We start from the raw sequence: 56,289 nt of genomic DNA, 5'->3' as shown, positions 1-56,289 counted from the left end.
GATCAGCAGCTCATCTGCCGAGTGGCTGACATTGAAGTGCAAATGGGGATGGTCCTGCAGTACAGGCTTTCCTCCTGGCAGGGTCAAAAGATGGATAGACTCTGGAGGGCACCCGAGGTACCTCCCGAGCATCCAGCGCAATTGCCCCCGTGCAGCAACAAAGCGCTTTCTCAGCAGGGATGTGGCGTACCGTGCCCCGCGTGACTGTTCTTCTGGAGTGAGCCAGGACTGCAGGGTGCCCAGAGCATCTTCTGGCAGCAGGAGACTGGCCCGCCACAGGTGAAGGTCCTGTTCACCCAGACTGGGGACCTGAAGCCTGCCCTGCTGAACTTCGCCACCATGCATCGCAGGCCATTCTATTTTCTGGCGCGCAAAATCAGCATCAGGAGGAACCCGCACCCCTCAGGTGGCACCTCAAGCCCCAGTTCTCTCCTGCTCCTGATTCAATGGCTTGAGAATGTGTTTTTGTTGGGTCAACTGCAGGTTGCATCGCGGATGGGGACAGACCCTGACCTTTACGAAAGGTGTCTTCTTCAAAGTTCCCGACAATCACCAGCACCCCGGTCACCACAGACCTGCCCTGCTCAAACCACCTGGCAAGGTCCACAGGAATCCAAAGAGCAAAACCACCAGCGCTGCGTACCAGAGGGGTCTTCGAGAAAGCTGGGCCAGTTGAAAGATCAGGGAGACCATGCACAAGATGACCAGGGCCAGATGGACCTGCACATACCCCTGGGTCCATTTAAACGGCTGACCTCCTGCCAGTTGCATCAGGGCAACGTGGATGGGGAGTGCTTGACGCACCCAGCCTTCTGTGGCCACCTGATTGACGATGGTGATGGCTGCAGTGACAGAACCCAGGAAAACCTGTCTGCACAGCACCCCCCTGAGCACCTGCGAGAAATCCAGGCCCATCCTGAAAAGCCTGGTCCACAGGGAAAAAAGCAGTGTGGTCAGCCCTATGTCCACCAGTTCCGCCGTCATGCCCTTCTTCACGGCGCTGAAAATGAGATTGGAGTGCCACATGTCCAAGTGAAAAGCATCGAAACAAGCCCTGGCCCCATCAATGCTGAAAACTGCGAGGAACAAAATGAACACATCTTCTCTTTTCAGTTGAACAATTTGATGGATCAACTTTGGAACAAAAGGCACAGCAAAAGCAAGTTTCAGGGCATTCATTTGCATTCCATTCAGTGTAGAAATCTGACAGGTGTATTTCAAGTCGACTGATCCATACAGGTCCCGAACCGGAAAATCTCGCAATCAACCCCTTTTGACCTCAGGTATGAGAAGTGATGGCACCTTGCACCTGCATGTCTTTTCTGCTGGGCGGGGGGGCAGGTCATGCATCACCCTGATTTTCATGGGCCATTTTTCTTGCGGGTCTGTCCGGATGACTGGCTTTTCATGAGGCTTTCAGGCCTCATCCTGCTTTTTCACTGAGGTCGGATTGGAGTGGGCATCAAACCTGACCCCAGGTCCGTTTCCAGGGAGCAGAAGGCCTTTCCCTGCAACGATGGAACCAGATTGTGTCCCAAAACATCATGCACCTGGACAACTTCAAGATCAGATTTCGAAAACACCTGATAGAAGGGCTCTACCGTGTTCAGGCATCCGGTATCTCCCTTACCCGGAGCTCGGGGTTTGAGGGTAAGATGTGTATCGATTCATCCCCCTGGACAGGACACTTGCCCCTGCGTCCACCCCCAAGGCTGGATGGGCTTTCAGGCCCTTTCAGGCTGGGTTTCGTTTTTGTACCTGCAAGGTCCCAGAGGAGCCCACCATGACCGCAGTTTCCTTACTCAATGGTTTCATACCTCTGCCCCTGAAAAATGAACTGACCCGCACCCATGTGCTTGAACAACTGAATGCCCAGCAGGACGCCCGCATCATCGCGGTGGTGGCCCCGTCGGGGTACGGCAAGACCACTTTGCTGGCCCAGATGGCCCGCATGCATCCCGAAGCAAGCGTGTGGATCACCCTCACCCCCAACGAATCCGAGCCGGTGCAGTTGCACACCACCTGCACCCGCGCCCTGAAATCCCGCTTTCCTCACCTCACCTTCCGGCATTCGCTGGAGGTGTTGCAGCACACCTGGAACCCGGAGCGCGCCGCTGTGGCCCTGGTGCGGGACCTGGACCTTTTAGAGGTGAACCTGAAACTCTTTTTTGATCAGGGAGAACACCTCGGACCGGACGCGGTGCGCTGGCTGAATGCTTTTGTCGGTGCCCTCTCTGAAGGGCATCAGGTGGTCGTTTCTGCCTTTGATGCGCAACCCCTCAGGCTCAGCCAGTTGATGGTCCGCAGGCAGGCGGTGATCGTGGGAACCGAAGAACTGGCTTTCAGCGTGCAGGAGAGCCAGCAACTGCTGCACCTCCCCCCCAAACAGGCCGAATCCATCCACCAGCAGTATGAAGGGTGGCCTGTATGCATTTCTCTGGTGGCTGCAGGGGCAGGAAACTTCATCACGCCAGAAGACCTGCTGGAAGACACCCTGCAGAACCTGGAACCCGAAACCCTGCACTGGCTGCAGGAAGCCAGTGTGCTGGACACCTGGTCAGAAGCCCGTTTTGAGCTGCACCACATTCCCTGCCCCCTGGACTGGGAACGCCAGTTGAAACAGGCAGGCCTGCCCATTTTGCCCCTTGGCAGGAACCAGTACCGACCCCACAGCATTCTTTTGCAGGTGCTGCAAAAACAACTGAAACGCAAGGCCTCCCGTTTCACTGAACTCCACCGCTCGGCAGCACGGGTCGCCGAATCGGAACACCGCTTTCTGGAAGCGATTCTGCACCACCAGGCCATCAAGGACACCGCTGCCGCCCTGCAGGTCACGGGCAGGGTGGTGAAAAACCTGCTGGGGCGTTACGAATACAGCCTGATCCGGCACATCCTGGAACTCTTTCATCCCTCCGAGCTGTCCAGCGACCTGAAATACCTGCTCTCCCAGGCGTGGATTGAAACCGGAGAGCTCGCAAAAGCCGAGCAGATGCTGCAGACCCTGCATGGCGCAGACCTCCAGGCCAGGGTGTTGATGCTCAGGGCTTTTCTGGCCAACCGCAGAGGAGCCGCCCAGGAAACTTTGCAACTGTGCAACCAGGCCCTGAAATGCTCTGAAGACCCTGAAACCACCATTCCCCTCTTGCGGCTCAAAGGCTGGGAACTTGTGCACCTCGGTCAGTATGATCCGGCCCTGGAGGTGTTCCAGGAGGCCCTCAGGCTCAGCGCAGAAGACCCCACCGAACAGGCCCACGTGCGCTTCATGCTCGCCTACACCCGTGAGCAGAAACAGGAAAAGTTCGAGCAGATTGAAGAGGGCTATCTGGAGGCCATCCGCGCCTACGAGGCTGTGGGTGGGAAACGCTCCTCGGTGTACGTGCTGATTCAGGTGGCGGAACTGTACGCCAACCTGGGGCAGTACGACCGCAGCAAAGCATACCTGGACCGGGCTTACCTCGCCTGTGAGGGCATTGAGGACAGCTTCCTCACCCTGATTCTGGAAGGGTACGGTGACCTGTTCTCTCTGATGGGCTCTTACAGTGAGGCCCTCGAAGCCTACTCCAAAGCCCTGGCCGCATCCCAGAAGACCGGGGGCAGCATGCATGACCAGCGCATCCGGTACAAGATGCTCGAAGTGCACCTGAAGGGCAAAACCCCCTTTGATGTCCTGCTGGCAGAGGTACAAAGCCGCAGTGTCCCCGACGACCTGTACCGCAACATCTACGTCTTTTATGAAGCCCTGCTGTCCCTGCACCGCAAGGATTTCCTGGAAGCCCGCAGGCAACTCCAGAGCATCCAGCATGCCAGTGTGGGCACCTACCGCCGCATCCGCCTGAACGTGCTGCTCGGTGCCCTGAAGAAAAGGCAGGGAGAAGACACTGCTGTGGAGGAACGTCTGGTTCTTGAACTCTCACAGGGACGCTCCCTCCCCTGTTTGCAACAGGACCTGTCCCTGATGCAGGACCTGCAGGCACTCCCTGCAAGAGCAGCAGTCAGCCCACCCCGCCTCAGTGAAGAAGCTGTACCAGGGCTGTCCATCCAGGCCACCCTCTTCGGCATGGTGAAATTCCGCTACCAGAACCACACCTTCACCATCAAACACAAGAAGTCCTGCGAGGTGCTGGTGTGGCTGCTGCTGCACGGCCCCTCCACCCGCGACCGCATCATCAATGACCTGCACGATGGCGAGAACAGCAGCAAGCACATCGACTACTTCAAGGTGGCCGTGCGCAGGCTGCGCAGCAGCATCTTCGAGGAGACAGGCATCGAAATCAATCCGGTGGTCTTCGAAAACGGCATGTACACCGTGGCGGAGCAACTCAATTTCAGGGTGGATCATCTGGAACTCGAAGCCCAGGTGCGCACCCTCGACAGTGCTGCGCTGGAGAAAGTGACCACCGTCTACCGTCAGGAATTCATGCCGGGTTTTGAGTCCAGCTGGATTGAACGCCTGCGCCTGCGCATCCAGGACACCCTGCTGCTGGCCTACCAGAAGCGCATGCAGCTCGAAACGCATCCCACCCTGAAACTCGACCTGGGTCTGGAGGTGCTTGAGCACCTCGGGCTGCAGGAAGAACTGCTGGAGCAACTCAATGACCTGCTCGAAGACCTGGACAGCGAATCCACCCGCATGCTGTACCTGCAGAAGCTGCGTGCGATCAAGAAACGCTGGCTCGAAACCTGACCTTTCTTTCAACACAAAACGGCCTGGGAACACACACTCCAGGCCGTTTCTGATTGTGGATTTGCAGTTCAACCCGTGATGGCAATGCTGTTTCCGCCACCCACACCCTTGATGGGCAAGATGGGCGGAATGATTTCAGCGGTCTGGTCGGGAAGGGAGGTCTTGCCGGGCACCGGAAGGATCGGAGGAATGATTTCAGCAATCTGCTGGGAAACTGGAGCAAAAACCTGAGCATGACGGGCAAAAGGAGCGGTGAGGGCCAGGGTGGAGAGGGTGGTGCCGACAATCAGAATCCAAACTCGTTTCATGCTTTCCTCCGATGTTCCTGCTGTAGGTGCCTTCAGCATAGAAAGCCCCTGGGGACAGCCTGGAGACAACCGTGTGCAGCTGGAGAATTCCCTTCCAGCGTACCTTTTCTGGCTGTTCTGTTTGGTGTGGGCCTGCCGGAGTCTCCTGTCCGTGTCTCCGCCGTGTCTCCGCCCGGGGACTAAGCTGTCTCTGAAGTCGAATGCACCGAAAGCGGGTGAACCCCATGAATCCAGAAACCCATCCCGACCTCCCCATCGTCCCTCCTGCCGACCCTTTCCGGCGTCCGGTGCTGGAAACCCAGGCCCTCTGTGTGGAGGTGGAGGGTCTGGACCTCATCCAGAATCTGGACCTGTGTGTGCTGGCCGGGGAAAGTGTGGCTGTGGTGGGTCCTTCTGGCAGTGGCAAAACCGTGCTGCTGCAGGTTCTGATGGGCACACGCACTGCCCACTCTGGAAAAGTGCGTGTGCTGGACGCCATCCCTGCAGACATGGCCTACTGTGCCCGGGTGGGATGGATTCAGCAACATGCAAAGCTGGCAGACAACCTCAGCGTGCGGGAACTCATGGAGCTCTTTGGAAGTTTTGCCCCTCAAACGCTGCCTGTTGAGACTGTGCTGGAATGGACAGGACTACAGGACCACGCAGACACCCCTTACGGAAGGCTGACCCCTTTGCAGCAGCAATTGACCCACCTGGCCAGTGTGGTGGGCAGCTGTCCTGAGCTCCTCGTGCTGGATGCCCCCACCGGACACCTGACCCTGGAGGAACAGGAAGTGTTCTGGCTGCACCTGCAGCAGGTTCTCACCCCAGAACAGACGCTGATCTTCACCACCCGCAGCCAGGTCGAAGCGGAAAAATACGCCCACCGCACGGTTCAACTGGGCTGACTGGCTCCTCTGGAAATGCATTGTTGCAGAAGACGCCCGGTGAAAGTGTTATTCACTGGTGTGCCGCTCACCTGCTGTGGGTATACTTCCTGTACAGGCGTTGCCCTGTCTGGCAGCGAAGCGAGGTCATGTGAAATTCCATGTCAACATCCAGACCCGTCAGGTGGTCGTCAATGAAACCATCGAGGGTGAAAATGAAGAACAGATCTGGCGGCAGGCCCGCAAGGAAATCGAGCAGCGCTCTCCCTTTCTGGTGCGTTCAGCCATCAAACTGATGGGGGACCGTTCCATCTGGGAGCGCATCACCGAGTACGTGAATGAAAAAAACGGACTTCAGGAACCCGTCCCAACCAACGCCCGGGAATTCATCGAGATGGGCGTCCGCAGCGGGTACATCACCCGCCTGGAGTGAATCTTTTTCAGCTGTTCTTTCAGCGACCTCCGGACACATCCAGAAAGGTGCCCGTCACATAGGACGCTTCATCCGAGAGCAGCCACAAGATGGCCCTTGCAACTTCCTCCGGCTGTCCCCCACGCTGCATGGGAACGGCATTTTTCACCCGATCCACCCGTCCGGGTTCTCCCCCACTGGCGTGAATGTCGGTGTAAATCACCCCGGGCCGCACGGCATTCACCCGGATGCCCTCAGTGGCGACTTCTCTGGCCAGACCCACGGTGAAAGCATCAATGGCCGCCTTGGATGCGGCGTAATCCACATATTCACCGGGCGCACCCAGACGTGCTGCCATTGAGGAGACGTTCACAATGGCCCCTCCCTGACCTCCTGCTTGGGTGGACATGCGACGCACTGCTTCACGGGCACAGAGAAAAGACCCAATCACGTTGGTGGTCAGCACCCTCTGGAGCCTGACCGCGTCCATCTGGTCCACCCGCATCTGCTGCTCCAGAATCCCAGCGTTGTTGACCAGCCTATGAATGGGTCCGATTTCCTGGTCCAGACGCTCAAAAAGCTGGACCACCTCTGTTTCCACACCCACATCCAGCTGAAAAGCGTGGGCTTTCCTGCCTGTGGCCTGAATTTCAGCCACCAGTGCGTCTGCAGCTGCGGCATTTCTCAGGTAGGTGATGCATACGGTGTCCCCCTGACGGGCTGCAAGGCGGGCGGTTGCGGCTCCAATGCCACGGCTTCCTCCGGTGATGAGCAGGTTTCTGGACATGGTTCACCTCTGGGGTGCAGCAGGACTCACAGCACCTTGCTGCGGTACACACTGCGGATGCGCAAGACTTCTTCGGGGAGCCCTCCAGGGCTGGTCTGCAGTGCATTTCTCTCAAGGAAAGGCCTGAGGGGCAAAAGCAAAGCTTTCTCCAGCTGCAATTCCTGCAGGGTGTGGTTTTTCTGCAGGGCCTCCTGCAATGCAGGCAGACTTCGCAACGTCAGGCCTGTTCTGGCCAGGTTCAGGTGTTTGAGGACTGGGTTGTGTTCGAGAAGCAGGGCCAGATCTTCAGTGACCTGATCTGTCAGGGTGTTGGCTGAGGTCCCCAGCACACGGGTTGAGGGGGCATACCCCAGGTCCAGCACTTGCAGTGTGGGGTGGTGCCGCAATGCCCGAAAAAGCAGACGGCCTCCTCTTGCACCGATCCCATTGCTGGCAAGCCCCAGTTCCCGCAAAGTGGTGTTGTGCCTCAGAGCCTCCGCAAGAAAGGCTGCCCCTTCGTCTTGCAATCGGCCCACATTGAGCATCAGGGCTTCAATGGTTGGATTCTTTTGCAACATTTCTGCCAGCAAACCTGCTTCATGGGCAGTGAGGTTGTTTCCTCCCAGGTACAGGCGTCTGACCGTGCGGTTTTTGTGGGTGAGCACCGAGATGATTTTGGCGATTCCTGACGGGTCCCCCATGGCATTCACGAGATCGAGCACCTTCAGTGTCCTGGTTTTCTCCAGCAATCGGGCCAGGCTTTCTGCACCCTGTGGTCCAATGGGATTGCGTTTCAGCCACAGGGCCTCAATGCGGTCATGCTGCATCAGGGCCTCTGCGATCAGTGCTGTCCCCGCATCCGTGATGTGGTTGCATCCCAGGTACAGGGTGTGCAGGGTGGAATTCTGGGCGACCACCTCGGCCACCATTTGCGCCCCAGCATCTCCAATGCCGTCCGTGCCCAGCAGGAGGGTGTGAATGCTGGAATTGTGCTTCAGGGCCTGCATCACCTGCCTGCATCCTTCCACCCCCAGATTCTGTTTGCAGAGGTCCAGCCTGCCATCTGCGGTCACCGTTCCACGGGGAAACTGTGCAGAAAAAGACTGGTTGTTCTTCAGGTGCTCCAGCAAAGGAAAAAGCTCGTCGGCAGGAAAAGGCAGATCGGTCTGGGCTTCATCAACAGGGCAGTGAATCTGAAATTCATCCATCATCTCACCAGGGGTAGGGCCGGTAATCTTTCAGAAAACAGCCCGAGAGAGGGGGATCGGTCTGCAAGCCCTGCACAATGGGATCGTAAATGCGGGCCATGCCATCGATGACATCCAGAGGGGTCACAAAGCCTCCTTCTCGCAAACGGGACTTTTTGGGGTGGGGGTTTTCTTCGGTGATCCAGCCGGTGTCCACACTGGTCATGAAAATGCCGTCTCTCGCATAATCCTGTCCCGAGGTGCGGGTCAGCATGTTCAGGGCTGCCTTGGCCATGTTGGTGTGCGGGTGAAACTCGGTTTTGCTTTCACGGGCGAACTGGCCTTCCATGGCACTGACATTCACAATGAATTTGCGCTCAAAAGGAGACTGCCTGAGCAGGGACCGCAACTGGGACACCAGCATGAATGGGGCCACGTTGCTGACCAGTTGCACCTCCAGCATCTCCAGGGGACTCACCTGATCTGCGGTTGCCGTCCAGCTGTTCTGCGGCCTGAAATCCAGCTGCTGACCGTCCTGGTCCAGCTGTCCTGCAGGGAAAAAAGGAGCCAGATTCGAACCAGGCAGTTGCGGGGCCAGAAGTTCCAGGGCCACCCTCTGATCCGGACCTCTGAGCACCTGTTGCCAGGACTGCGGAAGGGAGGCCAGAGGCAGGGTTTCCAGAGGCAGCAGATGCTGGTAGAACTCGGCGGGTCGCCGAACCGTCTGGGCGGCATTGTTGATCAGGATGTCCAGGTGGGGCAGTCTGGCCTTGAGGTCCTGAATGAACCCCTCAAGCTGCACCAGATTGCGGAAATCCAGACCGTGCACCTCCAGACGTTCTGACCACAAGGAAAAATCCTCTTCTTCTGCAAAGCGTTTCACGGCATCTTTTGGGAAACGGGTGGTGACAATCACCCTTGCCCCATCCCTGAGCAGCCTGAGGCACATCTGGTACCCGATCTTGATGCGCCCTCCAGTCACCAGGGCAATGCGGCCCGTGAGGTCAGCCCGTTGCTGGCGCTTCTGGTGGTTCAGACGGGCGCACTCCGGGCAGAGCAGGTGATAGAAAAAGTGCACTTCATGGTAAAAGGATTTGCAGATGTAACAGCGTTCAGGCTGGATTCGAACGCCCACCGTGTCTGATGGGGCACCTGAAGCTGCCGTCCCAGGGACTTCAGTTGCCATCATGGGCAGAGCATGCTGCCCGAGGGGAAGGGTAGCATCATTGACCTGAAACACCACCGTTTTCTGCTGCAGGGCCTGATCGTGGGCACGGATCTGCTGCTGGTTCTGCGCCCGGATTTCTTTCTTGGCAACCTTGTAAATCTTGGCAACCAGGGTTTTCAGGGTCTGGGTGTCCGGGCCGCAAAAAGGGTCGCGGGCCAACACCTTGAGCACCCGGATGCATGCGTTCCATTCTTCTTCTGTGAAAGGGGGGGCATGGTTCACAGTCAATTCCATTCTGTGGACTGCTCAAAGGGGCTGACAAACAAAACACCTGAGGGTGGAAACAGGCGGGAATCGAACCCGCACCGCACTCCGGTCTGAGGTTGAAGGCGTGCTTCCAGTTACACCAGCGTTTCCAGCCTCTCCAGGTGGCAGACACAGGACTTGAACCTGCACCCTCTGCCCTGCGAGGCAGCGCTCTTCCTTTGAGCTACCCTGCACGGTGATTCTAGCACGCTTTGTGGTGCCCTCTGTTTGGAGACCCTGTAGCATGGAAAGGTGAACCCTTCTTCACACATGTATTATTTTCGCCAGAAGTCGGAAATGAATCTTGCCATCAGAGACCTGATCAGCAAAGGGACCGATGGTCAAAATCTGCGGATGTCTGTCCTCATTGAGCAATTGATTCAGGCTTCAGGACTTCCAAACTGGGGCCTGCATCAGGATGCAGTGGCCCGCATGGCTTTGCTGTCTGGCGCGAGACCCTACAACCACCGCTTCATTTTGCTGAATGTTCACTTCCCCTCCGAAAGGGCGCGCATGATGGTGGAAGCCGCTCTGCTACAGGGCATCATGGATGCCCACCCGTTTAGAGCCGAGCATTTTGAAGAACTTCTCAGGCTGTTTCATGAGAATTTTTCCCTGGAGACCCGTGCTGCCATGCTGGAGCGCATCTGCGATTGGGGAAAAGAGCATCAACTGGAAGCTTTCCTGCAGTGGCTTCCCTCAGTGACCTGCCGTCCTGACATGACTCTTGCAGAGATGGATGAAGCCCATGTTTTCCTGAAACAACTGACCCTGAACTCCAGAGATCCCAGGTACCACACCTACCTGAAAGGCTTCCTGTATCACCATGACTGGACGGTGCGTGAACAGGTGGCCCGCAAACTCACCTCGCTCGGATGGCAACCCAGAGGCCGCAGTGAAACTGCAGCTTATGTGGTGGCCCGCAGACACCTGAAGAGCATTTTTCACCTGAGGAACAAGATGGCTGTGGCCCTGAGGGTGATTTTTCCCAGCTGGGAACTTCCCACGAGGTGGAGTTCCTCCAGGCCAGATCCTCGAAAAAGGGAACGTTTCAACCAGCCAGACATTGGCTACCTGATGGAGGTCATGGAACACATTCCTGAAGCCTATGATTTTCAGAGGGTGCATCAGATTTACATTCAATCTGGCATTTTTCAAGAACAGGCCAGAATCCTTCTGCAGCGTCATTCGGACCTGAAACAGGGCATCTGGTGGGTGGGGGATCGAACCCCGCCTTGGCCTTAGCAGGGCCATGTGCATCCGTATACACCTTCCCACCAGAACCCAGGGACGAGTGGGACTCGAACCCACACACCATGATCCGTAGTCATGCATGCTTCCGTTGCATCAGCGCCCCTGGAACGGGCAGGGGTTGAACCTGCATTTCTGGATGATGAGTCCAGCTGTCTTTCCATTGGACCACCGTTCCTGTTCCAACATAAAACATTTCCGGGCCTTTTGAAACATCAGCATCCCGTGGGAAAGCTATAGTGGAAACCATGAAGTGGCTGGAATTGTTCCTGCGCATGTCACAAAAAGCCCGTACAGCAAGGTGGGACAGATCAGCATCTGTCCCACCCGTTGAGCGAAAGCAAACTGAACCTTCTGTCCCTGCCCAGATTGCGGATTCCTCACGAGCAAAACAGGCCAGCCACAGGAAACCACAATGGTCTGAATTTGAGGTCCGGGGCATTCTCACCAGACGTTCCAGAAGAGGAATGCAGGAATGGGATAGACTGACTGCACTCCTTCATCACATTGGAGACGTGAGGGTGGCCATCCGCACCCTGCACACTTTGCGTCAGTGGGGCAAGGAAGACCCGGAGCGCCTGAGAAAAGACCTCCTCAGGCTGCTGGCTTTGCCGCACTGGTGGAACGTGTTGCCTTCCAGTCCATGGCGTGACGTGGCCCACCTGTTCACCTTGACCCTTGCAGAACACCTGCATGCCGATCTGAAACCTGCCCTGGTGCCCCTGCTGCAATCCAGAGATCCACTGGTGCGCGAACGTGCGGCACGCATGCTCAAAACCCTTGGGTATGGGCCAGGGCACAGGATTGATGTGGCAAGGTATGTGGTTGCGAAGCGCAACCTCAGGGCTGTGGGGCATCTTGCAAACAAAATTCCCCGTGCCCTGAGGGAAGCGATGCCTTCTGAACGTTTTCTGGAGTGGTCAAAAGGCAAATGGATGTTCTTGCCTGCAGATGATACCCTGTCCGATCTGGTTTTTGCTGTGGAAGCTCTGGAAAGAATTCCTGTGAAATCGATCAATTCTGTTCCTGCTGTGGAACTGCTGCTGGATTTCTGTGGCAGCAGTCGGGCCTCCCGTGAAAGAGCCCTGGCCCTCCTTCAGCAGGTCCCTGAAGACAGTTCAGTCTGGAAGCATGTCCATGTTCAGCGCCGATTGCAGGCTCTGCGAAACTTATCCGTGGTGTTCCAGACTGCTGAAGTGAAAGCCCTCCAGCATTTTGAGCAGCACAAGGGCAGTTCTTGATGGTTCAAACCGCCCAGCCAGAACAAAAACTCCCCCGATCATCTCGGAGGAGTTCTGAGGCTTGATTCGGGTTACTTCTTGAGGTAGATGTTCAGCACTGAGGAGTTGGTGGCAGCCACATCCAGCTTACCGTCACCGTTCAGGTCACCCACCGCAACACCACGGGTGTTTGCACTGAGGGCATGGAAAACACCGGTCCCGAAGGTTCCATTGCCGGTCCCCAGGTAGTAGGTGAATCCCGTGTTGGGGGTGATGGTGGGATTGGCAACAATCAGATCGAGGTTGCCATCTCCGTTGATGTCTCCCAGGGTCATCTGGTTGTGGGGAAACCCTGCGGTATCGGTGGTGGTCCCTGTTGCCAGGGTGCCGTTGCCATTGCCGAGGTACACGGTGAAACCGTTGGTGTTTTCAATGTGTCCGGTGATCACATCCAGCTTGCCGTCTTTGTTCAGGTCTCCCATTGCGACACCACGCACGTTGGGTCCTGCATTGTAGTCCACGCGGGTGTTGAAGCCCACGGTCCCATCTGCTTTGTTGATGTAGACACTCAGTTTATTGAAGCTGGAAGTGGTGGCCACCATGTCCATGTAGCCGTCGTTGTTCAGGTCGCCAATACCAATGTTGCTGGCAGTTGCACTGCCATCAATGAAGAGGTCCTGACGGTTGGAGAAGGTGCCGTCTCCGTTGCCCTGCCACACGGTCACGTACTGGTTGGATGCTCCAGCGAGGTCCAGATTGCCGTCGTTGTTGAAGTCCCCAAGGTTGACGCCCAGGGTGCTGCTTCCGAAGGAACCTCCTGCACCCGTGGTGGTCAGGGACGTTCCTGCAGTGTACACGCCAGAGCCATTGTTGATCAGGACGGAGAGGGTGCAGGGACCACAGTTGCCGTTGTTGCCCACCGCCACATCAAGGTCACCGTCGTTGTCAATGTCTCCCAGTTCGATGCCCTGTGGGGTACCCGTGGCGGCATAATCCACCCGGGCTGCGAAGGTGCCGTTGCCGTTGTTTTTGTGCACACCAATGCCTGTGGAACTGTGGCCGGTCACAATGTCCACATCCCCGTCACCATCCACATCGCCAAAACGCACCTGCTGGGCACTGTTGGCCTCGGTGTAGGTGGCAGGTGTGTTGTATCCGGCAGCCCCTTCCGCTGCTCCTGCCACCCGGAAGCGGCGGGAACTGCTGTTGAGGGTGGTGCCCCCCACCACAGTCACTTCCACCACTTCACCGGGTTTGAACGCTCCACCCACAGTGGGGGTGTAGGTCCAATTCTGTCCGGTCTGGCTGAAGGTGCCTGCATTGCTGCTGTTCTTGCTGGTCAGGCGTTTGCCAGTCTGGAAGGCGTGGATCACCAGCTGGTTCTGCGGGGTGCTGCCAGACAGTGTGGGCACCACATCGTCACAGTATCCCAGTGTGGCATTGACCGCACTGGACTTGCTGGCCAGGCTGGTGATGTTGGGGGTGAAGGTGGTCACCCGGTTCTCCTGGTTGATCAGGTAACTGGGGCTCACCGTGTTGCTGACCGGCACACTGCAGATGGTGCGTTTGGTGCCGTTGTAGGTGCTGCCCGGGAACACATTGACTCGACTGGCCCCGGCAGCAGTGACCCGTGCAGCCAGACCGGAGTTGCCCAGGGCCTGCTCCTCTGCAGATTCGGTCACCTGGGTCACGCTGTCTTCCACATAGATCATGGAAAGGGTCAGGATGTGGGGGGTGTTGGCAATGGGGTTTTGCAGCGGAACTTTGACGGACAGGGTCAGGGTTCCCTGGTAATTGTTGACTGCGGGGTTGGCATCGAGGGTGCGACCTCCCCCCACTTTATCCACCACAAAGCCGTAACCGAAGACTTTCTGAATGTGCGCAGGAAGTCCCGTCAGGCTGCCGGTCTCGTCAGAGGTGAAGACCTGCATGCTCTGGGCACTGGCCAGGGCAGGTCCGGTGGTGATGTTTCCGGCAGGCACCACCTGGGTGGCCAGGGCAGGATTGGCATCCGTGTTGTCGGATTTCTTGAGGATGCGCACAGCCGTGTCATTGAGGGTGTTGGTGGTGTCCACCGCCAGAAAAGTCACGTTGGTTTTGGGGGTGGGACTGGGGGTTCCAGCACTGCTGGCATTGCGAATCTCGTAGGTGGTGTTGATGTATCGGTAACCGTTGTAATCCACGTGACTGGTGGTTCCGACTTTCAACTGGAGGCTGGCCACCGTGAAGCTCTGGGGCTGAATCCCTGCCTGAATGCCAACGGGCAGATCGATGGTTCCCAGAACCTTGAAGCGTTCAGCAGGTTGCTGGGATACGGGGTGCTGAGTGGAAGAACATGCTGACAGCAAAGCTGTCAGCATCAGACCGGTAAGAGCAAGTTTCGTGCGCATCAGCAATCAGGGTCCTCCAGTGGATTGCACACACCCACTGAACCGGTGATGGTCTGCCACTGACCCATGCGTTCCAGAGCAGGTTTGGCATACAGATTGTTTTGCCTGTTCTTTTCATTGTTTGCAGACATGGAGCGCTGGCCAGGATTTTCCAGATCAGACATTCTTTCCTCCTCAAGGTCACACCCGCACAGCAGCCGGTCATGATTCCGGATTGTGTAATACGTTGGCATGTTTTCCCAGAAACATCATACTGTGTTCACTTGACCATGTGTTAAATCCTCATTGACGTTTTGAGCAAAAGAACATGGAATACAGGTCTCCTTTCCTGATGGGTGATGTGCTGGAAGATCAGGTGTTCAATGCTGAAGGTCACAGCAGGTTCAAAGCGTCCAGCATGTGGTCTGCCAGGGCATTCCAGCTGGCCCATCCCATTTTTCCCTGCTGCATGTGCTGGTGAAGGTTCAGGGCTTCCTGCACAATGGATCGGGCTTTCGCGGCCCCGTCCTGCCAGTGCCTGGGGTTGGCAATGGGCTGTGGAAGGTCTGAAAAGGGCATCTTGTTGTCTTCGCGTCTGGTGTGGGGCTGAGCAAGGCAATACACCTTCCAGAGTGCATCCAGGCAGCTGCGATGGCCCTGTGGGTGAGCCTGTTGCAGTTGTCTTTGTGCCAGCAGGAGTTCAAAACGGATCATGTTGAGGGTGGTTGAAGCATCGGCAATCATGAAATCATTCTATCCTATTCTGTATTTAACAGAACAAGATGCACATAAAAACCACTCCTGGCTGGAGTGGTGAGGATGCAGCAAAGCTGTCCTGAATTGTTGTAAAGCAGCCCTCAGGGATCGATGGGAATGCTGATCACCTGGGTGGTGACCCTGTTCCACTTGCCATGCTTGCGAAGCTTTGGGGCCTCGTAGCCTCTCAGCCTGTCTTTTGCTGCTGTGTCCTGGGGCACAGGCATTTGGTTTTTTTCGTCCATACAGCCTCCTGCTGTGCGGTGTTTTCTCCACCGAAACACCTTGACCTTACCGCGACCCCTGAATCGGATCTATGGGGCATCGTACAGAACAGATGTCATGGGATCGCATGAACAGCAGCTGTTGGTGCCCTGCATTCCACCCCAGAACCCAGGGCTAAGCAACAGAAAACCACAGGAAAACCCCCTGGACAGCAGCAAAAACACTTTGCACAACCCCCGGCATGATACCATCGACCCACATGAAGTCGTTCCGTCTGATCAGCCTGATTTTGCTGCTGTCTTCCCCTGCCCTGGCCGAAGTTCAGGTGTATGTTCGAGGGGAACAACGCCTTGTGGTCCTCAGCACCCTGGGTTCGGAGGCAGGGTGGCAATTGTCTTTGACCCAGCATTCAGGAGAAGGGGAGGGCTATCTGTTCAAAAAAGGACAGCAGTCCATCCGGGTGTTCCAGAAAGACTTTGCTCTTGTGAACGGGCAGCAAGTCGCCCTGTCCCAGGTGCCTTTCTGGTATTACGGACGCCTGCTGGTTGCAGAAGAGGATGCCCGCAAACTGTTTTCCATGGACAAACTGCACCTGTTGCTGCTGGATTACCAGACAGGAAGGGTGCTCAACCCACCCCGACCCAAACCTGGAGGGTTCTTTGGTGAAACTCAGGTTGTGGATCACTCGGTGCTGGACGCATCAACCCTCCGGCCCACAGGGGCACAGGCACCCCAGTCCAGCAGCCCCGCAGACGCTGCTGCGGGGTTTCTGAATGAGGTGACTTTTCAGGGACCTCCTGGAGCCAGAATCTCCGGCCCAGGAGACAATCTGGTTTCCTCTGCTGAGGTGCTGGGACGCAAGGAAGCAGAAGCCCTTGGATTTGCGTATCAGGACGCCACTCCTGTTCTGGAACCCTACACCGTCTATCTCTCGGCCTCGGCCCATTTGCCTGCAGCAAACCTCAAAGCTGACCTGATGCAAACGGGCTGCATGAACCAGTTGAAAACCTCCCTGTCTGGTGCACAGAATGTGCAATTTGGTCCCCTCCAGAAACCCCTTTACTACCGCAACGGCATCCTGGCCCTGCAGGGTGAAGTCCAGAGTCAGGAAGGAAGCCAGCGGATCAGACAGCCCTTTTACTGCACAGGAATTGTCAAAGACAGACAACTGCACCTGAGGGCAACCCTGCAAGATGGCTTGCTGAACCCTCAGGTCAGTCCTTGATTGATCCACGCAAAAAGAACTGTACGCGGTCTGGATGGCCTGACTGTAGCTCACATTTTGCTCAGCCAGAAGCACTGCAGTGCTTCTGGCGAATATCAATCAAACATCTGGTTTTTTTACCTGGGAATGTGCTCTTTAAACATCAGGTCCGTGAGGTTCACCTTTCCTGCATCCTTCATGAAAGAAAAAGACCCTGCCTTCTGCAACTCCTGAGCGGCCTGCACAAAGCTTGCCAGAGCCACCCGCACCAATCCAGCGCCCAGACTGATGCGCTTCACTCCAGCCTCTGAGAGTTCTGCAACAGTCCAGGGAGCATTCATGATCCCTGCATTGACATTCACGGGCTTTTGCACAGCCTGACACACCTCACGCACCTGATCCAGTGTTTTGATGCCCGGGGCAAACAGCACATCTGCTCCAGCCGCCTCATAGGCTTTAAGACGGCGCAGGGTGTCTTCCATGTCCGTGATGCCATGACAGAAATTCTCTGCACGGGCCACCAGCACAAAAGGAAAAGGCAGGGTGCGGGCAGCCTCCACAGCTGCATGAATGCGCTCCACAGCCAGCTGAAAATCGTATATTGGAGCACTTCCAGACACACTGGTTGCGTCTTCAATGGAAGCCCCCACCGCCCCACCTTCCAGTGCCACTTTCCGGATGCCTTCTGCGACCTCCTCGGGGGTGTGTCCATAGCCGTTTTCAAAATCTGCAGACACTGGGAGGGGGGTGGCCTGGGCAATTTGCCTCACGTTCTCGATGGCCTGATCCCTTGAAAAGGCCCCTGCTCCATCTGGCATCCCCAGAGACCATGCCAGACCCGCACTGGTGGTTGCGAGTGCCGGGAACCCCAGGCTGGTCAAAAGTCGGGCTGTCCCGGCATCCCAGGGGTTGGGAATGACAAAAGTGCCGTCCTTTTCATGAAGGGCCTTGAAAACCTGTGCTTTTGAATGCTGATCAATGGTCATGACTCAATATAGGAGGGACTTTTCAGACGGAACAGGTCCAATCCAGCGCAACAAAGCGGACCAATTTACAGGTTTCCACCCCCCGCCTGTGCCTGCCGACACATGCCAGCTGTAAAGAAGATGTTACCTTGCATTCAGAAGGCGACCACTTCCATGAAAGGGTTCGCTGGATTTCTGACAACTTCATTGGACCCGTGGGCACAAGAATTGCACTGCCCTGTCCCACCCCATTGCCATCGCCCCGCCCACCGCTCAGCCAGAGCTGAGCGGACTGGATTTTCATGCTTCAAACAGCGAGGAAAACATGAACTCCACCCCCAGAAGATTTGCATTCCTGATTCACCCCCGCGTGCAGGTCGCCCAGGACCTCGGCGACCTGTTCTGGTCCCCACTGCGTCACCTGCCCAACAGTTTCTACGAAACCCTGCTGCGCAGGCTCCCGGTGCGGCCTCTGGTCTCGGGCCGCATCCAGCTTGGAACCGAGGCCGAGGGGGAACTGATCACCGTGCCCCTCAGTGCCCGCCAGCTTTTGCAGCTTCCCAGGCCAGAGGTGCAGGCCCGGGTGAAAGAAGCCGTGGAGATGGCACGTTCACGGGGAGCCACCGTGGTGGGACTGGGTGCCCTGACCGCCCCTGTGTCAGACGGAGGTCGGATTTTTGCGGACCGGACGGACATCGGGGTCACCAACGGCAACGCCTTCACTGCAGCCATGACCTGGATGGGGATGGAACGCATCCTGTCCAGCATCGGCAGACACGCCCATGTGGCCATCGTCGGGGCCTCGGGCAGTGTGGGAAGCTGCCTGGTGCGCCTGCTGGTCCAGAAGGGCACCTGCAGCAGCATGACCCTGGTGGCCCGTAACCTGGAGCGTCTGGAACACCTGAAAGCAGAAGTGGCAGGCCAGGATGTGGACATCGATGTGACCACCGACATGATGCAGGTGAAAAAGGCCGATCTGGTGGTGCTCCTCACCAGTGCTTCGGACGCCGTGCTGAAATCCGAACACCTCAAAAAAGGCGCATGGGTGCTGGACGACACCCAGCCCAGAAACACCGATCCGACCCTCCTCACAGAACGCCCGGATGTCACGGTGGTTGATGGTGGACTGGTGGAAATGACCGGGATGCGCATGCAGGGCACCATCGGACTGGCCAGAAACCTGATTTACGCCTGCCTGGCCGAGACCCTGCTGCTCTCCCTGAACGGTCACCAGGGGCACTTCAGCATTGGTCACCCCACAGCACAGCAGGCCAGCATGATGCTGGATCTGGCAGTCAAACACCAGCAGTTCGGGTTCCGTCTTGCCCCTTTTCGTTCCTTTGGCAGGCTGCTGGAGCCTGAAGTCTCCCCCGAGAACCTGGCATGGCAGGTGGGCTGATGCAGCGCGTGGTGATTCTGGGTGGAGGTTACGCAGGCATCGAAGCGTGCAAGAAAATCGTGAAAATGCTCCCTGGAGAGCTCTCCAGAAAAGAAGTTGAACTCACATTGGTCTCCAGAGACCCCTACCACACCTTTCACGGGTGGACCACCGAAGTGCTTGGAGGCCTGATCCCCCTGCAGCACACCCTCACCCCCCTCAAAGAAATCCTGCCAGATTCCAGAATCCGGCAGCTGATCGGGAGCGTGCAGCATGTGGACCTCACCAACCAGCAGGTGACTGTGCAAACGCCCAATGGTCCTGAGATCCTGCGTTATGACCATGTGTTTTTTGGTCTGGGGTCCCGTGACCCTTTCGAGCGCATTGAGGGCCTTGAGCAGCATGGATGGTGCCTGAAAGACACCCTGCACATGCAGAAATTCCGTGCAGAACTGCACGAGCGCATTGCAGATCACTTGCAGGGAGGACCATGCCTGGGCCGCATTGCAGTGATCGGAGGAGGCTTCGCAGGGGTGGAGTGTGCTGCTGCCCTGGCCGAACTGCTCCGTGACAGGTACCAGGGCCGCCCGGAACTGAAGCGGCCCACCATCACCCTGCTCCACTCTGGAAAAGTCCTGCTGGAAGCGCTGCAGCCTGACTTTCAGCACCTCGCAGACTGGGCCACCCGTGAACTGCAAAACCTGGAAGTGAAGGTGAAGTACGGGTGCAGGATTCAGCACATTCAGCCTGAAGGGGTGAACCTGCACACGGGTGACCTGCTCAAAGCAGACATGGTGCTGGTGACCGCCGGAATCTCCATGCTGGCCCTGCCTGGAACGGAAACGCTGGAACGCAACCCTCAACGCAAACTGCGCACCACCCCTTTTCTGCAGGCTGAGGGGCACAAGAATGTATGGACAGGGGGCGACATCGCTGACGTTAAACATCCCTTCAGAGACGCTTCTTGCCCGGTGAATGCCCTGTGGGCCATGAAACAGGGCCTGCACGCAGGCAGCAATATTGCCCGGGCCATCAAGGGCAGGCCCCTGAAACCCTTCCGTTACCCTGGACTGGGACAGGCCGCCAGTCTGGGCTGGGGCAGGGGCATCACCGAACTTTATGGGCTGCAATTCACTGGATTTCTGGGCTGGCTTTTGAGGCTGGGATTCTTCCTGTGGTACATGCCCAGCAAGAAAGGGGGGTTGAGGGTCCTGAAAGACATTCTTGCCGTGCAGAAGCGTGGCAGGAGGCTTGACCCGGATTTTCATCTGGCCCGTGCATCCACACCCACCCTGCAATCCGCAGGAAGCTGAATCGGGTGCAATCAGGGGTGCCTGTCTCTCAAAGTGCACCAGAGAGACAGGCTATAGTGGGAACCCATGACGGAACGCACCAACCCCCATTCAACTTTTACGCTCTCGGACATGCCTGCCAACCCCTTACAGAAACCCGGTTACACCCTGGAATTCTCCGAGGAATTTGATGGAGACACCCTGAACCCTGAAAACTGGCTTCCCCAATACCTGCCCCAGTGGAGCTCCAGAGCAAAATCTACGGCAAGGTACAGGCTCACAGGAAACAGCCTGCAATTGCTGATTGAAAAGGACCAGCAACCCTGGAACCCGGAATTCGATGGGCCACTGCGCGTCTCCTCCCTGCAGACCGGATGCTACGCAGGACCCCTGGGAAGCACCATCGGGCAACACCGCTTCAACAAAGGGGTCACGGTCAAAGAAGAACAGGAGGTCAAGCGGCTCTATACTCCACAGTACGGGTACTTCGAAGTGCGTCTGAAAGCCGTGCCCATCCCGGGCTACATGGCCGCCCTGTGGATGATTGGCTTCGAGGAAACCCCCGATCAGTCCGGTGAGATCTGCATCTGCGAGATTTTCGGTAAGGGCATGACCCAACACAGTGCAGAGGTGGGTTACGGCATTCACCCATTCGGCGACCCCAACTTGCAGGACGAATTCCACGTGGACACCCTCCCGATAGACGCCTCCTCCTACCACATCTACGCTGTGGACTGGACCCCCACCCATGTGGATTTCTACGTGGACAACATCAAAATCAGGACCATACAGCAGTCTCCTAAATACCCCATGCAATTCATGCTGAACATCTACGAAATCCCCTCCCACCTGAATGAACAGTCCAGACCTGAACTCTGGCCCAAAGTCATGGAAGTGGATTATGTGCGGGGTTACCGGAAGAACGGACTATGAACTACCCACGACCAACCGCAAAGAGCGCGGTCTGGTCGGGGTTTCGCAGTTCGCTTACGCGGCCTGGTGCAGCCATCGTATCCCTGCCTGCCAGTTCCTGACAGTTGGCTAAGGCCCACTGAAGCATGACCTGTGCAGCGGCGACATCCCTATCTTCGGCATAGCCGCACTCGCACTTATGGACACGCTCGGCAAGCGTTTTCTTGGACGGGTTGCCGCAGGCGGGGCATGTCTGACTGGGTTTGACCAAACGTGTAGGAACCGAGAGAAACAGTGTGCCAGCTTCCGACGCTTTGCACGCTAATTTCTGAATGATTCCCGCCATTCCGACATCCAGAATGGCCCGATTGAGTCCAGTCTTGGATGCGCCACCTTTGGCAGTCATCCGTTTGATACTCAAGTCTTCAGTCACCAGTACGCCGTACTGACTGACTAAATCTGAGGTGAGTTGATGCTGAAAATTCGCCCGCTGATTCGCAACTTTGGCGTGCAGTTTGGCGATTTGTGCCTTCGTGCGCCGCCAGTTGGAACCAAACCGCTTGCGACGGGCAAGCTCTCTACTCAAAGTTTTGAGCTTGCTCATCGCCTTTTTCAGGAACCGAGGATTTTCTACGGGAGTTCCATCGCTCAAAGAAGCAATACGCGCTACCCCAAAGTCCACCCCAGCGGCAAGCATTCCAGCTTGCCGCTTTGGAGTGCAACGAATCGTGATCGTGGCGTACCATTCCCCACCAATCTTGCTCAAGGTAAGACAGCGCATCTCGCCCCATTGCCGAGGTTTTCCCCGCGCCTTGATCGTGCCAAGATGGGTGATATTGAGCGTGCCATGCTGACCCGTTTCGCCAAGCTCAAACTTCCAGCCAGCCAAAGCGGGGTAGGTAAATCCGACATACGAGCGTCCAGATTTGAAGCGCGGGAAACCAGGGGTGTCCCCTTTTTTTACCCTACGAAAAAAACCCTGATACGCACGGTCAACACGCCTGACGGTTTCCTGCAAGGCTTGAGAACCGAGCTTCTTGTATTCAGGACGGGCCTCTTTCACGGCAGGCAACTGGTTCTGCTGGTCGTAGTAAGTCAACGATTTACCGCATTTTTTGTAAGCGTCACGGCGTTCCTGGAGGCAGGCGTTGTACAACTCACAGTGCAACCGATTCCAACTTTCAAGCTGCTCATTCTGAACTTGGTTGGGGTACAGCTTGAATCGCACTTGGCGCGTCTCCATACAGAAATGGTACCATTTGGTTGTGAGGCAGCTCAAGTCCAGTTCACATGGGGTTTACCGCCTTTCTTACCACTTGGTTCTGGTGACCAAATATCGCTTTAAGAGCATCAATGCGGCGATGCTGACCGATTTGGAAATCATCACCAAAGAGCTCTGCGAAAAATGGGACTGTGAGTTGCTTGAATTTTCGGGCGAGCCTGACCATGTGCATGTCTTGTTTGATGCGCCGCCAACTGTTGAGCCTGCCAAGTTCATCAACAATCTGAAAACCGTAACAAGCCGCCTGATTCGCAAAAACCACGCGGCTCATTTGGCGGACTTCTATAGAAAACCTGTGTTCTGGACGGCTTCTTACGCCTTGTTCACAACAGGCGGTGCACCTTTGGAAGTCATCAAAAAATACATTTCAGGCCAGAAACGCCCCAGCGAAGAGCTTTAGCTCCCCGCCCCGGCGGGGCGGCTGGGAGATCCATCAAGGACCAAACCAAACTGCGGTTATGGTGGGGGACTTCCGCCCAGACCCAGGAAATTAAGTAGACCTGACAGGCGTCAATCAGGTATCCCGCCACCGGTGACAGACAGAACAACATTCTGCCATTTCCCGGAGTGCTGCAAAGCGGGCTTCTGATAAGGTTTCTTTTTGACACTGGTCACTGGTGGTGGTGTGTGGTCCATAACCCTCCCTGATGTATTTTGCTCAGTGTAGCAGGCCCAAAACCAGACCAGGCCTGGGCCAGGACGCAGCGTTCACTCCAAAGGTGCGTTCATTAAAGAAGTCTTTTGCGGATCTCCTCAATGAGGCGTTCAGGGCCACCCGACACCACCAGAATTTTCACCTCGATGGTTTTGCCCGAGACCCCGAGTGCGTGTCGGTGCTCAAAAACCGGGTATGGTTGTGCTGCTGGTTGCCACAAAATGGCGGGGGCTCCGCCCCAGGCCAGGGATTGCTGGGCCAGTTTGCTCCCTGCACCATACAACGATTCCCCACTCACCTTGTAGATTTCTCCCTGGTCGGATTTGAGGGGCATCTGCACGGATTTCACATCGATCACCACAGAACGGCCATCTGGAAGCCGGATGCGCGCATCAACATCCAGCTTTTTTCTTCTCAGAAGCTGTCCTGCCACCAGGGTCCAGCCTGCAGGGAGGTGTTTTTCCAGGACAGCAATGGCCTGTTTTTCCACTTCCTCGCCGTGTTTGCGGGCGGCTTCCTGTTCCTGCTGCTGCCTGAGCTGTTCGTCACGGGCACGCTGTTTTTCCTGTTCACGCAGGTCTTCTTCCTCCTCCCAGGCGAGCAGTTGCCTGGCCAGATCGTTGGGGTTCCCCTGCTGCAGGTAGACGGTGCCATCCATCACCTGCTGCACAGACATGGGCCATTCTCCTGTGCTGAAAGGAAGGCAATACACCAGAGGAATGTCAAAACGCTGGCTGAAAGTGTGGTGGTCCTTGATGTAGGGGAGGCGCACCGGACGACCATCTGCATGCTGCAGGGTCCCGGAAGTCCTCTGCAGGTGCCAGTGATCAGGGAGGAACACCACGAGATACTGTCTGTTGCCTGGTGAAGTGAACAGCACCTGTTCTGCATGCTGCCAGCTGTGCCCTGCCCACCCCTGCCCCAGGGCAGACAGCAAGCGGTCCATGTGTTCCCGCACTGCCTGCCTGAATGCACGCTGGGAACTGTTTTTCCGGTACACCTGCAGGGCGACAACAGCTTCATGCAAGGTCAAAAGCAAGAAAGGCAGGCTCAGGAACCACTGGTAGGAGAAGACCACCAGGGCCTGAACCCACTCTGGAGGCAGGTTCACGTTGTTGGAAAAAGTACCATCGGAATGCCCGACCAGCACCCACAGCAAAGGCAAGCCCAGCAAATACAGCAGGGTCAGAGCATAAACCCTTTTGCCACTGAGGGAGGCGGCGCGAATGAGGAGCAGGATTCCCGCAATGAACAGCACGCTCATGGGGTTTTCTGGTGGAACCATGTCCCGCCTGCGAAACCACAGGTTGAAGTGGTGGTGGTGAAAATCATGCTGGTGCTGAATGAAAAAGCAGCACAGGGCCAGTGCCCCAAAGAAAACAAAGGTCCACAGGGGCCGCATGTGGCCATTGCGCCACTTCAGTTTGCGGGAGGCTTTCCAGCTTTTGGGTCCAGTGATTCGTGCAATTCTGGGAATTGTTGCCATTTTCATCTGGTTACATTTTATTTACTTTTTGAGGGTGCAGCCAGATTTCGTTTGAACGACAGGATGCCCTGGAAAACCCCTGAACCCCTTGCGAAGTGGAGGGATCAACGAGGGGGATCAGGGGGATCAATGATCACGGTTGCCTCCAAAAGAAAATGTCATTCGAGGGTGACATCAAGGATTCTGGGTCCGACTCAGTAGTATGTGATTTCTCTTGTTATCTCCAGTTCTCCATCGATGATTTGCTTGATCCAGTTGCCTTTATCATCAAATGTATAAGTATATGTTTCTATGGGATTTGGGTATCGAAAATCAAATTTTTTTGTCAGGAACCTACCCTGATCAATGATCAACCTGCCCTTGGAACCATCTTCTGCTGAAGTTTCTATCATATTCAAAATCCCATTCGTATAAACCATGATGTCACTTCTCAATACCCTCTCGCCCTCTTTTGAAGATATTTTATAGTCCACTGATTTGAGAAGATCTCCAGAGTACACATAATCATTCACATAAGTCTGGCCTGGATTTGCCACATCAATACCTTCTGTTCTCAACAAATGACCGTCCTGAAAGTACTCCTTGAGATTGGGAGAGTACTCAGGACCACTGGTGGTCTCAAAAATTAAAATCCCTTGTTCGTCTTTGATGAATTTACGACTTTTTAAATACTTGGTCTCTATCCCATATTCATTAAAGGACATAACTTCACATCCCCAATACTCCATGCACTCTTTAACTTGCTTGACTTTGCCTGTTAAGGTATAGTGTGAAAGCGTCCTGCTCCCTATATTTTCGTAATTTTGAGGGGTGCCCTGAGCAACAGCAAGTCCCAGGGAGAGCAGGCCTATAAGCAGCATTTTCTTCATGCCTCCCAGTGTACCTGAAGGACAGCTGAGGTGGTGAGGAAGAGAGACATTGGAGGCTTCGAGGTTTGTTGCCTGAAGGTGTAACCCCTACAGGCAAGGAATTTCGCTGTGACATGCAGCTTGACAGGACAGAGCAGCTGTTTCAGGTCAGCCCACATCTGGCAAACGGCTTCCCAAGAAAATGATCTCGGGGGCGTCAGGTTTTCCTGAGAGATGGGTTCTTGGCCACCTGATCCGGCCAGTGCAGCAGCACAGGATGTTTTGTTTCAAAGAGAAAATGGAGTTTACAGGGTTGCTCGACTTCCACTCCGGCCTCTTCCAGCAATCCCAGACAGCAAGTGATGAGGAGGGGTCATGGCCCACACCCAGAAAAGCATTTTGAAGTGGACTGACCTGAACCGAAAAAAAGGCAGCCCCTTCAAAGCGCTGCCTTTCTAGAACAGATCACAACCCCAGGTATGCCCGTTTCACCTCAGGGTTTTCCATCAGGAGGCTGCTCTGGCCTTCCACCACCAGTCGCCCGTGTTCCAGCACGTAAGAGCGGTCGGTGACTTTCAGGACCTGGCGCACATTTTGTTCCACCAGCAGCACCGTGAGTTGCAGTTCGCGCAGCGAGTCGATCACCCGCATGACCTCCTGCACCACCAGTGGGGCAAGGCCCAGGGAGGGCTCATCCATCAGGAGCAGGGTGGGTTCACTCATGAGGGCCCGTCCGATGGCGATCATCTGCTGCTCGCCTCCCGAGAGGGAACCCGCCATGAATTTGCGTTTCTCCTGGAGCCTCGGGAAAAAAGCATAGACTTTTTCCAGGGAGGCTTTGCGTCTGGGCTTGACCCTGGGGAGGTAAGCGCCCATCTCCAGGTTTTCCTCCACGGTCATGTTGCCGAACAGCTGCCTGCCCATTGGGACGTGGGCAATGCCCAGATCGGTGAGCTGGTGGGGTTTCATGCCGCCAATTTCCTGACCCTGGTAGAGGATCTGTCCGGCGCGGGGTTTGAGCATGCCGGAGATGGCCCTCAGGATGGTGGACTTGCCTGAGCCGTTCCCGCCGACCAGACCGACGAGTTCCTGTGGATGGATCACCATGGAGATGTCAAACACCACCTGCACATCCCCGTAGGCAATGTCGAGGTTTTTCACTTCCAGCAGTGGGGGTTTGAGGTCAGTCATGGTCGCTCCCCAGGTAGGCGGTGATCACTTCAGGGTTTCTGGCGACGTTTTGCGGGGTGCCTTCTGCAAGTTTTTTGCCGAACGCCAGACAGATCACGTGATTTGATAAGCTCATGATCACCTTCATGATGTGTTCCACCATCACGATGCCCATGCCTTCTGCAGCCAGACCCCGGATGATCTGGATCATTTCTGCCTGTGCAGGGGGGTTGAGGCCTGCGATCACCTCGTCCAGAAAGAGCACTTTCGGTTCAAGCGCGAGGGCCTTGGCGACTTCCAGCCTGCGCCTGCGGGCAAGGTTCAGTTCACTGCATTTCTGTTCTGCGCGGTCCAGCAGGCCCACCCGGTGCAGGGCTTCTCTGGCGTGGGTACGGGCATCTTTTGGAGCAGGGTGCTTCAGGAAGCTGGAGATGGTGACGTTTTCCAGCACGGTCATGTCCTCAAAGGGCCTTTCCACCTGGAAGGTGCGGGCAATCCCGAGGCGTGGGAGGTCGTAAGCAGGGAGGTTGGAGATGTCCCTGCCCTGAAAGGTCACGGTGCCCGTCTTTCTGACAAATCCGGTGAGGGCATTGAAGAAGGTGGTCTTCCCTGCTCCGTTGGGTCCGATCAGGCCAATGATCTCTCCGGGCCTGAGGGTCAGGTCCACCTGGGACACCGCGAGGTTCTGACCGAAGGTGACGGTGATGTTGCGGGCTTCCAGGATGGGCGGAACCTGGGAGAAATCCAGGGGTAGAGCAGTCTGGGTGTTCTGGGCCTGCATGTCACTTGCCTCCTTTCTCCAGCGGGTGGTTCTTGCGGTACCACCAGTGTTCCAGGGTGCCCATCACCCCTTTGGGCAGGTACAGGATCACCAGCACAATCAGAATCCCGTACACCAGCAGGTTTGCTTCCTGCAGTTGTGCCCGGAAGATCTCACTGGGCACCCCCAGCAGAATGGCTCCGACCAGGCCACCATACAGGGTGCCCCGTCCACCGATGATGCACAGCAGGGCAATCTGGATGGAGAAGGCCACCAGCATCAGGTTGTCGGGTTCCAGGGCCTGCAGGTACAGGGCGTAGATGGCTCCGCCCATCGCCGTGAAAACCGCAGAGAGGATGAAGGCGGTGCTTTTGGCTTTGGCGGGGTTCACCCCCAGGGCCATCGCTCCATCCTCATCTTCGCGAACGGCACGGAAGTAAAAGCCCAGTTTCGCGGATTTCAGCCAGTGCAGAAACAGCAGCACCAGCGTGACAAACCCGAGGGCCACATAGAACTCCACCTTGCGGTCAAAGAGGTCGAAGGTGCCAAAGAGTTTCGGCAGGTCGGCCATGAATTTGCCTTCTGCCCCTCCGGTCAGCCAGCTTTCATTGAGGGCCACCAGCCTGAGGATTTCTGCCACAGCAATGCTCGATAAGGTGAAGTAACTGCCCCGCAGGCGGAAGGTCATGGAACCCCACCCCCAGGCCAGCAGTCCAGCGATGCCCATGCCGATCAGGGTGCCATACCAGGGGGCCACCCCGTGTTCGGCAAGCAGGGTCACCGAGTAGGCCCCCACTGCAACAAGAGCAGCATGCCCAAGGCTGTTCTGCCCGGTCCATCCGCCCAGGATGTCCCAGGAGAGGGCCAGTCCGGCCAGGATCAGGGTGGTGATGCCAAAGTTCAGGTTGACCCCTTGCAGGAAGGACACCTGGGTGAGCACAGGAACCAGCAGGGGATAGCAGGCAAGCAGGGCCACCACCAGAATCAGGGTGAAGTAAGGGCTCCAGCGGGCACTTTTCCCTTCAGAGGGGGGGTTCAGGACGGGTGAGCGGGATTTCATACGCGTTTCACCGTCCGTCCGAACAGGCCCTCAGGTTTCAGGAGCAGGACCAGCAGGAAGATGATGAGGCCGTAGGCATCCCGGTAGTTGCTGCCAAAATGGTTGTTCAGGAAGGGGATGAGGGGGAAAATGCTGGACCCCAGCGATTCCACCACCCCCAGAATCAGGCCCCCGATGATCGCTCCGGGCATGCTTCCCAGGCCCCCCAGGATGGTGATCACGAAAGCCTTGTTGGTGAAGATGGTGCCCATGGTCGGTGTGGCCGAGAGCAGGGGAAGCAGCAGCACCCCGGCGGTTGCAGCCAGCACCGTGCCAATCCCGAAAATGACAGCGTAGATGCGGCGGGTGTCCACCCCCTGCAGTTCCGCCCCGAGGCGGTTCTGTCCGGTGGCACGGATGGCCTTGCCAATTTCACTGGTGAAGAGCATGCGGTTCAAAAGAAAGATCAGGGCTGCAGTGATCACCATCGCCACCACCCGGATCACGCTGAAGCGGAGTTCCAGGGTTCCCACCTGCATGACCCACACCGAGGTGGAGTAGGTGGTGTCCACCGTCTGGGGCTGGGTGCCGAAACCCAGCAGGATGGCGTTGCTGACCACCAGACCGATGCCCAGCGAGGCCAGTTTGGTGCTCTGCTCACTCGCTCCAAGCAAGCGGGACAGGATCAGGCGATGTACTGCAAAACCCAGCAGGTAGGCCAGTGGGGCCACCACCAGGATGCTCAGGTAAGGGTCCATGTGGAGGGCTGTGGCCGCAAAGAACGCTGAGTACATGCCGAGCACCACAAAATCCCCGTGTCCGAAGTTGATGATCCGCATCACCCCGAAGATCAGGGAGAGGCCCGCCCCGATCATGGCGTAAACGCCGCCCGTCAGGAGGCCGTCAATGAGGGCCTGCATCCCCTGTGAGAAGATCTCCATGTTCTATTTCGCCTCCATCACTTTGGCCTCGGAGACCCGATCAGGGTAGACCGTCACGACTTTGCCCTTCTGCACCTGTGTGATCAGGATGACCACCGGGTTCTGGTTGGTGAAACCATCGTAATCGCGGAATTTCACCGGACCGTAGGCGGTGACCAGCAGGGTCTTTTTCAGGGCCTGCTGGACTTTTTCACGGTCCAGACCACCAGCACGCTGGATGGCGTCAGCAGCGGCAAGCATGGCAGCATAGGACTGGGCGGCATGCTGGGAGGGTTCTTCTTTCAGTTCGGTTTTCAGGCTCTTGTACAGCCTGAGCGCCCCGGCGTACCGCACGTCATCACTCCAGGTGACGCTCACCAGGGTCCCCTCTGCAGCGTCACCAGCGGCTTTCGCGAAGCTGGGCAGGGCAAATCCGGTGGCGGCCCCGGCAAAGAAGCGCGGTTTCAGGCCCACCTCCTTGCTCTGGCGCATGATGGTCACCGAGTCGGCCTCGTAACTCGCCAGATAAACCACATCCGGGTCGAGGGACTTGAAGCGGTTGAGGATGGGCCTGAAGTCACTGAGCCCCTGGTCGTAACTGTCCTGTGCAACAATTTTGAATCCTGCTTCTGGTCCGAGGGTGGTGATGTCTTTCATCACCGACTTGCCAAAGGCGTCATTGGAGGTCAGGACCGCGATGGTTTTCACCTGCAGTTTCCTGAAGAGTTCAATGAAGCCCTGCGTGTAGGCCTTGGAGGCATTGTTGACCCGGAACACATAAGGCGACCCTGGGTTGGTGATGGTGTCATCCACGGCGGTGGCCACCAGAAGCGGCACTTTCTCGCGGGTCAGGTACTGCGAAAGGGGCTTGGTGATGCTCGATGCGTAGGCTCCGATGATCAGGGGCACCCCCTGGTTGACCAGTTTCTCGGCGGCAGCCAGGGCCTTGTTGGTGTCCGAGGCGTCATCTTCCAGAACGAGTTCCAGTTTCTTGCCCAGCACCCCTCCCCTGCTGTTGATTTCCTTGATGGCGACCTGAAATCCGGCTTTCTGCATCTTGCCAAAGGTTGCAAAACGTCCGGTCAATGAGGTGATGGCCCCCACCTTGATGGTGTCAGTACTCTGGGCAAGTGCACCGGAGAGGCCCAGGGTGATCAGAAGCAATGCACTTTTCTTCATCGTGTCTCCCTCTCTCATGGGCTCAGTTGCGTTTGTCCCAGGCGGGGGTGGGGAAAAGCATGCGGTTTTTCAGGAAGAGTTTTCTCGGGTACACCGACACGAACACCAGTTGCCCACCCACGTTCTGCACCTGCTCTGCGACCATGCCGACTTTGTTCTGGTTTTTGTAGCCCTCGTAATTCTGGAATTTCACCGGGGCGTAGGCGGTCTGCAGGTTGGTGCTGTCCAGGGCTTTGCGGATGGCTTCGCGGTCCGTGCTGGACCCTGCCCGTTTGATGGCATCTGCGGCAACAAGGACCGCAGCGTAGGCCTGCGCAGCGTGGTAGGTGGGGGCCATTCCAAGTTTCCTGGAGAGTTTGTCGTAAAGGGCTTTTTGCTTGCTGCCCATCTCAGGCACCCAGGCGGTGGCCGTCACCACGTACTCCGAAGCCGAACCTGCCCCTTTGATGAAGTCTGGAAGGGCAAATCCCGCGGCTCCTCCTGCAAACACCTTGGGGTTCAGGCCCACTTCCTTGGCCTGCCGCATCACGGCCACCGAGTCTTCCTGGTATCCCACCAGCATGACTGCATCTGGATTTTTGGCCTTGAAGCCGTTCAGGATGGGACGGAAATCGGTGAGGCCCTTGTCGTAGGTCTGGGAGGCGACCACAGGGATGTTGAGGGTTTTGGACTGTTCCATCGCGGAATTCAGCACGCTTTTCTCAAAAGCGCCGCTGCCTGCCAGAATGGCCACACTCCTGATTTTCTTGTCTTTGAAGACCTCGAAGAGGATCTTGGCATATTCGTCTGTGGGTGGGTTGATGCGGTAGACGTAATCAAAGCCCGGCTTGGTGATGCTCTCATCGCTGCTCGAAACCACGATGTTCGGAACTTTCTGGCGTGACAGGAACTGGGCCACGGGTTTCACAATGCTGGAACTGTACTCGTTGAGGATGATTCCAACTCCACTGTTGGCCAGTTTCTCGGCGGCAGCAAGGGCCTTGTTCACATCGCTGGCGGCATCTTCCAGAACCAGCTCAATTTTCTTCCCGCCGATGCCCCCTTTTGCATTCAGTTCGTCAACGGCCAGCTCAAAACCCGCTTTCTGCTGGGCTCCAAACTCGGCAAGTCTCCCGGTGAGGGTGGTGATGGCCCCGATGCGAACGGTCTCCTGGGCCTGGGCCACAGAAAACACAGCAGAAACCACCAGAGATGAAAGCAGCACAACCGACTTCTTCATGTCCTTTCCTCCTCGCAGGGCCGCCTCGCGCAAAGCTGGCCCTTCCACCCGCCTTTCTGGGGGGTGACTTAACTTGTCAGACAACTGATAACATGATCATAGGATGACATTCAGGCTCCGTCAAGCTATCATCAGAACGTAGGCCTGGCCCAAAATTGTGCCCAACCCTCTCCTCAACCTGCAAAGAAGCTGACCATGCCATTTGATCCCCCTTTCGAACCCCTCGCACGACAGCATCTGGGAGAGTCTGTTGCCCAGAAGATGGCCGACTGGATTCAGCAGAAACGCCTGCTTCCAGGTGACCGTCTGCCCAGTGAAAACGAACTCATTGAACGCTTCGGGGTGGCCCGCACCGTCATCCGCGAAGCCATTGCCAAATTGCGTGCCCTGGGCATCGTCGAGGTGTACCAGGGCAAAGGGGCTTTCGTTGCGGAACTTCCCATCGAGCTGCTGCTTTCCCGCATCCGCAGGCTGAAACCCAGCCGGGATGGCGGCCAGCACCTCTGGGAGGTGCGTGAGATGCTGGAACTGCAGGTGGTGGCCCTGGCCACCGAACGCTGCTCCATGACCGACATCGCTACGCTGGAACAGGCCCTGGAGCAGGAAAGAAAAGCCCTGGAACAGGGATCAAACGGCGCAGATGAAGATGCCCACTTTCACCTGTTGCTGGCCAAATCCACCCACAACCCTGTGCTGGAAGACATCGTTGCTGAGATCCTGGGCTGGATTGCCCCGATGCGCAAACAATTTCGCGACAAACACCCGGAACGCCGCCAGCAGGCCCATGCCGAACTCAGGGAAGTTCTGGACGGCATCAAAGAAGGGGACGCGCTGAAAGCCCAGCAGGCCATGAAGCGGCATCTGGACAGTGGTTTTGACATGCTGGAGTAGGTGCCCGAAAAGCCGTCGCTCATCCCATCGAGGTGAACCTCTGCCCCTCCAGAAGCGCCTCACACAGCGTGCGGGTCTCTGCACTGGGTTCCAGCCCCAACTCCGTTTTCAGCGCACGGGAGAACTGCAGGTAATGGCGCACGGCCTGGTCCCTGCTTCCTGTCACCTGAGCAAGCCTGATGTAGTGCTGCAAAGCCTGTTCCGAAAGTGGATCGTGTTGCAGCACATCTCCCAGCAAATGCAGGGCTTCTTGTTCCAGACCTCTGGCTCCGAGTGCTCTGGCCTGTTCACTGCTGACCTGCAACCACTCGGTGTGCAGCCTGTCCCGTTCCAGTTCCAGCCAGCTGTCGTATTCTTCGAGGTCAGCAGGATGCAGCCCCTGCAGCAATGTGCCTCTGTGATGGGCAAGGGCCTCTTCCCATAAGCCCACCCGCACGCAGCGGCGGAATTCGTGCAGGTCACTGCCACTTTTCCAGCGGAGGCAATCCACTTCAACTTCCAGGGTGGTGGTCCATTTCAGGCTGTAAATCCTCTGCAGGAGTTGCCTGAGGCTGTGTCTGGCTTTTGAGTGCTCAGCGTCGGGCCACAGCAAAGCGCAGAGTTCTTCCCGGCTGACCCAGCGGTCCTGTGCAGCCAGAAAAGTGAGCAGCCACAGTGCTTTTTCGGGCTTCAGCAGTCGGCTTCTCTTGCCATGTTGAATGCATGGTGTCCCCAGCAGGTGAACCTGCACGGTTCGATGGGTGACAGAGGTGGATTTGCGTCCCATGAATTCCTTTCGTTCAATGGATTCGGAGTGCCCTTCGCTGGGAAAAGCAGAGATGAGAGCAAGACCGACCTGGGGATAACCCTGAGTCGGCAGTGACATCTTTCAGCAGTGACACGAGGAGTTTAGCGCTAAAATTTTTTCAGAAAAGTGCTTTTGCCACCTTTCAAACAGCGGCTTTTCATTGACGCCTGTTTGACGCCCTGACTTTATACTTCTGAAAAACCAAACAGGGCAACCTTCCAGAGGCAGGGTTTTTCTGCTTGCTGGAAGACCAACAAGGAGGACCCCCACCCGAGACTGCATCCTGCTCCCTCCGGGATGAGGGCCTGTGGAAGCGGCCATCCACAGGCTTTCTCCTGGATCTGATCAGGTGCAAAGCATCTGTCAGACCCAATTCCAGACGTAGAGTTGTTTCCCACCAGTGTCCACCCTTCACTTTCAGGCACCCCCACTCCCATGGGGTGCCTGATCCTGTCCTGAGACTCAAAAAGAGGTGAAAGATGCTTCCAAAACGTTTTCAAACTGCACTTCCTGTGGCCCTCGCCCTCATTCTTGGAGCGTGCAGCCAGCAAACCCCCTCCATGCCGACCTCACTGGTCCAGAAGCAGGCTGTGAACCTTGCGCTGGGCAAACCCACCAGTGCCAGCACGTTTGAGAACCCCACAGCCTTCAAATCTGGCAATGCAGTGGATGGTGTGCTGGACAGCCGCTGGGCAAGTGCCTTCCAGCAGGACAACCAGTGGCTGTCCGTGGACCTCGGGGCTGTGCAGGACCTCGGTGAAGTGCAGGTGTTCTGGGAAGCGGCCTACGCCACCAGTTACCGCATTGACCTCTCAGACGATGGCACCACCTGGAGAAATGGGGTAAAAACCGTCAGCAAAACCAGCAACACCGACGGGGTGGCAGACAAAATCACCCTGCCCGCCGGAACACGTGCCCGCTTTGTGCGGGTGTGGGGCCTGACCCGCGCTCTTGCGCCATATGGTTACTCCATAAGGGAGCTGCAGGTTTTTGCCCCAACAAACGGTCTTCCCACCGGACCCACTGTGCTGATTTCCGACAACCAGAAACTGTATGCCTCCACCACCCAGGACCGTGGGGTGGACCCCAGCTTTGCCGGGGATGGCAACCTCTCCACCCGCTGGGCCAGTGGCATCGCCCAGAAAGCCTGGCTGATGATGGACCTCGGGGCTGCCACCCGCATTGACCGGGTGGAACTCAACTGGGAAACCGCCTGGTCCAGCCAGTACACCCTTGAGGTCTCCAATGACCGCCAGAACTGGACGGTGGTGAGCACCCAGACCAATCCTCAGGTGATCGACGGTCAGACGCCCAGGCCTCCTGCCTCCGAGTACACCGATGTGGTCACGCTGAATTTGCAACAGGCCTACCGGTACATCCGGGTGAATTCCGCAAAACGGGGCTGGTCTGCTGGAGATGGCAGCCAGTGGGGCATCTCCCTGTACGAGTTCAGGGTGTACGGGGCAGGTGGAGCAGACAACCCTCCCCTGATCCCTGAGCCCACCCCCACAGGCAGCACCTGGACCCAGGTCTGGGCCGATGAATTCGACAGCAACGCCACCCCGGTAAAAGTGAACACCACAAACTGGAACTACGAAATCGGGGATGGCTGCGCCCAGGGCATTTGCGGCTGGGGCAACGGAGAGAGGCAGTATTACACCGACAGCCTTTCAAACGTCTTCCAGCAAAACGGCCTGCTGAACATCGTGTTGCGCAAAAACGACCAGGGCAGGGCTTACACCTCGGGCCGCATCACCACGGCAGGCAAGAAGGAATTCCTCTATGGCCGCATCCAGGCCCGCATCAAGATGAACATGCCCACCACCGCAAACGGAGCAAAAGACGGCGCAGTCGGGGTGTGGGGGGCTTTCTGGATGCTGGGCTTTGATGTGAACGACCCCTACCAGGGCTGGCCCAACGCAGGCGAAATCGACATCATGGAGAACATCGGGTACTCCTGGTGGCACAGTTCCTCCCTGCACGGCCCCGGATACTACGGTGGGGGCAGCATCGGGGAATCCTACAACAAGGTGGACACCGCGGGTGGCATTGCTGCCGGGAACTTCCCCAACTTCCGGGCCACCGACTGGCACGATTATGAAGTCGAATGGGACAACACCAAAGTGCTCTTCAAACTGGACAACCAGGTGTACCGCACCATCCTGAGAAGCGAAGTGGAATCCCGGGGGTACTGGGTCTTCAACCGACCCAATTTCATCCTGCTGAACGTGGCTTACGATGGGGCCTACCCTGCCGCCTACCGCAACAACCCCCAGAACTTCACCGGGGCGAAGACCGCAGAAGGGCTTGCTGTTCTTGCAGAAAACAACATGCCCCACAGCATGCAGGTGGATTACGTGCGGGTGTTTCAGAAGAAGTAGACCCTTCACAGCAAGAAAGCCCGGAAGGCGTGTTCCTTCCGGGCTTTCTGCATTCTCAGGGGAAGTGGGTGACGGTGCTGGGGGTGGTGTTGGTGGGGGTGGGGGCTCCAGTGGTGTTGATCACCCGGTCAATGGTGCCCATGTTGCCAATGGAGACCGTGACCAGACTGTGCATCTTCACCCCTGCCACATTCGGAACCTCAAAAGAGCGGGCCACATGCATCTGGGGGAACACGTTGAAGAAGGCGTAACTGCCCAGACCCCAGGCTTCGTGGGTGGTCACCGTGTCAGCCACCTTGTAAGCGGCGTAACCCAGGTCATCGGTTCTCCAGGCACTCTGGTTCGGTGGGTCGTAAGGGAGTTCGTTCTGGAAGAAGATGGTGCGGCCTCCCTGCCCGGCCCAGTAGGTCTGGTACTTCTGGTAGTGCTCCACAAAGAGTCCGGTGGCCAGCACGTTGTTCCCAAACACCACCAGTCCGGTGTCTGCGGTGTTCACCGTCCAGCCCACAGTTCCACTGTTGCCGTGGTCTGCGCGCCAGGCCCAGATGTGGTCGATCAATGTGTTGTCGCTGTTGATGAAGAAGCTGTCTTTGGCCTTTCCGGCAACATACCCACCAATCCGCACGAACACATCCTGCAAGCTGGTCGGGTTGGCGGCGTGGTTGATGTGGGAGCCCCACTCGCCCACCGTGATCAGTTGCTGGCTGATCACGGGACCTGCGTCTACCATGAGTCCTGCAAGCCTGACCCCGTCCACATCACTGACCTCAATTGCGTTGACCCCTCCGTCGGGGATCAGGGTGGGGAGCCCGATGCCCAGAAGCACGGTGTTGGGACGGGTGACTTTCAGGGTCTGTGAGAGGCGGTAAATTCCAGGGGTGAAAAACAGGTGCAGCCCCTGAGACAGGGCCTGATTGAGGGTGGCTGTGGAGTCGGAGGGTTTCGCCACATAAAAGTCGCGCAGCGGAATCGAACTTCCCGGCGTGTTGGGCCAGGAGATGCTGGAGGTGTTCTGGCGCAGGGCAGGCAGGAACACCCGGTACTTGCCTGCACCATCCACATACAGGAAGGGTTTTTCCCGTGAAATGGGGGTGGTGGGCAGGGTGGTGATGCGTGGGTTGGGGAAGCTGTTGGCCGGTGCCCCCGTCACGCCAGAAAACACCATGTTCCAGTTCGATCCATTCCAGCTGTTCATGCGGGTGTCGCGGGTGTACCACTGCTGCTGGATGCCTGCCTCGACGGTGCCATCAATGCGGGTGTCTGCAATGAATCCACCACTGCCGTACCCCGGGGGCATGGAGGGCCTGAGGTCCAGTCCGGTCTTCACATGCATGCGCCGGAAGGGAGCGGCCTGAGACACCGCCCAGCGGTTCAGTCCGGAGGGGGTCTGAATGGTGAAGTTCTCGGCGGCCCGCCAGAAGTTCTGGGTGGCGTTTCCGGACCCGGTGAAGGTGTCCACGGTGACGTAACCATTCAGGGTCACATCGTTCGGGTTGAGGCCCAGTCCGGCAATGGTGGTGTTGTAGCCCACGTTGATGCTGTTGTTGTAGGTTCCGGGACTGAACAAAATGGCGTCTCTGCGGGTCCCGAAGTTGTTGAATTTCTGGGCATTGAACACCTCGTCCAGTTTGCTCTGGATGGTGCCAGCGGAGGTGCTTGGACCAAAGATGTGCACGTTGGAACCGAAATTCGGGGTGTCGGAGGTGGGCAGGGTGACGTTGCTGCGGGTGATCTGGAACCAGTTGAGGTTGCCAATGTCCACGCCACTCGTGCTGGTGAACACCAGATAAAGGTTGTGCACCCCGCTCACACTGCTTGCACGGGTGCTGAAGGTGCCCCAGGTCTGCCATCCTCCGGTGGGGTGCACGGTGACTTCAGCAATTTTGGTGCCGGTGGTGCTGCCCAGTCGAAATTCGATTTTACCACTCACCCCTGCAGCAGCCCCGGAAGCCAGCCGCACGTCAATCAGGGGGGTGTTGCTGGTGCCAAAGTCCACGTTGTTGAACACCAGATGGTCTCCGTTGCCAATGAAACCCACATTCTGGCCTCCGCCGGTGTCGGTGGTGGTTTCCAGCTGGGTGCCTCCCTGACCGGAGTGGCTTTCGGCCTGCCATAGGGTGTAGGCGGTGGCCTGCTGGTGGGGGGTCCCTGGGGGGTGCTGCAGTGCAGTGTTGCAGCCAGAAAGGGCCAGCAGTCCAGTCAGCAGCAAGCGTTTGAGGCGAGGCGCATTTTGAATCACAGCTTTCTCCTTGGATGTGGGATGGATTGCAGGGGAACGGGTTGTCCAGCCTTTCCGATCTGCAAACACCAGAGCCACCACCTGAGGCCGGGCAGGAAGTGACGGTGTGAAGTCCAGCAGCAAATGTAAACGTGTTCGTTTCCGGCTGCAGAAAAAATGCATGTCAGAGCAGCAGCCTGAGAAACGACAGTCCCATCAGGTCAACAGGTGTTTCTGGAGGATGCACCTGTGACACTGAAGCACATTTCAGTTGGAATGCAGATCAGAAAGGGAAGGAACGTCTTCACTGTAGCTGTAAACGCATACACTTGTCAACCCTGATGGATCAGGTGTGCAAATCAGCTTTCCCATCCCCAAATCCAGCAAAACACCACCCCTGAACAAGCAGAAAAAAGCAGAATTCGGAACCTTCCATCTGCCAATGTTTCACTGGCCCGGTCCAACATGTTCCCATGCCATCACAGGCCAGAAGACCAGAAATCTGCTTTCTGGACAGATGATGCCTCTGTGTTTGCAGCTGAACACGTTTACACCTACAATGAAACCTGCAGATGCAGCACATCACCCGAAAGCAGGCAAGGCATGGCACCTTTCATCACCGTTAAAGACGTCGCCCGTGAAGCCGGAGTGTCCACCGCCACCGTTTCCCGGGTGCTGAACAACACCGGTCCTGTCGGACCGGAGACCCGCACCCGCATTGAAGCCGCCATTGAACAACTGGGATACCACCCGAATGTGGTGGCCCAGGAACTGGTGCGCGGACGGTCATCGGTGGTTGGTGTGCTCACCCAGCACAATTCCACACCATTTTATGGAGACATCCTGAGTGGCATCACCGACGGGCTGCAGGGCACCGCCTACCAGCCCCTGTTCGCTCACGGGTTCTGGTCTTCCGAAAAAGAACACGCTGCCCTCAAACTGCTGATCTCACGCAGGGTGGACGCCCTGATTGTGCTGGCCGGAGAAATTCCTGACCTTGACCTGCTTGGCCTCTCAGAAAGGATTCCGCTGGTGGTGGTGGCCCGTGTGGTCAAAGGCCTCGAAAAACGCTGCCTGCGGGCCGACAACGTGCAGGGGGGTCACCTTGCCACCAGACACCTGCTGGACCTCGGGCACCGCCGCATCGTGCACATCACCGGACACCTGCACTCTCCCCTGCAACTGGATGCCCATGACCGCCTGCAAGGCTACCGAAAAGCCCTGCAAGAAGCAGGAGTGGACCCCCGACCCGAGTGGGTGGTGGAGGGGGATTTCACCGAAGCATCCGGCCACCGGGCCATTGTGAGCCTCTTGCAACAGGAGGTGCAATTCAGCGCAGTCTTTGCGGCCAACGACCAGATGGCCTACGGGGCCAGACTTGCCCTGCAGCAACACGGCCTGCAGGTGCCAGAAGCTGTCTCCCTGGTGGGCTACGACGACCTGACCATGTCTGGCTACACCCTGCCCCCCCTGACCACCGTCCGCCAACCCGCAGTCAAAATGGGCAAGGCAGCGGCACGGCTGGTCCTCAGCGTGCTGAACAAAACCCGCGCCACCCTCCCAGCGTTTACAAATGAACTGATTGTGCGGCAATCCACCAGCAAACGGCCCTTCTGAAGTGGGGCTGGGAGGCCAAAGCAGAAATGTTGATGGCAGTTCGTGCTGAGAAAGACAGCCTGCTCTTGAACCCAGAGGCACACCTGACGCTCGCTGTGAAATGTTCACTGTGAGGGATAAACTTTTCGCTTTGTTCCAGACATCAGTTCTCCCAGAGGCACCAGGGCAATGCCCCGCTGTTTTGCTTTCTGGATCAGTTGCCCAATGCTGAGGATGGTGTCCTGGGCGTTGTCGTGCAAGAGGACGATGCCGCCAGGGTGCAGGTCGCGCAGGAAGCGCTTTTCCAGTTCAACAGCACCCAGATTGTCCACATCGGAGGGATCATTGGTCCAGAAGGCCATGGTCAGGTTCAGTTTTTTCAGAAGCATCAGCATCTCAAGGGAATACCAGCCTCCCGGAGGACGGAAATACACCATTTTCTGTCCAGTGAGTTCCCGCACAAGCTGGTTGGTGCCCACAATTTCATCCTCAAGCTGTTCAATGGTGAGGTCACTCGCCCGGATGTGGTGGTACGTGTGGTTGCCGATCTCATGGCCGTCTTTCACCAGGTCACGCAGAAAGTACGGGTAGGCAAAAACGTTGCGCCCCACCACAAAGAAGGTCGCCCGGGTGCGGTTCATGCGCAGGGAGTCCAGCAGCAACGGGGCATAAATCGGGTGAACGGCATCATCAAAGGTGAGGGCGGCCTGCTTGACCCCGGGATTGCCGTGCAGCACAATACCGTCCACCGTTTCCCCGCTTCGCCGGGCTTTCCTCTGGGCGATCAACTGGCGAATCAACTGGGCGACCGTGCCCTGAAACAGGGGGGCCCTCTCCCGATCCCGGGTGGCCTGCACCTCCCCACCTGCCACCAGAGCAGGCTCTTTTGCCTCTGAGGCCAGCCACACCCGCTCATAAGTCCTGATGTTTGCTGCAGAAAGGGCCAGAAACTCTTTCAGACGGGCACGGGGCACAGAAGCCGTCAACAATGGAGCCGGACCTCCAAATCCCCGGAAGTTCTCCCTGGCATGAATGCTGATGTCCACCTCGTTCAGTTGCAGACGGGCGTTCAGGGTGGCTTTCGCCACCTGCTGGGCCAGTTTGAGCAGCTGGGGGGTTCTGCTGTCTTGCGGCACCAGCACCAGCGCCCCCGCCACTTCAATGTGTCCATTCCCGAAGTACTGGATTTTCTTCACCCCTGCAATGGCAGGTTTCAGCACCAGTTCTGGAAGTTTTGCAGCAGGCCGATGTCCCGGAGAGGAGGGCTGGGCTGCACTCAGGGATTCGATGGTGGAAGAGGCCAGCACAGGAGAGGCTCCGAGCAGCAGAAGCACAGGGACAACACGCAACATCATGCTACGACTGTAGCGGAATGGAGTGAAAGGACCAAGCGCATTGAAACTTCTGCAACTGCTTGTTGGACCATCCCATGCTAGAACAGGCCATGAAGCGCTCCCTCCCCCATTACCGCCACTGGAACCAGGTGCCCGAGGACCTCGCCACCAAAACCGAACTGGGAAAAGAAGGGCTGCAACCCGGAGGGGCTCCCGTGGCAACCATGTCACACGGGGCAAGGAACAGGCAACCTGTGGAACTTTTTTCCCGCAGCGAGGCGGTCCCGAAACGCAAACCCTCTGAACGGGAACTGGGCATCTTGCTTGCCGCCGGAGAACGCCGCAGCACCACCGAAGCACAGCAGCTCTCCAATCAGGTGGAGGAGTGGCAGCAGGCCACCCTGCGGGAACTGCAGGAGCTGGCCCTGCTGCCCCCGGAATCCTGGGTCACCCTGGACACCGAAACCACCGATCTTGTGGGTGAAGCCATCAGCATCAGCGTGGTGTCCGGCACGGGTGAGGTGCTGTTCAACCAGTTGATCCGGCCCACCACTCCCATTCAGGAAAGTGCCTTTGAGGTGCATGGCATCTCAATGCAGATGCTGGAGGACGAACCCACCTTCGCCGAAGTTTATCCAGAGCTTCAAAAAGCCCTGCAGGGAAAGGGGGTTCTGGCCTTCAATGCGGATTTTGACCGCAGCACCCTGCTGCGCACCCAGAAGCGAAATGGCGTTTCGAGAAAGGATTTCCAGCTGCCCCGAAGCTGGCACTGCCTGATGCTGGCCAGTTCGGCCCTGTTTGGCAAGCCCGAGCCATCTGGCAGCACATTGCAGGATTTCCGTTACCTGTCTCTGCACAAATCCAGGCAGGCCGTGGCCCGGGTGCTCAACCGGAAGCTGAAGCCCTACCCTGCACACACTAGCCTGGGAGATGCAGTCGCCACCCGAGAACTGGCCCTGATGCTGTTCGAGTACGCCAGGAGGACGAAGAGCCCGACTGACCCTCAGGGTGACTTGCCCGGTGCCAACTGAGGACTTCTGCACGATCAGGTCTTCTTTCCCGGTTCGGCAGCAGGCAGGGTGAACCAGAATTCTGTGTGTCCAGGACGAGACTGCACCCCCACCTCTCCCCCCATCAGGTCAATCAGGCCCCGCACGATGGTGAGGCCCACCCCACTGCCCCCTTCCCGGCGGCTGCGGTCTGCATCCACACGGTAAAAACGGTCAAAGATCCGCCCGATGTGCCCCTCAGGGATGCCCTCTCCGGTGTCCTGCACCGTGAACCTCACCTGTTTTCCCTGTCGGAGGGCACCCACCTGCACCTTCCCACCTGTGGGCGTGTGCCTGAGGGCATTGGACAGCAAATTGTTCAGCACCTGGGAAACCCTGTCACGGTCTGCATGCACCTGCAGCAGAGGGATGTGCACCTGCAGGTCCACCCCACGGTCCTCAAAGACCAGACGGAAACGCTCCTGCACCTCCTCCAGTATTCCTGACACATCCACAGCAGTGAGGTGCAGGTCCACCTTGCCCGCCTCCACTTTTGACACCAGCGAGAGGTCCTGCACCAGACGCTCCATGTGAGACACCTCCCTGAGGATCTGGGAGGCGACCAGTTCACGGTCCATCACCCCATCCAGCAGGCCTTCAGAGTAACCCCGCAGGGATGAAAGGGGGGTTCTCAGGTCGTGGGCCACATGGGTGATCATCTCGATGCGGGCCTTCTCCACCCCTTCGAGGGCAGAGGCCATGCGGTTGAAATTGCGGGCCAGCAGGGACAGTTCATCCTGGCCTGTTTCTGGCAGGCGCAAACCGTACTGGCCTGAACTGATCGCCTGACTTCCCTGGGAAAGGTGCTGCACGGACTGCACAATCCGCCGCATCAGAAGGTGGGTGGTGAGCAAGCCGACGCCCACAGCAACAGGCAGGGCAAAGAGGATTGCAGAGGTGACGGTGTTGCGAAAACCCTGCTCCAGCTGGTGGTGCATGCCTTCTCCCCCGGCCCCAAAGGACACCACCATCTGGCGGATGTGCTCCTGGTAGAAAGCGGGAGCCACCAGTTCAGCCACGACGAAGACCGCCACCAGTCCCACCAGGCTCACCAGCAGGTGGGTGAAAAAGAGCCTGGGGTACAGTTTCACTCCTGCTCCCTGAGGCGGTACCCCACTCCGCGCACGGTCTCAATGAAGGTCGGATTTTCAGGATCATCGTGCAGTTTCTTGCGCAGGTTTTTCACATGCACATCCACCACCCGGTCCATTTCTGGAAAGTCACTGCCCCACACGCGCCCCAGCAACCGGTCCCGGGTCCAGACCATTCCAGGTGTGCTCAGGAAGGCAGAGAGCAGGTCAAATTCCAGCTTTGAGAGCTGCACCTCCTGCCCATCCAGCCACACCTGATGGGACTGCGGTTTCACCATCAGGGCACCAAGAATGATCTCTTCTTTGATGCCAGCCCGGCGCAGCAGGGCCCGCACCCTCGCTGTCACCTCACGGGGGGAGAAGGGCTTGACCACATAATCGTCTGCTCCAGCATCCAGACCCTGCAGTTTGTCCCCCTCATCTCCCCTGGCAGTCAGCAGGAGCATGGGCTTCACGCAGCCCTGACCCCGCAGGATCTCGATCACCTGCAGACCACTCACTTCGGGCATCATCCAGTCGATGATCAGCAGGTCCGCTTCACCTTCAAGGTGCAGGCCTGCAGTTCCATTCAGGGCCTGCAACACAGTGTGCCCATCCCGCTCCAGGTACATGGAGAGGATCTGGTGGATGTTGGGATCATCGTCCATGATCAAAATGCGTGCCATTGTCCCTCCTCAACAAAGCTTTTCCCAGGTCTCTTTGGCATCCTTCTTGTGCAAGCATACCGCCCTGAAGGTCTCATTGCCCTTCCTCTGAAGCATCTGAGAACGAGGCAGACGGAACGTCCCAGGATGGTCAGGATAACGAAACCCTGTGAAGGTTGCGTAAAGCTTCCTGCCACAGTGGTAACATGACAAAATGCCTGATTCAGACAGCAATCAAAGAGCACTGTCACCTGAGCAGCAGGACCTGCTCCGCACCTTGAAAGCCCGTTTCGAGAAAAACCACAAGCGCCACCCCAGCCTGAACTGGAGTGACATCCAGACCCGACTGGAAGAGCGCCCTGAGAAACTCTGGTCCCTGCAGGAAATGGAAGACAGCGGTGGAGAACCCGATGTGGTCGGTCAGGACCCTGAAACAGGAGCGTACATTTTCTTTGATTGCGCTGCAGAAACCCCGAAGGGCCGCAGAAGCATCTGTTATGACCGGGAAGGCCTGGAATCCAGAAAAGAAGCCAGACCCCACAACAGCGCACTGGAGATGGCCAACAGCATGGGCATCGAGCTCCTCAGCGAGGAGGAGTACCGTCATTTGCAAACCCTGGGCGAGTTTGACCTCAAAACCTCAAGCTGGGTGAAAACCCCCACAGACATCCGCAGTCTGGGAGGGGCACTTTTTGGAGACCGCCGTTACAACCACGTTTTTGTGTACCACAATGGGGCATCCTCTTATTATGCGAGCAGGGGGTTCAGAGGTTCACTGAGGGTCTGAGCAGAAACTGCACTTCTGAACCAGATCCAGGAAGAGCCCGTGCATCAGCAAATCCTAAGCTTCAGGCTTTAGAGTGTTGGACCTGAGGCTGGAATGTCTGCTGCAGAAAACCCCATCCACCATTTTTACGATGTCAGTGCAGGTGCAGCACAGGACCTGCTGCGTCTGGCCCACCTGTCCTTCGAGTTTGGTTCTCGAAACGCCCTGTACCGCACAGATGAACTCAAAGCTGCCCTGCAGGCGCTCTCTGCAGGTCCAGCACCGCAGGAAGATGAAACGGTGGACCTGATCGAAGCCCTGCTCTTGCAGGCGGCCAGAAGCCAGCATTACCAGCTGTGCATCCTGCAGAAACTGGGCTCGCCTGATTCAGGGTGGGTTTGCCTGATTCCAGATGGGGATTTCGATCAATTGCAGCTTGTGGTCCAGAAACACCGCCTGTGCAGCGACACCTTGGAATGACAGGGCACTGCACCTCTGAGCAACCCAAAATTTTGATCTGGATCAAAACATAAGCAAATCTTCAGGAAAGCCTGCCAGAGGATGTGCTAAACTTTTTTCGCTCTGGAATGAGCTACCCAGCTGCCCCAAATGGGGCAGTTTTTCTTTTCTGAGATGGAAAAGGGCTACCCAACCTGCTGTTCTGGAAGCACAGGTCTGGGGGCAAAGAATTCATTGATGCCCTGACAGTCTGCCCTCTGCAGTGCACCCAGCAGGCACTCGCAGCGCGTCTGAAAGACCCGACAGGGCTCCTGAATGGTTACGGCGAGGCCTTCCAGATGGCTGGTTTCTCCGGTCAGGAAGACCGTGGTGGTGTCTCTGGTGTGACCGGGTGACAGGTGGGTGATGTCCCGGATGCGCAGCGTCTTGATGCGACCCTCGCGGGTCACCACCAGCACAAAGTCCCTGCTGCTCTGTTTTGGCAAGGAAGATTCTGACATGTTGATCCTCCTGCGTGGACAGACCGCACCGTGTCCACGCACCTTCTCCTCCGGGGTGAAAGTTCAGCTGAGGGCCAGGGGGCGCAGCACCGGGGAGATGTCCACAAAGCCGTTTCCCATGATCAGGTCCCGGTGAACCTCCACAAATCCGGTGATGCTTTTCAGGTTGCCATGCAGGGACAGCACGTGCTCCACGGGAGAGGCATGCAGGTTCTGGTGGTGTTCAGGCAGTTTCACCGGAACGAGCGGCAGTTCCACCGGGAATCCACTGCTGCGGGCGTGCTGCACCAGCGTGCGAAATGCACTTTCGGCTTCACAGGCGGTCAGGTAGATGGTGAGCAGAAAAGGTCCATTTGATTCGGTCATGCGTCCTCCAGATGGGGCCAGGGGTGGGCCGGAATCTCCTGCCACAAACCTGCCTCTCCGACCCGCTGGTTGAGGGTGGGGGAAACCAGACCCTGAAAAATGCGCAGGTACTCCCTGACGGAGCGTTCTTCAGAGAAACGCTGGCTGCGTTTGCAGGCGGCTCTGCGCATCGTGCGGCAGGCGTCACGGTCTGCCAGAATGTCCAGCACTGCTGCCGCCATGCCTTCCACATCCCCGACGGGCCTCAGGACCCCGCTTGATCCATGCACCACCACTTCCGGGAGTCCTCCAGTGTGGGAGGCCACCACCGGGACCCCGCAGGCCATGGCTTCCAGTGCAATGAGCCCGAAGGATTCGCTTTCGCTGGGCAGGAGCAACAGGTCGGCGTCTTGCAGGTGCTGCTCGATGTGAGGGGTGGAGGCGAGGAATTCGATGTGCTGAGAAATGCCGAGCTCACAGGCCAGGGCCATGCAGGCTGCCCGGTCCGGTCCTTCTCCGACCATGCGGAGTTTCACCGTGCGGTGTTTTAAAACCTCATGCACAATCCAGATCACGTCTCTGGTGCGTTTGATGGGGCGGAAGTTGGAGGCGTGCACCAGCACCGGGAAATCATTCATGGGGTCTTCCTGGAACCAGAAACGGCCTTCGGGCACCCAGTTGGGAATCACATGGATCGGCTTGAAGTGGCTGAGGTCAAAAATGCGTCTGGCCTCCTGGGCCAGGCTGTTGGACACTGCCGTGAGGGCATCGGACTGTTCCAGGCTGTACCTGAGGGTGGCTTTCAGGGCCGGGTGCTGCCCGAGCAGGGTCACGTCGGTGCCGTGCAGGGTGGTCACCACCCGGAAACGCTGTCCAGCAATCTCCCGGGCGAACACGGCACTCGGAGCGAAAGGAATGGCGTAATGCACGTTCACCAGGTCAATCGGATACTGGTAACTGAGTTGCACCAGCTGGTTGACTGTGGAGAGCGAAAACAGGTTCCCCGGCAGCACCGGATGGCTGACCGTTTCAATCGGGTGAAAAAGCAGCCTGTCTTGCAGGTCCTGCGGGATCTCCAGCCGAAAAGGTTTCTGGTCGGAAAGCACATGCACCGTCATGCCCCGTCTGGCCAGAGACAGGGCAAGTTCGCTGGTCACCACCCCGGAGCCTCCGAGGGTGGAATGGCAGAGCAGGGCGATGTGCATCACTGCCCCCGGAAAGGACTGAGTGCCGCAGACATCATGGGGGTGACCACCGGAACGTGGGGATGGAATTTGATCTTGTAGTACATCACGTAACCGGTCTGCCCATCAAAAGAAATGTCCTCAATGGTGCCGATTTCCCGGCCTTCAAAATCCAGCCAGGGTTTGCCGATCACCTGGTATTCTTCCGCCAGGGCCTGCAGGCGCGGCAGTTTGATGAGCGGCACCACATCGTCGCTGGATTGCACATAACCCCTGTGTTCACTGTGGTACATCAGGGCATCAAAAAGCACGGCCTCCTGGGTGTGGAAGGCCTCCGAGCGCACCAGATAGGCGATCACCCGCCCGAGTTGATGGTTGATGACCACATCCACCACACTGCCGATTTTTCGGTGGGGGGTGTGAATTTCCCCCATCTCCATCAATGTTTTTACGGTCAGCATCTGAACCTCCAGTGACGCCATCATAGGCAGGCAAACTGGCTTCCACCTTCGAGAAAGCTTAGGGAAAGCTGAGTGAAGGCATCTGAAGGAAATGTTCACAGTTTTCATGAGCCAGCGGTGCACCAATGGGACATGCCCAAGGTTCTGGTGGTGGACGACGATCCACGCATGCTGATGATGCTGCGGCGTGGTCTGGCCTTCGAAGGTTACCCGGTGCTGGAAGCCCAGTCCGGCACGGAAGCCCTGGAGAAATTGCGCGATCATGACGTGGACCTCTTGATTCTGGACATCATGATGCCCGACCTCTCAGGTCTCGAGGTCCTGAGGAAGGTGCGGACCGCTGGAGAAACGCTCCCGGTGATTCTGCTCACTGCCCGGGACAAACCCCAGGAGCACGTGCAGGGGCTGGAATCCGGCGCAGATGATTACATCACCAAACCGTTCTCTTTTGATGTGCTCCTTGCCCGGGTCAGGTTGATCCTGCGCAAGAGAACCCCGGAAACCTCCGAGTTGCGTTACGCCGATCTGGTCCTGGATTTGCAAAGGCATCAGGTGTGCAGGGGGCAAAGGGTGCTGCACCTGACCCCTCTGGAGTTCAAGTTGGTGCAGACCCTCCTGGAAAACCCTGAGCGGGTGTTCTCCAAGCCGATGCTGCTCGACCGGGTGTGGGGCATGGAGTATTTTGGCGATGTCAACGTGGTGGAGGTGGTGATCAGTGGCCTGAGGCAGAAACTCGAACAGGGAGGAGAAAGCCGCCTGATCCAGACCATTCGCGGTGCAGGGTACATCCTCCGGGAGGACTGAGTGCTGATCCGTGAGCGGCTCTCGTTGTGGTACGGTGGCCTGTGCGGTCTCTTGCTGCTGGCCCTGTCCCTGCTGGCTTACGGCTTTTACGTGAAAAGCCAGTACCAGGACGTGGACCGGGTGCTGATCCTCACTGGAAACCATGTTGCTGCAGGCATCCGTGCTGCAGACCGCTCTTACGTGCTGGATGCCGACAGCAATGGGGTCGCCATCCGGCTGTATTTTCCAGATGGTCGCCTCCGTCAGGCTTCCGAAAGCGGCCAGGACCTGCCTGCCACCGACCCGACTTTGCCCCTTGAGCGGCCCACCCGGCCGCTGATGCCCCTGTGGATTCGGTTGCTGCCCACACTGGACAGTCCGGTGCCTCTGCCAGACCATGCGGCTTTCGGCACCGTGCGCATTGAGGGGGAACGCTGGCGCAGGTACGTGGTGCGCCTCGAAAGGCAAGGAAAGGTGGCCGGTTACCTGGAAACCCTGAGTCCACTGGGGCACCTTGACACGGCCACCCAGGCCCTGCTCAGGGTTTTGCTGACCCTCACGGTGGTGCTGGCCGTGGTGGCAGCGGTGCTGGCGTGGATGGTGGCTGGCATGGCCCTCAGGCCCATCACCCGCCTGACCCGCACTGCAGACCACATTGCCCACTCCCAGGACCTGTCCCAGCGGGTGGAACGCTTTCCCCTGCGCGATGAACTTGGCATTCTGGCCCGCACCCTCAACCACATGATCGAAAGCCTGGAGCAGGCTGTACGCGCCCAGCGGCACTTTTTCGCCGACGCTTCCCACGAACTGCGCACCCCGATCACCATCGTGCGAGGCAACCTGGAACTGATCCGGCGTTACCCCACCATGCTGCCCCACGAACGGGAAGACATCCTGCATGATGCAGAACTGGAGATGTCAAGGCTTGGACGGCTGGTGGAGGACCTGCTGATTCTGGCGAAAAAAGATGCGGGCATTGAACTGGTCCATGAGAAAGTGAATTACTCCGAGGTGGTGCTGCAGGCCTTCCGGGACGCCCAGCAGCTCAGGACCGGGCAGGACCTGCAGCTTGAATCCAGCGATGACCTGTGGGTGGAAGGAGACCCAAACCGCCTGAAGCAACTCCTGCTGATCTTGCTGGACAACGCCCTGGTTTACACCCCTGCAGGGGGCACCGTCACTGTACGCACCCGACTGCACAACAATGAGGTTCTGACTGAAGTGGAAGACACTGGCATGGGCATTCCGGCAGAGGACCTGCCTCACATTTTTGACCGTTTTTACCGCTCAGCAACAGCAAAACAGCAAAACCCCAGTGGCAGTGGTCTGGGACTGACCATTGCCCGCTGGCTGACCGAGCAGCATGGGGGCACCATCGCTGCAAAAAGCGCAGGGCAGTCCGGCACCTGCATCTCCCTGATCCTGCCTGTTCTCGGTTCAGGGCCACAGTCCTGAACTTCCCGGATTCTGATTGGCACCTGCACCCTTGAAAAGGGAGGGGGTTTTCCGTAACCTGAGGTCGTAAATGTGCCGAAAGGCGGAGACCCACCTCCATACGTGGGCCTGGCGGAGACTGTTTCAAACAAGCAGTCTCCGTCTCGTTTTGAAAGGAGCATCAAATGAAAATCTTCAGAAGCAGCATCCGCAGTGTTCATTCCCCACCCCGCATGCTGCCCCTCCTCGCCCTGATGGGAGGAGGGAGTGCCCTTGCTGCAGGAAATGCAGAAGTCACCGGGTTGCTGCTCCAGCTGTTCTATCTGGTGCTGGCTGCACAGGTGGGGTCCTGGCTGTTTGCAAAACTGGGCCTGCCCCGGGTGGTGGGCCAGGTGGCTGCGGGTGTGGTGGTCGGTCCCAGCCTGCTGAGCGTGGTGGGCGAGAGTGTGACCATGGAAGCCCTGGCAGAAATTGGAGCCATCTTTCTGATGTTCATGGTGGGCCTGGAGACCCGCTTCAAGGACCTGCTGCAGGTGGGCAAAGAAGCCCTGATGGTGGCCCTTCTGGGGATCATCCTGCCCATGGTGGGAGGATACTTTTTCGGGGTGCAGCAGGGCCATGGGAACATTGAAAGCCTCTTCATTGCCACCACCCTGGTGGCGACCAGCGTCGGCATCACCGCCAAGGTATTGCAGGAAATGGGCGTGCTGGACCGCAAATTCGCCCAGATCATCCTGGGGGCCGCTGTGATCGATGACATCCTGGGCCTGACCATTCTGGCGGTGGTTTCCGGTCTGGGCAAAGGAGGAGAAATCTCCATGCTGGGCGTCCTCACCACCCTGGGAATCAGTGTGGGTTTTGTGGTGGCGGTCCTGCTCATCGGCATTCCGCTGCTCAGACGCTTTCAAAGCAAACTCAACAACCTCCCCCTGGCCAACAGTTTTGGCATGGCCGTGGTGGTGGGTCTTGGGCTTGCTGCCCTGTCCAGTCTGGCTGGACTTGCCCCGATCATTGGGGCCTTCCTGGCCGGAATGGTCCTGGCAGAAGTGAAAGACGAACACACCTTTGAAAGCAAGGTTCATGCCCTCGAAGACTTCCTCGCACCTGTGTTCTTCGCCATGGTGGGGGTCAAACTGGACCTGGCAGCACTCGGAAGCCCTTCGGTGCTGACTGCTGGTGGAATCCTCACCGTGATTGCAGTCATCACCAAACTGGTGGGGGGGTTTACAGGTGCACTGTCCCAGGGCCGCAAACAGGCCCTTCTGGTGGGGCTTGGCATGGTGCCTCGCGGTGAGGTCGGCCTGATTGTGGCAGGCATCGGTCTGTCTTATGGAGTCATCCAGAAGGATGTTTTCGCTCAGGTGATCGTGATGGTGCTCCTGACCACTGTGCTGGCCCCAATTGCGCTCAGGATTCTGCTGGGGAAAGACACGCCTGCTCCGGCCTGATCTCTGTTTAGACTGGGTACGGATTTTGAAACGTTTTCACCTGTCAGCCCAGATGGGATAGCATGAGATGACATGAGGATTACAAATGAATGAATGGTTGAGCAATCCCTGGTTGTTGATTTTGACCTGTGTGCTGGTCGGTGCAGGCCTCCCCGGACTGGTGATCATGTACCTCAGGTACCGCAGTGACCCGCAGGTGGTCCAGAGGGCCAAACGCCGCAGGCGCAAACGCCGCAGACGGTCTTCCTATCAGGAGTAACCCTTCAGAAGGCAGGGATGTTCCCTGCCTTTCTTCCTGTAGATTGATCTGCAAGGAGGAAAAATGAAAATTGACCTGACCGGAAAAACCGCACTGGTCACCGGAGGCTCCGGGCAACTGGGCAGGGTGATGTGCCTGACCCTCGCACAGTGCGGAGCAGATGTGGTGGTGCACTTTCACCGCAATGCTCAGGAAGCAGAACGGGTGGTGCAGGCCATTCGTGCCCTGGGCCGCCGCAGCATGGCCGTGCAGGCGGATGTCACCGTTAAAGCAGAAGTGGATGCCATGAAAACCCTGATTGAGGCCGAAATGGGACCTGTGGACATCATGGTCAACAATGCCGTGATCCAGTACCGCTGGACCCGGGTGCTTGAGCAACCCCTTGAAGATTATGACAGCCAGTACCGTTCTTGCATTCTGCACAACGTCCTCATGGCCCAGGCTTTTGTTCCTGGCATGGTTGAAAGGGGGCACGGCAGGGTCATCGGCATCAACACCGAGTGCGCCATGCAAAACGACCCCGGACAGGGCGCTTACGTTGCCGGGAAACGCGGGATGGATGGGGTGCTGCGGGTGCTGGCGAAGGAAGTGGGAGAGCACCAGATCACGGTCAATCAGGTGGCACCTGGATGGACCATCAGTGAGGACCATCCTGAGTCTGAAGCTTCTCTGGGTTACCGTGAGAAAGTGCCGATGAAGCGCAGGGGCACCGATCAGGACATCGCAAATCTGGTGGCTTTTCTGGCCTCGGACCTTGCCGGGTTCATCACCGGACAGTACATTTCGGTGTCGGGCGGCAATGTGATGCCCACCATCTGAGTCTAAATTCTTGCATTTTCAGAGCCCTGTAAATTGAGTGACCACCCTGTCAATAAGGGAAATCCCCTAGAAGTGCTATGCTGGGATCAGGCGTCTAAAACCACCAGAAGGAGAATCCTTTGCTTCAATCAGACGCCTGACCTCAAAAACCCACTCCACCTCTGTGTCATGCAGAGGTGGAGTGTTTTTCATGGTGGTCCTCAGTCGTGGTAGGGAAAGGCCAGATCAAAAGCCTCCTCGTGGTCTGCCACGGTGGACCAGTCTGCAAAGTAGACTTCACGGCTGCCCAGGATGGGGACTTTCCCCTGCTCCTGCAACCAGCGTTGGCCGGCATCGTAGGCCTGCATGAGGACTGCAGGCTGGCACTGCTCCTTGCGCAGGCGGATGTAGGCCTCCTGGTGGGGGGGTTCATGTTTCAGGCTGATGCCCTCTCCCGGAAGGAGGGACCCCACAAAAGGAACACAGACCTCCATGGAGCCTTTCGCGTCCCTGGATGGTCCCTCATGGCAGATGGTCCAGTCGATCTCTCTGGCCTCCACCTGCTGCTGTTCAAGAAACCTGCGGATCTTTGCAATGCTGCTCGAAATGAATCCCGGAGCTTCATGGGCATACACCTGTCCACTCAGGGTCGCCACGTACTCTCCATCCACCTGTCTTGTGTGCACTTCAAACATTTCGCCTCCCTGGGCTTCGAACAGCGAATGCAGGTACTGTGCAAAAGCACGGTGCTGCACATGCTGCTTCTCCCGGTGAACCCACAGATCGTTCAGGTCCTGCAGGGGGTCCGTGCTGTCGAGCAGAAGCTGGATGCGGTCCATGCTCACCTCCATCATCCGCAGCACCTGAATGATGCGGGCATCCCGCAACTGGGATGGGGCATAAAACCGGTAGCGGTTCTCGGGATGGATGTGCACAGGAAGCAAGAGACCGTAGTCCTCGTACACCCGCAGAGCCTTGCGGGACAGACCGGACACCCTGGAAAAATCACCTGCAGTCAGCAAACTTGAAACATCTATGGGGTTCACAGGATTCACCTTACAGGTGGCCCAAAGGGCGAGGTCAAGGGAAGCATGCCTCCATTGTGCCAGAACACAGCTGGGCTCAGCGCGGTGACCCCTTCGCTCAAGTGCCCAACCAGCAGATTTGCTTTGATGGTCAACATTTTGCCATTGACAGATTGCCTCCATGGGTCTAACTTGGAGAAGATGGTTGTCAATCACAACCGTCTGGAGGCATCATGGTGATCCGACCCGTCACACCCCAGGACTGGCCTGAAATTGAACATCTGTTGCGGGAACCGCAGCTGCCTTTGCAGGGAGCCAGGGACCACCTCTCCACCTTTGTGGTGGTGACCGAAGATGAAAGTCTGCTTGCTGTGGGTGGGCTGGAAGTGTATCCCCCTGTGGCCCTGCTGCGTTCGGTGGCCGTGGCACCAGAGCATCAGGGAAAAGGATGGGGCAAAGCGCTCTTCAATCGACTTGTCGAGCTGGCCAGGACCCACAACTGCTCAGACCTGTACCTGCTCACCACCACCGCAGCGGGTTACTTTTCCAGGCAGGGGTTCCAGACCATACCCAGATCTGAACTGCCTGCCGCTCTCTCTGCATCACAGGAATTGCAAGGGGCATGCCCTGATTCTGCCCTTGCCATGCACCTGAAGCTCACCCCTCACTTTCCTGCAGCAGACCTGCTCAGACAGGTGACCCGGTTGCATCACCAGTTGCAACAGCAGACCATCAGCTGTGCCGGATCGGAGAGCCTCACCCGCTGTCATGTCATCAGCGAACTGGGCAAAGCCGGACGCCTGACCCTGATGGACCTGGTGGCCCGACTGAAACTGGACAAGGCCTGGCTGTCTCGCAATGTGGATGGACTCCTGAGAGACGGAAAGGTGGTCAAAACCAGACACCCCACCGACCGCCGGGCCAGCTGGATTGAGCTGACTGCAGCAGGGAACCAGCACCTGCAGCAATTGAATTCGGCACTGGATGCCCAGACGGCCCGGGTGTTGCAGCACATCCCTGAAGAACAGCATCAGGCCATCTTTGAAGCCCTGAGCACCTTGCACGTTGCCCTTCACACCGAATTCCAGAAAGGATGATCCCATGACTTCAACCTCTGCCATTTCCAGCCGTCTCGCCACCCGGGCAGATGCGGAGAGCATCGCACGCATTTACAACCAGGGCATTGCAGACCGCACAGCCACCTTCGAGACCCGCCCCCGAACAGTGACCGATGTGGAAAGCTGGTTTGATGGGCACCATCCGATTGTGGTGGTGGAAGTGGAGGGTACCGTGCAGGCTTTTGCCTCCACCTCCACGTATCGACCCAGAGAATGCTATGCGGGCATTGCAGAATTCAGTGTTTATGTTGCACGTGAAACACGGGGACAGAAGCTCGGAGAAGTGGCCATGCAGGCCCTGATCGCTGAAAGTGAAAAAGCCGGGTTCTGGAAACTGCTCTCCAGGGTCTTTCCAGAGAACCAGGCCAGCCTGAAAATGCTCTCCCGATTGGAATTCCGGGAAGTGGGCACCTACATCAAGCACGGTCAGCTTGAGGGGGTCTGGAAAGACGTGGTGATTGTGGAGAGGTTGCTGGAAAAAAACCTCTGATGTGAAACATCCCCCTTGGGTGTCAAGGGGGATGAATTTGTTTACCCCTCAGGGGACAACAGGAACCCTGAGGAAGTCACGGTACCATTCACCGGAGCGTTTGAGGGTGCGGGTCAAAGTTTGAAAATCCACATGCACGAGTCCAAAGCGTTTGTCGTACCCCTCGGCCCACTCAAAGTTGTCCAGCAAACTCCAGGCAAAGTAACCTTCCAGCGGAATGCCTTTTTTGAGCACATCCAAAGAGGCCTGCAGGTGCCGCTCGAAGAAACGGCGACGGTCTTCATCCTGCACCACCCCACCCACCATCTCGTCCTGGTAGGTGGCCCCGTTCTCGGTGATGAAAAGTTTCTTTGGCTGGTACTCTTCATGCACACGGGTCAGGAGGGCAGTGAGGCCCTCAGGGAAGACCTCCCAGTCAAAGTAGGTTCTTTCCACCCCATCAAGGTGCACTTCCCGCACATCGAAAAGCCCTTCACCCGGAGCATGCTGCACCACTTCCCGGAAGTAGTAATTGACCCCCAGGAAATCCAGTTCTGCACTGATGGTCTGCAGGTCACCCTCCTGCACATCTGGCACGCTGGCTCCATACCTTTCCCAGGTGTCCTGCGGGTAACCCCTGCCATAAAGTGGATCAAGGTACCAGCGGTTGCGGAAACCATCGTGGCGTCTGGCAGCTTCCAGATCCTCAGGCTGATCTGTGAAGGGGTACACCGGGTGCAGGCTGAGGGTGATGCCCACCTGCGCGTCTTGAGCACTGTTCTGGCGCAGAACCGGCACTGCCAGACCATGGGAGAGGTAAACGTGGTGTAGGGTCTGCAGGGCAGCTTTCAGGTCACGAATGCCGGGGGCGTGTGCGCCATACAGGTGGCCCAGCATGGCCGTGCAGAACGGCTCGTTGTGGGTGATCCAGTGTTTTACCCGGTCTCCCAGGCGCTCAGACACCACAGCAGCATAATCTGCAAAGTGGAAGGCGGTTTCGCGGTTGACCCAGCCACCGGTGTCCTGCAACGCCTGCGGAAGGTCCCAGTGGTACAGGGTCACAAAGGGATCAAGTCCCCTTTGCAAGAGTCCATCGACCAGACGGTCATAGAACTCCAGCCCTTTTGCATTGACCGTGCCTTTTCCAGCAGGCAGCACGCGGGGCCAGGAAATGGAGAACCGGTAACTGTTGAGCCCCAGGTCCTGCATCAGGTTGAGGTCCTGTTCCCACAGGTGGTAGTGGTCGCAGGCCACATCTCCGGTGTCCCCTCCTTTGACCTTGCCTGGCGTGTGAGAGAAGGTGTCCCAGATGGATTTGCCTTTGCCGTCTGTATCAGCGGCACCTTCGATCTGGTAACTGGAGGTGGCAGAGCCCCAGCGGAAGTGGGCAGGAAAGTGGTTGCGGCTGAGTGTCATGTTGTG

The 56,289-nt window shown here is 57.4% G+C and carries 54 protein-coding genes and 3 tRNA genes (1 of these 57 only partly in view); 23 read left to right on the top strand and 34 right to left on the bottom strand.

Going from position 1 to position 56,289, the window contains the following annotated elements:
- Nucleotides 1-345, bottom strand: the 5' end (the start) of a protein-coding gene (locus tag DC3_RS12275; protein WP_146884680.1) for a 4'-phosphopantetheinyl transferase family protein. 348 nt of this gene lie to the left of the window's left edge; the window shows 345 of its 693 coding nt (coding positions 1-345); it begins with the start codon at nt 343-345; the stop codon falls past the left edge of the window.
- Between the two features lie 219 nt (nt 346-564).
- Entirely contained in the window at nt 565-1,026 is a 462-nt protein-coding gene (locus tag DC3_RS12270; protein ID WP_146884678.1) for a hypothetical protein, read from the bottom strand.
- Nucleotides 1,027-1,783: 757 nt separating this feature from the next.
- Between DC3_RS12270 and DC3_RS12265 the strand changes: the two genes are divergently transcribed.
- A complete protein-coding gene (locus DC3_RS12265; protein WP_146884676.1) occupies nt 1,784-4,684 on the top strand; it encodes a tetratricopeptide repeat protein in 2,901 nt (966 codons plus the stop codon).
- A gap of 68 nt (nt 4,685-4,752) precedes the next feature.
- Here the strand turns inward: DC3_RS12265 and DC3_RS12260 are convergent, their stop codons facing one another.
- Complete coding sequence (locus DC3_RS12260) at nt 4,753-4,992, bottom strand: hypothetical protein (protein WP_146884674.1); 240 nt, start codon at nt 4,990-4,992, stop codon at nt 4,753-4,755.
- Between the two features lie 224 nt (nt 4,993-5,216).
- Here DC3_RS12260 and DC3_RS12255 point away from each other — a divergent pair, with 224 nt between their 5' ends.
- Both DC3_RS12255 and DC3_RS12250 read left to right on the top strand, forming a co-directional pair.
- Nucleotides 5,217-5,879: an ATP-binding cassette domain-containing protein gene (locus DC3_RS12255; RefSeq protein WP_186815993.1), complete on the top strand. Its 663-nt coding sequence runs from the start codon at nt 5,217-5,219 to the stop codon at nt 5,877-5,879.
- A gap of 130 nt (nt 5,880-6,009) precedes the next feature.
- The gene (locus DC3_RS12250) at nt 6,010-6,291 is read left to right on the top strand and encodes a hypothetical protein (RefSeq protein ID WP_146884670.1); all 282 of its coding nucleotides are present in this window, start codon (nt 6,010-6,012) and stop codon (nt 6,289-6,291) included.
- Nucleotides 6,292-6,310: 19 nt separating this feature from the next.
- On the opposite strand, the gene DC3_RS12245 is transcribed toward DC3_RS12250, so the two are convergent.
- The 4 genes from DC3_RS12245 to DC3_RS29135 form a co-directional block, all read right to left on the bottom strand.
- Nucleotides 6,311-7,057 (bottom strand): SDR family oxidoreductase, encoded by a 747-nt coding sequence (locus DC3_RS12245; RefSeq protein WP_146884668.1) that lies wholly within the window; start codon nt 7,055-7,057, stop codon nt 6,311-6,313.
- Nucleotides 7,058-7,083: 26 nt separating this feature from the next.
- Entirely contained in the window at nt 7,084-8,247 is a 1,164-nt protein-coding gene (locus DC3_RS12240) for a leucine-rich repeat domain-containing protein (RefSeq protein ID WP_146884666.1), read from the bottom strand.
- Between the two features lies 1 nt (nt 8,248).
- Nucleotides 8,249-9,685 (bottom strand): SDR family NAD(P)-dependent oxidoreductase, encoded by a 1,437-nt coding sequence (locus DC3_RS12235; protein WP_146884664.1) that lies wholly within the window; start codon nt 9,683-9,685, stop codon nt 8,249-8,251.
- Between the two features lie 44 nt (nt 9,686-9,729).
- Nucleotides 9,730-9,808: transfer RNA gene (locus DC3_RS29135), tRNA-OTHER, on the bottom strand.
- A gap of 186 nt (nt 9,809-9,994) precedes the next feature.
- Here DC3_RS29135 and DC3_RS12225 point away from each other — a divergent pair.
- Nucleotides 9,995-10,942, top strand: a complete 948-nt coding sequence (locus DC3_RS12225; protein ID WP_146884663.1) for a hypothetical protein — start codon at nt 9,995-9,997, stop codon at nt 10,940-10,942.
- A 41-nt stretch (nt 10,943-10,983) separates the two neighbouring features.
- Here the strand turns inward: DC3_RS12225 and DC3_RS12220 are convergent.
- A tRNA-Arg gene (locus DC3_RS12220) sits at nt 10,984-11,054 on the bottom strand.
- Nucleotides 11,055-11,126, bottom strand: a tRNA-Met gene (locus DC3_RS12215).
- Nucleotides 11,127-11,415: 289 nt separating this feature from the next.
- Here DC3_RS12215 and DC3_RS12210 point away from each other — a divergent pair.
- On the top strand, nt 11,416-12,189 hold the full coding sequence (locus tag DC3_RS12210; RefSeq protein WP_146884661.1) for a hypothetical protein: 774 nt from the start codon (nt 11,416-11,418) through the stop codon (nt 12,187-12,189).
- A 71-nt stretch (nt 12,190-12,260) separates the two neighbouring features.
- On the opposite strand, the gene DC3_RS12205 is transcribed toward DC3_RS12210, so the two are convergent.
- From DC3_RS12205 to DC3_RS29125, 4 genes are all read right to left on the bottom strand, one after another.
- On the bottom strand, nt 12,261-14,558 hold the full coding sequence (locus tag DC3_RS12205) for an FG-GAP repeat domain-containing protein (protein ID WP_146884660.1): 2,298 nt from the start codon (nt 14,556-14,558) through the stop codon (nt 12,261-12,263).
- A complete protein-coding gene (locus DC3_RS29130; protein ID WP_186815992.1) occupies nt 14,558-14,722 on the bottom strand; it encodes a hypothetical protein in 165 nt (54 codons plus the stop codon). Before DC3_RS29130 ends, DC3_RS12205 begins: the two co-directional genes overlap by 1 nt.
- A 208-nt stretch (nt 14,723-14,930) precedes the next feature.
- A complete protein-coding gene (locus DC3_RS12200; RefSeq protein WP_146884659.1) occupies nt 14,931-15,281 on the bottom strand; it encodes a hypothetical protein in 351 nt (116 codons plus the stop codon).
- A 113-nt stretch (nt 15,282-15,394) separates the two neighbouring features.
- Complete coding sequence (locus DC3_RS29125; protein WP_186815991.1) at nt 15,395-15,538, bottom strand: hypothetical protein; 144 nt, start codon at nt 15,536-15,538, stop codon at nt 15,395-15,397.
- A 239-nt stretch (nt 15,539-15,777) separates the two neighbouring features.
- On the opposite strand from DC3_RS29125, the gene DC3_RS12195 reads away from it, so the two are divergent.
- Nucleotides 15,778-16,743: a hypothetical protein gene (locus DC3_RS12195; RefSeq protein WP_146884658.1), complete on the top strand. Its 966-nt coding sequence runs from the start codon at nt 15,778-15,780 to the stop codon at nt 16,741-16,743.
- A 116-nt stretch (nt 16,744-16,859) separates the two neighbouring features.
- Here the strand turns inward: DC3_RS12195 and DC3_RS12190 are convergent, their stop codons facing one another.
- Nucleotides 16,860-17,708, bottom strand: coding sequence for an isocitrate lyase/PEP mutase family protein (locus DC3_RS12190; protein WP_146884657.1), 849 nt, complete (start codon nt 17,706-17,708; stop codon nt 16,860-16,862).
- A gap of 304 nt (nt 17,709-18,012) precedes the next feature.
- Between DC3_RS12190 and DC3_RS12185 the strand changes: the two genes are divergently transcribed.
- The 3 genes from DC3_RS12185 (at nt 18,013) to DC3_RS12175 (ending at nt 21,290) form a co-directional block, all read left to right on the top strand.
- Complete coding sequence (locus DC3_RS12185) at nt 18,013-19,086, top strand: saccharopine dehydrogenase NADP-binding domain-containing protein (RefSeq protein ID WP_146884656.1); 1,074 nt, start codon at nt 18,013-18,015, stop codon at nt 19,084-19,086.
- A complete protein-coding gene (locus DC3_RS12180; protein WP_186815990.1) occupies nt 19,086-20,378 on the top strand; it encodes an NAD(P)/FAD-dependent oxidoreductase in 1,293 nt (430 codons plus the stop codon). Before DC3_RS12185 ends, DC3_RS12180 begins: the two co-directional genes overlap by 1 nt.
- A 66-nt stretch (nt 20,379-20,444) precedes the next feature.
- Nucleotides 20,445-21,290, top strand: a complete 846-nt coding sequence (locus DC3_RS12175) for a glycoside hydrolase family 16 protein (protein ID WP_146884654.1) — start codon at nt 20,445-20,447, stop codon at nt 21,288-21,290.
- 1 nt (nt 21,291) lies between these two features.
- On the opposite strand, the gene DC3_RS12170 is transcribed toward DC3_RS12175, so the two are convergent.
- Nucleotides 21,292-22,512: an RNA-guided endonuclease InsQ/TnpB family protein gene (locus DC3_RS12170; RefSeq protein ID WP_146884653.1), complete on the bottom strand. Its 1,221-nt coding sequence runs from the start codon at nt 22,510-22,512 to the stop codon at nt 21,292-21,294.
- Nucleotides 22,513-22,534: 22 nt separating this feature from the next.
- Here DC3_RS12170 and tnpA point away from each other — a divergent pair, with 22 nt between their 5' ends.
- Entirely contained in the window at nt 22,535-22,951 is a 417-nt protein-coding gene (gene tnpA / locus DC3_RS12165) for an IS200/IS605 family transposase (protein ID WP_146884652.1), read from the top strand.
- Between the two features lie 328 nt (nt 22,952-23,279).
- Here tnpA and DC3_RS12160 read toward each other — a convergent pair whose 3' ends face one another.
- The 8 genes from DC3_RS12160 to DC3_RS12125 all read right to left on the bottom strand — a co-directional run bounded on the left by DC3_RS12160 (nt 23,280) and on the right by DC3_RS12125 (nt 31,827).
- Complete coding sequence (locus DC3_RS12160; RefSeq protein ID WP_146884651.1) at nt 23,280-24,698, bottom strand: hypothetical protein; 1,419 nt, start codon at nt 24,696-24,698, stop codon at nt 23,280-23,282.
- A 188-nt stretch (nt 24,699-24,886) separates the two neighbouring features.
- Nucleotides 24,887-25,561, bottom strand: a complete 675-nt coding sequence (locus DC3_RS12155) for a hypothetical protein (protein WP_146884650.1) — start codon at nt 25,559-25,561, stop codon at nt 24,887-24,889.
- A 444-nt stretch (nt 25,562-26,005) separates the two neighbouring features.
- Nucleotides 26,006-26,731, bottom strand: coding sequence for an ABC transporter ATP-binding protein (locus DC3_RS12150; protein ID WP_146884649.1), 726 nt, complete (start codon nt 26,729-26,731; stop codon nt 26,006-26,008).
- On the bottom strand, nt 26,724-27,491 hold the full coding sequence (locus tag DC3_RS12145) for an ABC transporter ATP-binding protein (protein ID WP_146884648.1): 768 nt from the start codon (nt 27,489-27,491) through the stop codon (nt 26,724-26,726). Before DC3_RS12145 ends, DC3_RS12150 begins: the two co-directional genes overlap by 8 nt.
- Before the next feature lies 1 nt (nt 27,492).
- A complete protein-coding gene (locus tag DC3_RS12140; RefSeq protein WP_146884647.1) occupies nt 27,493-28,530 on the bottom strand; it encodes a branched-chain amino acid ABC transporter permease in 1,038 nt (345 codons plus the stop codon).
- A complete protein-coding gene (locus DC3_RS12135) occupies nt 28,527-29,450 on the bottom strand; it encodes a branched-chain amino acid ABC transporter permease (RefSeq protein ID WP_146884646.1) in 924 nt (307 codons plus the stop codon). The genes DC3_RS12140 and DC3_RS12135 overlap by 4 nt, the downstream gene beginning before the upstream one ends.
- 3 nt (nt 29,451-29,453) lie before the next feature.
- Nucleotides 29,454-30,608 (bottom strand): ABC transporter substrate-binding protein, encoded by a 1,155-nt coding sequence (locus DC3_RS12130; protein WP_146884645.1) that lies wholly within the window; start codon nt 30,606-30,608, stop codon nt 29,454-29,456.
- 22 nt (nt 30,609-30,630) lie between these two features.
- Nucleotides 30,631-31,827: an ABC transporter substrate-binding protein gene (locus DC3_RS12125; RefSeq protein ID WP_146884644.1), complete on the bottom strand. Its 1,197-nt coding sequence runs from the start codon at nt 31,825-31,827 to the stop codon at nt 30,631-30,633.
- Between the two features lie 195 nt (nt 31,828-32,022).
- Here DC3_RS12125 and DC3_RS12120 point away from each other — a divergent pair, with 195 nt between their 5' ends.
- The gene (locus DC3_RS12120; protein ID WP_146884643.1) at nt 32,023-32,718 is read left to right on the top strand and encodes a FadR/GntR family transcriptional regulator; all 696 of its coding nucleotides are present in this window, start codon (nt 32,023-32,025) and stop codon (nt 32,716-32,718) included.
- A 19-nt stretch (nt 32,719-32,737) separates the two neighbouring features.
- On the opposite strand, the gene DC3_RS12115 is transcribed toward DC3_RS12120, so the two are convergent.
- The gene (locus DC3_RS12115; RefSeq protein WP_146884642.1) at nt 32,738-33,583 is read right to left on the bottom strand and encodes an AfsR/SARP family transcriptional regulator; all 846 of its coding nucleotides are present in this window, start codon (nt 33,581-33,583) and stop codon (nt 32,738-32,740) included.
- A gap of 401 nt (nt 33,584-33,984) precedes the next feature.
- On the opposite strand from DC3_RS12115, the gene DC3_RS12110 reads away from it, so the two are divergent.
- On the top strand, nt 33,985-35,886 hold the full coding sequence (locus DC3_RS12110; protein WP_146884641.1) for a discoidin domain-containing protein: 1,902 nt from the start codon (nt 33,985-33,987) through the stop codon (nt 35,884-35,886).
- A gap of 55 nt (nt 35,887-35,941) precedes the next feature.
- Here the strand turns inward: DC3_RS12110 and DC3_RS12105 are convergent, their stop codons facing one another.
- Entirely contained in the window at nt 35,942-38,125 is a 2,184-nt protein-coding gene (locus DC3_RS12105; RefSeq protein ID WP_186815989.1) for a pectate lyase-like domain-containing protein, read from the bottom strand.
- Nucleotides 38,126-38,707: 582 nt separating this feature from the next.
- On the opposite strand from DC3_RS12105, the gene DC3_RS12100 reads away from it, so the two are divergent.
- Entirely contained in the window at nt 38,708-39,721 is a 1,014-nt protein-coding gene (locus DC3_RS12100; protein WP_146884639.1) for a LacI family DNA-binding transcriptional regulator, read from the top strand.
- A gap of 104 nt (nt 39,722-39,825) precedes the next feature.
- Here DC3_RS12100 and DC3_RS12095 read toward each other — a convergent pair whose 3' ends face one another.
- Entirely contained in the window at nt 39,826-41,055 is a 1,230-nt protein-coding gene (locus DC3_RS12095; RefSeq protein ID WP_146884638.1) for a polysaccharide deacetylase family protein, read from the bottom strand.
- Between the two features lie 89 nt (nt 41,056-41,144).
- Between DC3_RS12095 and DC3_RS12090 the strand changes: the two genes are divergently transcribed.
- Nucleotides 41,145-42,065 (top strand): 3'-5' exonuclease, encoded by a 921-nt coding sequence (locus DC3_RS12090; RefSeq protein ID WP_186815988.1) that lies wholly within the window; start codon nt 41,145-41,147, stop codon nt 42,063-42,065.
- Nucleotides 42,066-42,079: 14 nt separating this feature from the next.
- On the opposite strand, the gene DC3_RS12085 is transcribed toward DC3_RS12090, so the two are convergent.
- On the bottom strand, nt 42,080-43,174 hold the full coding sequence (locus tag DC3_RS12085; protein WP_146884636.1) for a sensor histidine kinase: 1,095 nt from the start codon (nt 43,172-43,174) through the stop codon (nt 42,080-42,082).
- Nucleotides 43,171-43,839, bottom strand: a complete 669-nt coding sequence (locus tag DC3_RS12080; protein ID WP_146884635.1) for a response regulator transcription factor — start codon at nt 43,837-43,839, stop codon at nt 43,171-43,173. Before DC3_RS12080 ends, DC3_RS12085 begins: the two co-directional genes overlap by 4 nt.
- A gap of 193 nt (nt 43,840-44,032) precedes the next feature.
- On the opposite strand from DC3_RS12080, the gene DC3_RS12075 reads away from it, so the two are divergent.
- On the top strand, nt 44,033-44,605 hold the full coding sequence (locus DC3_RS12075) for a DUF4256 domain-containing protein (protein WP_146884634.1): 573 nt from the start codon (nt 44,033-44,035) through the stop codon (nt 44,603-44,605).
- Nucleotides 44,606-44,698: 93 nt separating this feature from the next.
- Nucleotides 44,699-45,064 (top strand): hypothetical protein, encoded by a 366-nt coding sequence (locus DC3_RS12070; protein ID WP_146884633.1) that lies wholly within the window; start codon nt 44,699-44,701, stop codon nt 45,062-45,064.
- A gap of 164 nt (nt 45,065-45,228) precedes the next feature.
- Here DC3_RS12070 and DC3_RS12065 read toward each other — a convergent pair whose 3' ends face one another.
- The 4 genes from DC3_RS12065 to DC3_RS12050 form a co-directional block, all read right to left on the bottom strand.
- Nucleotides 45,229-45,543 carry a hypothetical protein gene (locus tag DC3_RS12065; RefSeq protein WP_146884632.1) on the bottom strand — a complete coding sequence of 105 codons (315 nt, stop codon included), beginning with the start codon at nt 45,541-45,543 and terminating at the stop codon, nt 45,229-45,231.
- Nucleotides 45,544-45,606: 63 nt separating this feature from the next.
- Entirely contained in the window at nt 45,607-45,909 is a 303-nt protein-coding gene (locus DC3_RS12060) for a hypothetical protein (protein ID WP_146884631.1), read from the bottom strand.
- Nucleotides 45,906-47,093 (bottom strand): N-acetyl-alpha-D-glucosaminyl L-malate synthase BshA, encoded by a 1,188-nt coding sequence (bshA, locus tag DC3_RS12055; protein ID WP_146884630.1) that lies wholly within the window; start codon nt 47,091-47,093, stop codon nt 45,906-45,908. Before bshA ends, DC3_RS12060 begins: the two co-directional genes overlap by 4 nt.
- Nucleotides 47,093-47,533, bottom strand: coding sequence for a PRC-barrel domain-containing protein (locus DC3_RS12050; RefSeq protein ID WP_146884629.1), 441 nt, complete (start codon nt 47,531-47,533; stop codon nt 47,093-47,095). The genes bshA and DC3_RS12050 overlap by 1 nt, the downstream gene beginning before the upstream one ends.
- Before the next feature lie 132 nt (nt 47,534-47,665).
- Here DC3_RS12050 and DC3_RS12045 point away from each other — a divergent pair, with 132 nt between their 5' ends.
- The 5 genes from DC3_RS12045 (at nt 47,666) to DC3_RS12030 (ending at nt 52,276) form a co-directional block, all read left to right on the top strand.
- A complete protein-coding gene (locus DC3_RS12045; protein ID WP_146884845.1) occupies nt 47,666-48,337 on the top strand; it encodes a response regulator transcription factor in 672 nt (223 codons plus the stop codon).
- On the top strand, nt 48,338-49,771 hold the full coding sequence (locus DC3_RS12040; RefSeq protein ID WP_146884628.1) for a sensor histidine kinase: 1,434 nt from the start codon (nt 48,338-48,340) through the stop codon (nt 49,769-49,771). It abuts the gene before it with no gap.
- A gap of 164 nt (nt 49,772-49,935) precedes the next feature.
- On the top strand, nt 49,936-51,198 hold the full coding sequence (locus DC3_RS12035) for a cation:proton antiporter (RefSeq protein ID WP_222594755.1): 1,263 nt from the start codon (nt 49,936-49,938) through the stop codon (nt 51,196-51,198).
- A gap of 85 nt (nt 51,199-51,283) precedes the next feature.
- The gene (locus DC3_RS29120) at nt 51,284-51,457 is read left to right on the top strand and encodes a hypothetical protein (RefSeq protein WP_186815987.1); all 174 of its coding nucleotides are present in this window, start codon (nt 51,284-51,286) and stop codon (nt 51,455-51,457) included.
- Nucleotides 51,458-51,520: 63 nt separating this feature from the next.
- Nucleotides 51,521-52,276, top strand: a complete 756-nt coding sequence (locus tag DC3_RS12030) for an SDR family NAD(P)-dependent oxidoreductase (RefSeq protein ID WP_146884627.1) — start codon at nt 51,521-51,523, stop codon at nt 52,274-52,276.
- A gap of 200 nt (nt 52,277-52,476) precedes the next feature.
- Here the strand turns inward: DC3_RS12030 and DC3_RS12025 are convergent, their stop codons facing one another.
- Nucleotides 52,477-53,301 carry a MerR family transcriptional regulator gene (locus tag DC3_RS12025; protein ID WP_186815986.1) on the bottom strand — a complete coding sequence of 275 codons (825 nt, stop codon included), beginning with the start codon at nt 53,299-53,301 and terminating at the stop codon, nt 52,477-52,479.
- A gap of 212 nt (nt 53,302-53,513) precedes the next feature.
- On the opposite strand from DC3_RS12025, the gene arsN2 reads away from it, so the two are divergent.
- Nucleotides 53,514-54,377, top strand: coding sequence for an arsenic resistance N-acetyltransferase ArsN2 (gene arsN2, locus DC3_RS12020; protein WP_146884625.1), 864 nt, complete (start codon nt 53,514-53,516; stop codon nt 54,375-54,377).
- Between the two features lie 4 nt (nt 54,378-54,381).
- Complete coding sequence (locus tag DC3_RS12015) at nt 54,382-54,888, top strand: arsinothricin resistance N-acetyltransferase ArsN1 family A (protein ID WP_146884624.1); 507 nt, start codon at nt 54,382-54,384, stop codon at nt 54,886-54,888.
- A 48-nt stretch (nt 54,889-54,936) separates the two neighbouring features.
- On the opposite strand, the gene DC3_RS12010 is transcribed toward DC3_RS12015, so the two are convergent.
- A partial coding sequence (locus DC3_RS12010) for a GH1 family beta-glucosidase (protein ID WP_307724740.1) occupies nt 54,937-56,289 on the bottom strand: 1,353 nt, incomplete at its 5' end.

Origin of the sequence: Deinococcus cellulosilyticus NBRC 106333 = KACC 11606 (assembly GCF_007990775.1) — a bacterium.
GTDB classification, from domain to species: domain Bacteria; phylum Deinococcota; class Deinococci; order Deinococcales; family Deinococcaceae; genus Deinococcus_C; species Deinococcus_C cellulosilyticus.
Note: the sequence above shows the minus strand (reverse complement) of the source record. Positions and strands in the feature narration are given on the sequence as shown.

Excerpts from the sequence above, each read along its gene's own strand:
- DC3_RS12225 (WP_146884663.1), top strand. The coding sequence starts at position 9,995 with ATGAATCTTGCCATCAGAGACCTGATCAGCAAAGGGACCGATGGTCAA.
- DC3_RS12045 (WP_146884845.1), top strand. The coding sequence starts at position 47,666 with ATGCCCAAGGTTCTGGTGGTGGACGACGATCCACGCATGCTGATGATG.
- DC3_RS12185 (WP_146884656.1), top strand. The coding sequence starts at position 18,013 with ATGAACTCCACCCCCAGAAGATTTGCATTCCTGATTCACCCCCGCGTG.
- DC3_RS12245 (WP_146884668.1), bottom strand. The coding sequence starts at position 7,057 with ATGTCCAGAAACCTGCTCATCACCGGAGGAAGCCGTGGCATTGGAGCC.
- DC3_RS12235 (WP_146884664.1), bottom strand. The coding sequence starts at position 9,685 with ATGGAATTGACTGTGAACCATGCCCCCCCTTTCACAGAAGAAGAATGG.
- DC3_RS12090 (WP_186815988.1), top strand. The coding sequence starts at position 41,145 with ATGAAGCGCTCCCTCCCCCATTACCGCCACTGGAACCAGGTGCCCGAG.
- DC3_RS12080 (WP_146884635.1), bottom strand. The coding sequence starts at position 43,839 with ATGGCACGCATTTTGATCATGGACGATGATCCCAACATCCACCAGATC.
- DC3_RS12065 (WP_146884632.1), bottom strand. The coding sequence starts at position 45,543 with ATGTCAGAATCTTCCTTGCCAAAACAGAGCAGCAGGGACTTTGTGCTG.
- DC3_RS12175 (WP_146884654.1), top strand. The coding sequence starts at position 20,445 with ATGACGGAACGCACCAACCCCCATTCAACTTTTACGCTCTCGGACATG.
- DC3_RS12060 (WP_146884631.1), bottom strand. The coding sequence starts at position 45,909 with ATGACCGAATCAAATGGACCTTTTCTGCTCACCATCTACCTGACCGCC.
- DC3_RS29125 (WP_186815991.1), bottom strand. The coding sequence starts at position 15,538 with ATGGACGAAAAAAACCAAATGCCTGTGCCCCAGGACACAGCAGCAAAA.
- DC3_RS12075 (WP_146884634.1), top strand. The coding sequence starts at position 44,033 with ATGCCTGATTCAGACAGCAATCAAAGAGCACTGTCACCTGAGCAGCAG.
- DC3_RS12210 (WP_146884661.1), top strand. The coding sequence starts at position 11,416 with ATGCAGGAATGGGATAGACTGACTGCACTCCTTCATCACATTGGAGAC.
- DC3_RS12260 (WP_146884674.1), bottom strand. The coding sequence starts at position 4,992 with ATGAAACGAGTTTGGATTCTGATTGTCGGCACCACCCTCTCCACCCTG.
- DC3_RS12100 (WP_146884639.1), top strand. The coding sequence starts at position 38,708 with ATGGCACCTTTCATCACCGTTAAAGACGTCGCCCGTGAAGCCGGAGTG.
- DC3_RS12030 (WP_146884627.1), top strand. The coding sequence starts at position 51,521 with ATGAAAATTGACCTGACCGGAAAAACCGCACTGGTCACCGGAGGCTCC.
- DC3_RS12190 (WP_146884657.1), bottom strand. The coding sequence starts at position 17,708 with ATGACCATTGATCAGCATTCAAAAGCACAGGTTTTCAAGGCCCTTCAT.
- DC3_RS12170 (WP_146884653.1), bottom strand. The coding sequence starts at position 22,512 with ATGGAGACGCGCCAAGTGCGATTCAAGCTGTACCCCAACCAAGTTCAG.
- DC3_RS12135 (WP_146884646.1), bottom strand. The coding sequence starts at position 29,450 with ATGGAGATCTTCTCACAGGGGATGCAGGCCCTCATTGACGGCCTCCTG.
- DC3_RS12035 (WP_222594755.1), top strand. The coding sequence starts at position 49,936 with ATGAAAATCTTCAGAAGCAGCATCCGCAGTGTTCATTCCCCACCCCGC.
- DC3_RS12115 (WP_146884642.1), bottom strand. The coding sequence starts at position 33,583 with ATGTCACTGCCGACTCAGGGTTATCCCCAGGTCGGTCTTGCTCTCATC.
- DC3_RS12145 (WP_146884648.1), bottom strand. The coding sequence starts at position 27,491 with ATGCAGGCCCAGAACACCCAGACTGCTCTACCCCTGGATTTCTCCCAG.
- DC3_RS12095 (WP_146884638.1), bottom strand. The coding sequence starts at position 41,055 with ATGATGTTGCGTGTTGTCCCTGTGCTTCTGCTGCTCGGAGCCTCTCCT.
- DC3_RS12270 (WP_146884678.1), bottom strand. The coding sequence starts at position 1,026 with ATGTGGCACTCCAATCTCATTTTCAGCGCCGTGAAGAAGGGCATGACG.
- DC3_RS12070 (WP_146884633.1), top strand. The coding sequence starts at position 44,699 with ATGTCTGCTGCAGAAAACCCCATCCACCATTTTTACGATGTCAGTGCA.
- DC3_RS12130 (WP_146884645.1), bottom strand. The coding sequence starts at position 30,608 with ATGAAGAAAAGTGCATTGCTTCTGATCACCCTGGGCCTCTCCGGTGCA.
- DC3_RS12110 (WP_146884641.1), top strand. The coding sequence starts at position 33,985 with ATGCTTCCAAAACGTTTTCAAACTGCACTTCCTGTGGCCCTCGCCCTC.
- DC3_RS12160 (WP_146884651.1), bottom strand. The coding sequence starts at position 24,698 with ATGAAAATGGCAACAATTCCCAGAATTGCACGAATCACTGGACCCAAA.
- DC3_RS12205 (WP_146884660.1), bottom strand. The coding sequence starts at position 14,558 with ATGCGCACGAAACTTGCTCTTACCGGTCTGATGCTGACAGCTTTGCTG.
- bshA (WP_146884630.1), bottom strand. The coding sequence starts at position 47,093 with ATGCACATCGCCCTGCTCTGCCATTCCACCCTCGGAGGCTCCGGGGTG.
- DC3_RS12200 (WP_146884659.1), bottom strand. The coding sequence starts at position 15,281 with ATGATTGCCGATGCTTCAACCACCCTCAACATGATCCGTTTTGAACTC.
- DC3_RS12050 (WP_146884629.1), bottom strand. The coding sequence starts at position 47,533 with ATGCTGACCGTAAAAACATTGATGGAGATGGGGGAAATTCACACCCCC.
- DC3_RS12120 (WP_146884643.1), top strand. The coding sequence starts at position 32,023 with ATGCCATTTGATCCCCCTTTCGAACCCCTCGCACGACAGCATCTGGGA.
- DC3_RS12150 (WP_146884649.1), bottom strand. The coding sequence starts at position 26,731 with ATGACTGACCTCAAACCCCCACTGCTGGAAGTGAAAAACCTCGACATT.
- DC3_RS12155 (WP_146884650.1), bottom strand. The coding sequence starts at position 25,561 with ATGAAGAAAATGCTGCTTATAGGCCTGCTCTCCCTGGGACTTGCTGTT.
- arsN2 (WP_146884625.1), top strand. The coding sequence starts at position 53,514 with ATGGTGATCCGACCCGTCACACCCCAGGACTGGCCTGAAATTGAACAT.
- DC3_RS12240 (WP_146884666.1), bottom strand. The coding sequence starts at position 8,247 with ATGATGGATGAATTTCAGATTCACTGCCCTGTTGATGAAGCCCAGACC.
- DC3_RS12255 (WP_186815993.1), top strand. The coding sequence starts at position 5,217 with ATGAATCCAGAAACCCATCCCGACCTCCCCATCGTCCCTCCTGCCGAC.
- DC3_RS12015 (WP_146884624.1), top strand. The coding sequence starts at position 54,382 with ATGACTTCAACCTCTGCCATTTCCAGCCGTCTCGCCACCCGGGCAGAT.
- DC3_RS12195 (WP_146884658.1), top strand. The coding sequence starts at position 15,778 with ATGAAGTCGTTCCGTCTGATCAGCCTGATTTTGCTGCTGTCTTCCCCT.
- DC3_RS29120 (WP_186815987.1), top strand. The coding sequence starts at position 51,284 with ATGAATGAATGGTTGAGCAATCCCTGGTTGTTGATTTTGACCTGTGTG.
- DC3_RS12125 (WP_146884644.1), bottom strand. The coding sequence starts at position 31,827 with ATGAAGAAGTCGGTTGTGCTGCTTTCATCTCTGGTGGTTTCTGCTGTG.
- DC3_RS12265 (WP_146884676.1), top strand. The coding sequence starts at position 1,784 with ATGACCGCAGTTTCCTTACTCAATGGTTTCATACCTCTGCCCCTGAAA.
- DC3_RS12140 (WP_146884647.1), bottom strand. The coding sequence starts at position 28,530 with ATGAAATCCCGCTCACCCGTCCTGAACCCCCCCTCTGAAGGGAAAAGT.
- DC3_RS12180 (WP_186815990.1), top strand. The coding sequence starts at position 19,086 with ATGCAGCGCGTGGTGATTCTGGGTGGAGGTTACGCAGGCATCGAAGCG.
- DC3_RS29130 (WP_186815992.1), bottom strand. The coding sequence starts at position 14,722 with ATGTCTGATCTGGAAAATCCTGGCCAGCGCTCCATGTCTGCAAACAAT.